At 59.8% G+C, this 57,671-nt stretch carries 50 protein-coding genes and 3 tRNA genes (2 of these 53 cut by a window edge); 14 read left to right on the forward strand and 39 right to left on the reverse strand.

The window, feature by feature from the left end; genetic code table 11:
• From topA to rpmG, 6 genes are all read left to right on the forward strand, one after another.
• Positions 1–1,466 carry the 3' portion of a type I DNA topoisomerase gene (gene topA / locus EV561_RS01190; protein WP_132518024.1) on the forward strand. 1,213 nt of this gene lie to the left of the window's left edge, so 1,466 of the gene's 2,679 nt are visible here — the last part of the coding sequence; the start codon falls outside the window, past its left edge; its stop codon occupies positions 1,464–1,466.
• Positions 1,463–3,838: a ribonuclease R gene (gene rnr / locus EV561_RS01195; protein ID WP_132516787.1), complete on the forward strand. Its 2,376-nt coding sequence runs from the start codon at positions 1,463–1,465 to the stop codon at positions 3,836–3,838. The genes topA and rnr overlap by 4 nt, the downstream gene beginning before the upstream one ends.
• 29 nt (positions 3,839–3,867) lie before the next feature.
• Complete coding sequence (locus EV561_RS01200; protein WP_132516789.1) at positions 3,868–4,323, forward strand: DUF983 domain-containing protein; 456 nt, start codon at positions 3,868–3,870, stop codon at positions 4,321–4,323.
• Entirely contained in the window at positions 4,320–5,006 is a 687-nt protein-coding gene (locus EV561_RS01205; protein WP_132516791.1) for an NUDIX hydrolase, read from the forward strand. The genes EV561_RS01200 and EV561_RS01205 overlap by 4 nt, the downstream gene beginning before the upstream one ends.
• Before the next feature lie 9 nt (positions 5,007–5,015).
• The gene (locus tag EV561_RS01210) at positions 5,016–6,200 is read left to right on the forward strand and encodes an MFS transporter (protein ID WP_132516793.1); all 1,185 of its coding nucleotides are present in this window, start codon (positions 5,016–5,018) and stop codon (positions 6,198–6,200) included.
• Positions 6,201–6,294: 94 nt separating this feature from the next.
• Positions 6,295–6,462, forward strand: a complete 168-nt coding sequence (gene rpmG / locus EV561_RS01215) for a 50S ribosomal protein L33 (protein ID WP_132516795.1) — start codon at positions 6,295–6,297, stop codon at positions 6,460–6,462.
• A gap of 109 nt (positions 6,463–6,571) precedes the next feature.
• Here rpmG and EV561_RS01220 read toward each other — a convergent pair whose 3' ends face one another.
• The 3 genes from EV561_RS01220 to EV561_RS01230 form a co-directional block, all read right to left on the reverse strand.
• Entirely contained in the window at positions 6,572–6,856 is a 285-nt protein-coding gene (locus tag EV561_RS01220) for a hypothetical protein (protein ID WP_132516797.1), read from the reverse strand.
• 428 nt (positions 6,857–7,284) lie between these two features.
• Positions 7,285–8,661: a PleD family two-component system response regulator gene (locus EV561_RS01225; protein ID WP_132516799.1), complete on the reverse strand. Its 1,377-nt coding sequence runs from the start codon at positions 8,659–8,661 to the stop codon at positions 7,285–7,287.
• Positions 8,662–8,678: 17 nt separating this feature from the next.
• A complete protein-coding gene (locus EV561_RS01230) occupies positions 8,679–9,050 on the reverse strand; it encodes a response regulator (RefSeq protein ID WP_028754034.1) in 372 nt (123 codons plus the stop codon).
• A gap of 132 nt (positions 9,051–9,182) precedes the next feature.
• On the opposite strand from EV561_RS01230, the gene EV561_RS01235 reads away from it, so the two are divergent.
• Together EV561_RS01235 and EV561_RS01240 are read left to right on the forward strand one after the other, a co-directional pair.
• A complete protein-coding gene (locus tag EV561_RS01235) occupies positions 9,183–9,491 on the forward strand; it encodes a DUF3572 domain-containing protein (RefSeq protein ID WP_132518026.1) in 309 nt (102 codons plus the stop codon).
• A gap of 2 nt (positions 9,492–9,493) precedes the next feature.
• Positions 9,494–10,141: a hypothetical protein gene (locus EV561_RS01240; protein ID WP_132516801.1), complete on the forward strand. Its 648-nt coding sequence runs from the start codon at positions 9,494–9,496 to the stop codon at positions 10,139–10,141.
• Between the two features lie 8 nt (positions 10,142–10,149).
• Here the strand turns inward: EV561_RS01240 and EV561_RS01245 are convergent, their stop codons facing one another.
• Positions 10,150–10,731 (reverse strand): GNAT family N-acetyltransferase, encoded by a 582-nt coding sequence (locus EV561_RS01245; RefSeq protein ID WP_132516803.1) that lies wholly within the window; start codon positions 10,729–10,731, stop codon positions 10,150–10,152.
• A gap of 81 nt (positions 10,732–10,812) precedes the next feature.
• Here EV561_RS01245 and EV561_RS01250 point away from each other — a divergent pair, with 81 nt between their 5' ends.
• The gene (locus tag EV561_RS01250; RefSeq protein ID WP_132516805.1) at positions 10,813–12,105 is read left to right on the forward strand and encodes a DNA polymerase IV; all 1,293 of its coding nucleotides are present in this window, start codon (positions 10,813–10,815) and stop codon (positions 12,103–12,105) included.
• 4 nt (positions 12,106–12,109) lie between these two features.
• Here EV561_RS01250 and EV561_RS01255 read toward each other — a convergent pair whose 3' ends face one another.
• Positions 12,110–13,849 carry a GNAT family N-acetyltransferase gene (locus EV561_RS01255; protein ID WP_132516807.1) on the reverse strand — a complete coding sequence of 580 codons (1,740 nt, stop codon included), beginning with the start codon at positions 13,847–13,849 and terminating at the stop codon, positions 12,110–12,112.
• Positions 13,850–14,047: 198 nt separating this feature from the next.
• Here EV561_RS01255 and EV561_RS01260 point away from each other — a divergent pair, with 198 nt between their 5' ends.
• Positions 14,048–15,316: a L,D-transpeptidase family protein gene (locus EV561_RS01260; protein WP_132516809.1), complete on the forward strand. Its 1,269-nt coding sequence runs from the start codon at positions 14,048–14,050 to the stop codon at positions 15,314–15,316.
• 13 nt (positions 15,317–15,329) lie between these two features.
• Here EV561_RS01260 and dnaE read toward each other — a convergent pair whose 3' ends face one another.
• Positions 15,330–18,830, reverse strand: coding sequence for a DNA polymerase III subunit alpha (gene dnaE / locus EV561_RS01265; RefSeq protein ID WP_132516811.1), 3,501 nt, complete (start codon positions 18,828–18,830; stop codon positions 15,330–15,332).
• A gap of 356 nt (positions 18,831–19,186) precedes the next feature.
• On the opposite strand from dnaE, the gene EV561_RS01270 reads away from it, so the two are divergent.
• Entirely contained in the window at positions 19,187–19,774 is a 588-nt protein-coding gene (locus EV561_RS01270) for a hypothetical protein (RefSeq protein WP_132516813.1), read from the forward strand.
• Positions 19,775–19,799: 25 nt separating this feature from the next.
• Here the strand turns inward: EV561_RS01270 and EV561_RS01275 are convergent, their stop codons facing one another.
• The 25 genes from EV561_RS01275 to EV561_RS01395 all read right to left on the reverse strand — a co-directional run bounded on the left by EV561_RS01275 (position 19,800) and on the right by EV561_RS01395 (position 43,807).
• Positions 19,800–20,483, reverse strand: a complete 684-nt coding sequence (locus tag EV561_RS01275; RefSeq protein WP_132516815.1) for an ABC transporter ATP-binding protein — start codon at positions 20,481–20,483, stop codon at positions 19,800–19,802.
• Positions 20,484–20,498: 15 nt separating this feature from the next.
• On the reverse strand, positions 20,499–21,812 hold the full coding sequence (locus EV561_RS01280; RefSeq protein ID WP_132516817.1) for a lipoprotein-releasing ABC transporter permease subunit: 1,314 nt from the start codon (positions 21,810–21,812) through the stop codon (positions 20,499–20,501).
• An 18-nt stretch (positions 21,813–21,830) separates the two neighbouring features.
• Complete coding sequence (gene proS / locus EV561_RS01285; RefSeq protein WP_132516819.1) at positions 21,831–23,153, reverse strand: proline--tRNA ligase; 1,323 nt, start codon at positions 23,151–23,153, stop codon at positions 21,831–21,833.
• A 591-nt stretch (positions 23,154–23,744) separates the two neighbouring features.
• Positions 23,745–24,023, reverse strand: coding sequence for a DUF1467 family protein (locus tag EV561_RS01290; protein WP_132516821.1), 279 nt, complete (start codon positions 24,021–24,023; stop codon positions 23,745–23,747).
• A gap of 137 nt (positions 24,024–24,160) precedes the next feature.
• A complete protein-coding gene (mce, locus tag EV561_RS01295) occupies positions 24,161–24,565 on the reverse strand; it encodes a methylmalonyl-CoA epimerase (RefSeq protein ID WP_132516823.1) in 405 nt (134 codons plus the stop codon).
• Between the two features lie 47 nt (positions 24,566–24,612).
• Positions 24,613–26,280 (reverse strand): ribonuclease J, encoded by a 1,668-nt coding sequence (locus tag EV561_RS01300; RefSeq protein ID WP_132516825.1) that lies wholly within the window; start codon positions 26,278–26,280, stop codon positions 24,613–24,615.
• A gap of 16 nt (positions 26,281–26,296) precedes the next feature.
• Positions 26,297–27,061 carry a biotin--[acetyl-CoA-carboxylase] ligase gene (locus tag EV561_RS01305; RefSeq protein ID WP_132516827.1) on the reverse strand — a complete coding sequence of 255 codons (765 nt, stop codon included), beginning with the start codon at positions 27,059–27,061 and terminating at the stop codon, positions 26,297–26,299.
• The gene (gene nuoN, locus EV561_RS01310) at positions 27,061–28,506 is read right to left on the reverse strand and encodes an NADH-quinone oxidoreductase subunit NuoN (protein WP_132516829.1); all 1,446 of its coding nucleotides are present in this window, start codon (positions 28,504–28,506) and stop codon (positions 27,061–27,063) included. The genes EV561_RS01305 and nuoN overlap by 1 nt, the downstream gene beginning before the upstream one ends.
• A gap of 18 nt (positions 28,507–28,524) precedes the next feature.
• Positions 28,525–30,036, reverse strand: a complete 1,512-nt coding sequence (locus EV561_RS01315) for an NADH-quinone oxidoreductase subunit M (protein ID WP_132516831.1) — start codon at positions 30,034–30,036, stop codon at positions 28,525–28,527.
• Entirely contained in the window at positions 30,036–32,033 is a 1,998-nt protein-coding gene (gene nuoL, locus EV561_RS01320) for an NADH-quinone oxidoreductase subunit L (RefSeq protein ID WP_132516833.1), read from the reverse strand. The genes EV561_RS01315 and nuoL overlap by 1 nt, the downstream gene beginning before the upstream one ends.
• 7 nt (positions 32,034–32,040) lie before the next feature.
• The gene (gene nuoK, locus EV561_RS01325) at positions 32,041–32,349 is read right to left on the reverse strand and encodes an NADH-quinone oxidoreductase subunit NuoK (RefSeq protein WP_132516835.1); all 309 of its coding nucleotides are present in this window, start codon (positions 32,347–32,349) and stop codon (positions 32,041–32,043) included.
• Between the two features lie 29 nt (positions 32,350–32,378).
• Positions 32,379–32,996 carry an NADH-quinone oxidoreductase subunit J gene (locus EV561_RS01330; RefSeq protein ID WP_132516837.1) on the reverse strand — a complete coding sequence of 206 codons (618 nt, stop codon included), beginning with the start codon at positions 32,994–32,996 and terminating at the stop codon, positions 32,379–32,381.
• Positions 32,997–33,145: 149 nt separating this feature from the next.
• The gene (nuoI, locus tag EV561_RS01335) at positions 33,146–33,637 is read right to left on the reverse strand and encodes an NADH-quinone oxidoreductase subunit NuoI (protein WP_132516839.1); all 492 of its coding nucleotides are present in this window, start codon (positions 33,635–33,637) and stop codon (positions 33,146–33,148) included.
• 39 nt (positions 33,638–33,676) lie between these two features.
• Positions 33,677–34,720, reverse strand: coding sequence for an NADH-quinone oxidoreductase subunit NuoH (gene nuoH, locus EV561_RS01340; protein ID WP_132516841.1), 1,044 nt, complete (start codon positions 34,718–34,720; stop codon positions 33,677–33,679).
• A gap of 12 nt (positions 34,721–34,732) precedes the next feature.
• Complete coding sequence (gene nuoG / locus EV561_RS01345; RefSeq protein ID WP_132516843.1) at positions 34,733–36,814, reverse strand: NADH-quinone oxidoreductase subunit NuoG; 2,082 nt, start codon at positions 36,812–36,814, stop codon at positions 34,733–34,735.
• A 234-nt stretch (positions 36,815–37,048) separates the two neighbouring features.
• On the reverse strand, positions 37,049–37,729 hold the full coding sequence (locus EV561_RS01350) for a helix-hairpin-helix domain-containing protein (RefSeq protein WP_348633719.1): 681 nt from the start codon (positions 37,727–37,729) through the stop codon (positions 37,049–37,051).
• A gap of 8 nt (positions 37,730–37,737) precedes the next feature.
• Positions 37,738–39,042: an NADH-quinone oxidoreductase subunit NuoF gene (gene nuoF / locus EV561_RS01355; protein WP_132516847.1), complete on the reverse strand. Its 1,305-nt coding sequence runs from the start codon at positions 39,040–39,042 to the stop codon at positions 37,738–37,740.
• A gap of 10 nt (positions 39,043–39,052) precedes the next feature.
• A complete protein-coding gene (locus EV561_RS01360; RefSeq protein ID WP_132516849.1) occupies positions 39,053–40,162 on the reverse strand; it encodes an NADH-quinone oxidoreductase subunit E in 1,110 nt (369 codons plus the stop codon).
• Positions 40,163–40,178: 16 nt separating this feature from the next.
• A complete protein-coding gene (locus EV561_RS01365) occupies positions 40,179–40,490 on the reverse strand; it encodes a hypothetical protein (RefSeq protein WP_132516851.1) in 312 nt (103 codons plus the stop codon).
• On the reverse strand, positions 40,490–41,680 hold the full coding sequence (locus EV561_RS01370) for an NADH-quinone oxidoreductase subunit D (protein WP_132516853.1): 1,191 nt from the start codon (positions 41,678–41,680) through the stop codon (positions 40,490–40,492). The genes EV561_RS01365 and EV561_RS01370 overlap by 1 nt, the downstream gene beginning before the upstream one ends.
• 79 nt (positions 41,681–41,759) lie before the next feature.
• Positions 41,760–42,362: an NADH-quinone oxidoreductase subunit C gene (locus EV561_RS01375; protein WP_132516855.1), complete on the reverse strand. Its 603-nt coding sequence runs from the start codon at positions 42,360–42,362 to the stop codon at positions 41,760–41,762.
• An 18-nt stretch (positions 42,363–42,380) separates the two neighbouring features.
• Positions 42,381–42,968, reverse strand: coding sequence for an NADH-quinone oxidoreductase subunit B (locus EV561_RS01380; RefSeq protein WP_132516857.1), 588 nt, complete (start codon positions 42,966–42,968; stop codon positions 42,381–42,383).
• The gene (locus tag EV561_RS01385; protein ID WP_132516859.1) at positions 42,959–43,324 is read right to left on the reverse strand and encodes an NADH-quinone oxidoreductase subunit A; all 366 of its coding nucleotides are present in this window, start codon (positions 43,322–43,324) and stop codon (positions 42,959–42,961) included. The genes EV561_RS01380 and EV561_RS01385 overlap by 10 nt, the downstream gene beginning before the upstream one ends.
• A 257-nt stretch (positions 43,325–43,581) precedes the next feature.
• Positions 43,582–43,658 (reverse strand) — tRNA-Asp (locus EV561_RS01390).
• 72 nt (positions 43,659–43,730) lie between these two features.
• Positions 43,731–43,807 (reverse strand) — tRNA-Asp (locus EV561_RS01395).
• Positions 43,808–44,209: 402 nt separating this feature from the next.
• Here EV561_RS01395 and EV561_RS01400 point away from each other — a divergent pair.
• Complete coding sequence (locus tag EV561_RS01400; RefSeq protein WP_132516861.1) at positions 44,210–44,413, forward strand: hypothetical protein; 204 nt, start codon at positions 44,210–44,212, stop codon at positions 44,411–44,413.
• Positions 44,414–44,585: 172 nt separating this feature from the next.
• Here the strand turns inward: EV561_RS01400 and EV561_RS01405 are convergent.
• The 4 genes from EV561_RS01405 to EV561_RS01420 form a co-directional block, all read right to left on the reverse strand.
• Positions 44,586–44,659, reverse strand: a tRNA-Gln gene (locus EV561_RS01405).
• A gap of 165 nt (positions 44,660–44,824) precedes the next feature.
• A complete protein-coding gene (locus EV561_RS01410) occupies positions 44,825–45,223 on the reverse strand; it encodes a cupin domain-containing protein (RefSeq protein WP_132516863.1) in 399 nt (132 codons plus the stop codon).
• A gap of 176 nt (positions 45,224–45,399) precedes the next feature.
• The gene (locus tag EV561_RS01415) at positions 45,400–48,846 is read right to left on the reverse strand and encodes a YhaN family protein (RefSeq protein ID WP_132516865.1); all 3,447 of its coding nucleotides are present in this window, start codon (positions 48,844–48,846) and stop codon (positions 45,400–45,402) included.
• Positions 48,847–48,849: 3 nt separating this feature from the next.
• Entirely contained in the window at positions 48,850–50,088 is a 1,239-nt protein-coding gene (locus tag EV561_RS01420) for a DNA repair exonuclease (RefSeq protein ID WP_132516867.1), read from the reverse strand.
• A 230-nt stretch (positions 50,089–50,318) separates the two neighbouring features.
• Between EV561_RS01420 and EV561_RS01425 the strand changes: the two genes are divergently transcribed.
• Complete coding sequence (locus EV561_RS01425; RefSeq protein WP_132516869.1) at positions 50,319–51,305, forward strand: aldo/keto reductase; 987 nt, start codon at positions 50,319–50,321, stop codon at positions 51,303–51,305.
• Between the two features lie 99 nt (positions 51,306–51,404).
• Here EV561_RS01425 and hupB read toward each other — a convergent pair whose 3' ends face one another.
• From hupB to clpP, 4 genes are all read right to left on the reverse strand, one after another.
• Positions 51,405–51,680: a DNA-binding protein HupB gene (gene hupB, locus EV561_RS01430; RefSeq protein WP_132516871.1), complete on the reverse strand. Its 276-nt coding sequence runs from the start codon at positions 51,678–51,680 to the stop codon at positions 51,405–51,407.
• Positions 51,681–51,882: 202 nt separating this feature from the next.
• Positions 51,883–54,303, reverse strand: a complete 2,421-nt coding sequence (gene lon, locus EV561_RS01435) for an endopeptidase La (protein WP_132516873.1) — start codon at positions 54,301–54,303, stop codon at positions 51,883–51,885.
• Positions 54,304–54,709: 406 nt separating this feature from the next.
• A complete protein-coding gene (gene clpX / locus EV561_RS01440; RefSeq protein ID WP_132516875.1) occupies positions 54,710–55,987 on the reverse strand; it encodes an ATP-dependent Clp protease ATP-binding subunit ClpX in 1,278 nt (425 codons plus the stop codon).
• A 307-nt stretch (positions 55,988–56,294) separates the two neighbouring features.
• The gene (gene clpP / locus EV561_RS01445) at positions 56,295–56,927 is read right to left on the reverse strand and encodes an ATP-dependent Clp endopeptidase proteolytic subunit ClpP (RefSeq protein ID WP_132516877.1); all 633 of its coding nucleotides are present in this window, start codon (positions 56,925–56,927) and stop codon (positions 56,295–56,297) included.
• A gap of 629 nt (positions 56,928–57,556) precedes the next feature.
• Between clpP and EV561_RS01450 the strand changes: the two genes are divergently transcribed.
• Positions 57,557–57,671: the start of an ATPase inhibitor subunit zeta gene (locus tag EV561_RS01450; RefSeq protein ID WP_281024706.1), read on the forward strand. The gene runs 233 nt beyond the window's last position; 115 of the gene's 348 nt are visible here — the first part of the coding sequence; the start codon lies at positions 57,557–57,559; its stop codon lies off the right edge, out of view.

The raw sequence follows: 57,671 nt of genomic DNA on the forward strand, positions 1-57,671 counted from the left end.
ACAAGGGCGAGAAGGCCGGCCTTCGTGCTGTCGGTTCGGTGATCCGGTTCGACGGCTTCATTGCCGCCTATACCGACCAGAAGGAAGATGGCGAGCAGAGCGACGACGGCGACGAGGATGGCCGGCTGCCGGAGATCAATGCGCGCGAGAACCTAGCCAAGCAGAAGATCAATTCGACCCAGCACTTCACCGAACCGCCGCCGCGCTATTCGGAAGCTTCGCTGATCAAGAAGATGGAAGAACTCGGCATCGGCCGCCCGTCGACCTATGCCGCGACGCTGGCGACGCTTCGGGATCGCGACTATGTGACGATCGACAAGCGCAAGCTCGTGCCGCAGGCCAAGGGCCGGCTCGTCACGGCGTTTCTGGAAAACTTCTTCAATAAATATGTCGAGTACGACTTCACGGCCGATCTCGAGGAGAAGCTTGACCGCATCTCCGCGGGCGAACTGAACTGGAAGGACGTGCTGCGCGATTTCTGGAAGGACTTCTTCGCACAGATCGAAGACACCAAGGAACTGCGCGTCACCAACGTGCTGGATGCGCTGAATGAGGCGCTGGCTCCGCTCGTCTTTCCGAAGCGCGAGGACGGCAGCGATCCGCGCATCTGCCAGGTCTGCGGTACCGGCAACCTGTCGCTGAAGCTCGGCAAATACGGCGCCTTCGTCGGCTGCTCGAACTATCCGGAATGCAACTATACCCGCCAGCTCTCATCGGAAGGTGGTGCGGAGGCGGAAGCTGCCGCGCTCAACGAGCCGAAGGCGCTCGGCACCGATCCTGTTACCGGGGAAGAACTGACGCTGCGGTCCGGCCGCTTTGGGCCTTACATCCAGCGCGGCGATGGCAAGGAAGCCAAGCGTTCGTCACTGCCGAAGGGCTGGAAGCCCGAGGACATCGATTACGAAAAGGCCATGGCCCTGATCTCGCTTCCGCGCGATATCGGCAAACATCCTGAATCGGGCAAGATGATCTCGTCCGGCATCGGCCGCTATGGACCGTTCCTGTTGCATGACGGCGCCTACGCCAATCTCGAGACTGTCGAGGACGTCTTTACCGTCGGCCTCAACCGCGCTGTTACCGTTCTCGCTGAAAAGCAGGCGAAGGGTCCCGGCGGTGGTGCACGTGGCGGGACGCCTGCAGCATTGAAGGATCTGGGCGACCATCCGGATGGCGGTGGCAAGATCACCGTGCGCGACGGGCGCTACGGCCCCTACGTCAACTGGGGCAAGGTGAATGCGACACTACCGAAGGGCAAGGATCCGCAGTCCGTTACCGTTGAGGAGGCCTTGGCCCTGATCGTCGAAAGAGCCGGCAAGTCCGGTGGCGCCAAGACGAAGGCGAAAGCGGCACCGAAGGCAAAGGCCGCCGCCGATGGCAAGACGACCAAGACGACGGCGAAGCCGAAGGCGAAAACGACCAAGGCTTCGGCACCGAAGAAAAGTACAGCGAAGAAGAGCGCAGAGTGAGCAGAGAACCGCGTGGCAGGGCTTCATCTCCGGACAGGCGCGCCGGCAAGCCCGCACGCATGGGCAAGGAGCCGACAGGCGTCGAGCCGCTGAACATCATCCACGGCATATTGCCGCCGCGCGAGGTCATTCTCCGCTTCATCGCCGACCACCCACAACAGGCATCGAAGCGGGAACTTGCGAAAGCCTTCGGCCTGAAGGGCGAGCAGCGCGTCGAGCTGAAAAGCCTGCTGCGCGAACTCGAAGAAGAGGGCTTGCTGCAGAAGAGCCGCAAGTCGCTCATTCGCCCCGGCGCGCTTCCTCCGGTTACCGTGCTTGACATCACCACCCGAGACAAGGATGGCGAGCTGATCGGCCGACCGGCCGAATGGCCCGAGGACCAGGGTGTCGCCCCTGCTGTCGCCATCCGCCAATCTTCTTCGCCGGCTGGCCGTAATGGCAAGGGCAAGGCGCCGGTTGCGGGCATGGGCGACCGTATCCTCGCAAAGATATTCCCGGCCACCGATCGCGGTGGTCCGGCCTATACCGCACGCATCATCAAGGTCATCGACAAGCGTCGCGGCGCAAGCCTTGGCGTATTCCGCGCCATGCCCGGCGGCGGCGCGCGGCTGATGCCGATCGAGCGACGCGGCGAAGAGATGGTGATCGATCCGGATTATACGGGCGACGCCAAGGACGGCGATCTCGTCGAGGTGGAAATCGCGCGGCTCGGACGCTTCGGCCTACAGCGGGCGAAGGTGCTTTCCATCGTCGGCTCCGTCGGATCCGAAAAGGCGATCTCGATGATTGCCATTCATGCCCATGGCATTCCGTATATCTTCCCGCCAGCGGTGATTGCGGAAGCCGAGGCGGCGAAACCCGCGACCATGTCGCATCGCGAAGACTGGCGTGACCTGCCGCTGATCACCATCGATCCTGCCGACGCCAAGGACCATGACGACGCGGTCTACGCCGAACTCGACCCGTCGCCCGACAATCCTGAAGGCGTCATCGTGACCGTTGCGATCGCCGATGTGTCCTATTACGTCCGGCCCAACTCGCCGCTCGATCGCGAAGCGCTGAAGCGCGGCAATTCCGTCTATTTCCCTGATCGCGTCGTGCCGATGCTGCCGGAACGGATTTCCAACGATCTCTGCTCGCTGAAGGAAGGCGTCGACCGCCCTGCCCTCGCCGTGCGCATGATCTTCTCACGGGAAGGCCGCAAGGCAGGCCATACCTTCCACCGCATCATGATGAAAAGTGCGGCCAAGCTTTCCTACCAACAGGCACAGGCGGCGATCGACGGCCAGCCCGACGACAAGACGGGCACGCTACTGGAGCCGATCCTGAAGCCGCTGTGGCATGCTTATGAAGTGATGAAGCGTGGACGTGACCGCCGTCAGCCGCTCGAACTCGACATGCCGGAGCGCAAGATTCTTCTGAAGCCTGATGGCACGGTCGACCGGGTCCATGTTCCGGCTCGCCTCGATGCGCACAAGCTCATCGAAGAAATGATGATCCAGGCCAATGTCTGCGCTGCAGAAACGCTGGAGAAGAAGCGGCAGCCGCTTATCTACCGCATCCATGACGGCCCGACGCTTGCCAAGCAGGAGATCCTGCGCGAATTCCTGGCAACGCTCGGCATCGCCCTTGCCAAGGGCGGCAATATGCGCGCCAACAGCTTCAACGGCATCCTTTCGAAGGCCGAGGACACGCCGCATCAGACCATGGTCAACGAGATGGTGCTGCGCTCGCAGAGCCAGGCGGTCTACAGCCCCGAGAATATCGGGCACTTCGGCCTCAACCTGATGAAATACGCGCATTTCACCTCGCCGATCCGCCGTTATGCCGACCTTATCGTCCACCGCGCGCTGGTCGGCTCCCTCGGCCTGGGCGAAGGCGGGATCACGCCGGACGAAGAAGCAGCGCTCGACGACATTGCCGCCGAAATCTCGACCTTCGAGCGCCGGGCCATGGCAGCCGAACGCGAGACGATCGATCGATTGATCGCCCATCATCTGGCCGGCCGCGTCGGCGAGGAATTCGATGCGCGCGTCGGCGGCGTGACCAAGGCAGGACTTTTTGTCACCCTGCCGGACTATGGCGCCGACGGCTTCGTCCCTATATCTACGCTCGGCACCGACTATTTCATCTATGACGAGGCGCACCAGGCCTTGACCGGAGAACGGACCGGCCTTGGTTACCGTCTCGGCGACAGCGTGAAGGTGCGGCTTGCGGAAGCGATACCGCTTGCCGGCGCATTGCGCTTCGAGATGTTGAGCGAAGGGCGCAACATGCCGACGGCCGTGCGCTCCTTCCACAAGTCGGGACGTCGCAATACAAGCCCGGTCCGCAAGAAGCCGGGCACAAGACCGCCGCGCGGACGCAAATAGCGCAACCGTTCGGAAGGAAGGAAGCAGCCATGACGAGCGGCCAGTCCGACCCTGTCATTCAATTCGGTAGGCCTGACGAGGCGGAGCGTCCGCTCGGGCGCTCAATCATGCGTGGCGCGCTCAACCAATGCCCGAACTGCGGTACGGGCAAACTCTTCCGGGCCTATCTGAAGCCAGTGGATCATTGCGCTGTCTGCGGCGAAGACCTGTCCCACCAGCGCTCCGACGACCTGCCTCCCTATCTCGTCATCCTCGTGCTCGGCCACATCATCATCGGCGGCTACATGATGACGGACATTCTCTTTCAATTGCCGATCTGGGCGCATCTCGCCATCTGGGCGCCGATTACCGTCATCGCGGCCCTGCTGATCATCCAGCCTATCAAGGGTGGCGTTATCGGCCTGCAATGGGCGCTCAGGATGCACGGCTTCGGCGGCCATGACGATTCGCCTGAGCCTTTCGATCAGGGAAGCGGTCCCGCGTGACCGGTTCGCAGAAGCAGCCATCAACCGCTTATGCCGGAAGTCCAAGAGATGCGGCGGCGCTGATCCTGATCGACAGGTCAGCGGACAAGAAACGCGTCTTGCTCGGTCGCCGCGCGTCGGGCCATGCGTTCATGCCCGATCTCTATGTCTTTCCCGGCGGCCGGCGCGATCCGCGCGACCATTCCCTTCCCTTTACCGGCGACCTTCATCCGCTGGTCACGGAGAAGTTGCTCGCAGCCCGTCGGCGGCCAATGACCGCAACAGGCGCCCGCGCTCTGGCACTGGCTGCCATTCGCGAACTACGCGAGGAAACGGGCCTGCGGATCAGATCCGGGTTACAGCATGCGGATGCGGCCGAGGCCGCCACAGATCTTTCAGCCCTGCGGTATGTCGCGCGCGCCATCACCCCGCCCGGGCATCCACGCCGTTACGATACGCGCTTCTTCCTAACGTTCACGGATGAGGCGGACATCAATCCATCGCATATTCGCGATTCACAGGAACTGCTTGATCTCCAATGGCTTGACATGAGCGACATTTCTTGTCTGAACATGCCGGACATTACGAGGATCATTCTGGGGGATGTGATTGATCTGATGAAAGCTGACCCGTCACCTGGATTTGGCAGTGCCGTGCCTTTCTATGTCTCGCGCCGCGGACGATTCGTCCGCCACATGCTTTAAGGATCAATCATGTCTGAACCGACGAACGGCAAGGCTGGCCATGTTGAAGAAATTCATTGGCCTTCGCTCGTTGCCGCCATCTCGTCGATCTCTTCCGTCGGCATTGCTATCGGTCTCGGCCTTCCTCTTCTCAGCATCATCCTGGAAAAGCGTGGCATCCCCTCGACACTGATCGGCCTGAACACGGCCATGGCCGGCGTTGCCGCAATGGCTGCTGCCCCGGTCACGACAAAGCTGGCGCACAAATACGGCGTCGCGCCGACCATGATGTGGGCCGTCGTGCTGTCTGCACTAAGCGCCGTCGGCTTCTACTACGCCCAAGCCTTCTGGATGTGGTTTCCGCTGCGTCTTGTCTTCCATGGCGCGACGACGACGCTGTTCATCCTCTCCGAATTCTGGATTAACGCGGCCTCGCCTCCCTCCAAACGCGGCTTCGTGCTGGGGATTTATGCGACGGTCCTGTCGCTCGGCTTTGCAGCGGGGCCGCTGCTCTTCTCCCTGCTCGGCAGCGAGGGCGTGCTGCCTTTCCTTGTGGGCGCCTGCGCGATTCTCATTGCGGCCGTCCCGATCTTTATCGCCCGGAACGAAAGTCCCGTGCTCGAGGAGAAACCGGAGCTGCATTTCATGCGCTACGTCTTTCTCGTACCAACGGCGACGGCGGCCGTCTTCGTCTTCGGTGCCGTCGAGGCCGGCGGCCTTTCGCTGTTTCCGATCTATGCGACCCGCTCCGGCTTCGGCGAATCGCAGGCTGCCTTGCTCCTGACGATGATGGGCGTCGGCAATGTGGTGTTCCAGATCCCGCTCGGCCTGCTGTCGGATCGTATCCCCGACAAGCGGCCATTGCTTTTCGTCATGGCCTGCATGGGCCTCGTCGGCTCATTGGCCCTGCCCTGGCTGGTGACGAACTGGATCGTGCTGGCAGCGCTGCTGCTTTTCTGGGGCGGCTGCGTCTCCGGCCTCTATACGGTCGGCCTCAGCCACCTGGGATCGCGCCTGCACGGCCCCGACCTCGCAGCAGCCAACGCAGCCTTCGTTTTCTGCTATGCCGTTGGGACGGTTGCCGGCCCGCAAACGATCGGAACGGCGATCGATCTCGCGGGCACCAACGGTTTTGCCTGGGCTATCGCCTGCTTCTTTGGGCTTTATGTGCTGCTTTCGGGGGTCAGATTGCTGTTCCTCGGGAACAGGGCTTGACTTTTGGGCGGCGATTTGTAATTTCGCGCCAGAATTTGCCGTGGACCCCAACCGGCCGTCCACGGCATCATTTTTTATAGAAGGCAGGACGACCATGGCCAAGGCTACCACAATCAAGATCAAGCTGCTGTCGACGGCCGACACCGGTTTCTTCTACGTCACGACAAAGAACAGCCGTACGATGACAGACAAGATGACCAAGACCAAGTATGACCCGATTACCAAGAAGCATGTCGAGTTCAAGGAAACCAAGATCAAGTAAGTTTCCAATACGTCTGGTTCTGAAAGGGCGCACTCGAAAGGGTCAGCGCCCTTTTTATTTGTCTTGCGAATTCAGCCGAGATCAGTAGCGGGAATTGCATTATGCAATTTTAGCGATAGCGGCGCGGGACGCCTTCAACGTTGAAGAAAAGAAAACGCCGCTCTTCCCTGGGGAAGGCGGCGTTTTGCAATTGGGGGTCGACCAGCATGCAATGCGGTACGAGGAACCGCTTTTGTTTTGCGTGCCAGTCGACCGACCCCACGACCCAGGAGATGCGGCGGACCTGAGCATCATGGGGTATCGCTGTCCTTTTGGACGTGTCCTTGTATGACCCTAAATTCGCGCGAAAACGGCAGAAAATCAACAAATTCTTAATGATAAAAAATACAGTCATGAATCTATGGTTAAAATCGAGCCTCCTCAGCCCTTCATGACGAGAGAAAGGAACAAGTCTAGGTCGAAAATGTCAAGGCCTTTCAAGAAATTTTTCAATATATATATTCTCACATATTCTAATGTGTACTTATATCTCCTGAATGACAGCGATAATCTATTTATAAATACATAGAATTCCACGTTTTTGAGCGAAATTCCTATGTTTTACTTTTTTGGACTATTGTAGTGAGCTTCGCGAGAAGCGACCTTCCGTTACGGAATGCGACATTCGCCGCAGTTTTTAAAACAAGATACTCGATTATTTTAATTGGCTAATGTTACGATGCTTGCGCGCAGCATAAAAAAATTAAAACTTTGTAATGTTTTTAGCAAACACGAAAATACCCCTAAAAATCTAGGGGTTTATGCGCCAAAATGGTTGTGCAATCAGGCCGCTGCGGAAGCGACAACGCGATTGCGACCGGTGTTCTTTGCTTCGTAGAGAGCCCGATCCGCCTGCTTGACGAGATGATCCGGGGTCTCGATGCCGTTGACGCGCGCTGAAATCCCGAAGGAAGCGGTAACATTTAGGGATAGCCCGCTGTTCTTCAGCATAAACGGTCTGCTTTCGATGGCGGCGCGAAGCCGCTCGGCAATCGTAGCGGCAACGTCCGCAGACGTATCCGGCATGACGACGACGAACTCCTCGCCTCCATAGCGGCAGGCGAGGTCGGCGCCGCGCACGGTGGCGCGGATGCGGGCGGCAAACTCCCTCAGCACCTCGTCGCCGGCGTCGTGTCCATAGACGTCGTTCACCTGCTTGAAGCGATCGATATCCGTGATCAACACAGAAAGCGGTCGGCCCCGCGCCATCGAGCGGTTGAAGATCATCTTCAGGCTATTGTCGAGATAGCGGCGATTGCTCAGTCCGGTCAGCGCATCCGTGACCGCAAGCTCGATCGTGTGCTGCACGCTGGCACGCAAACGATCATTGTAGCGCTTGCGGCGAATCTGCGTCAGGCTGCGGGCGACCAACTCATTCGGATCGACGGGTCGAACGATGTAATCGTTGACGCCGAGATCGAGCGCCCGGATGATCATGTCATCGGCCCCCTGCTCCGTGATCAGCAGCACAGGCAGGAAACGCGTGCGCTCCAGGGAGCGAAGCTGCGAGCAGAGCCGCAGCGGGTCGTAATCATCGAAATTCGAATTGACGATCACAAGGTCGAACGGATGCTCGGCCGCTTCGAACAGGGCAGCCTGCGGATCGGACAGCGCCGACACATCGGCGATCGGCTTCAGGGCGCGAACGATGCGCTCCTGCGAATTGCCGCGACCATCGACCAAGAGGACCTGCCCGCTTTCTTCCGTGCGCCCTTCCCCAAGCCGCTGCAGATCGTCGATCCCGAGCGTGCGCGCGGTTTCCGCGCGGGCGCGCAGTTCGTCGCTGAGCGTCTTCAAGCGAAGCAGGCTCTTCACACGGGAGATGAGCTGGAGATCGTTGACGGGCTTGGTCAGGAAGTCGTCGGCACCTGCCTTCAAGCCCCTGACGCGATCAGCGGGCTGGTCAAGAGCTGTCACCATGACAACCGGGATATGCGACGTGCGCGGATTGGCCTTCAATCGCTCGCAGACTTCGAAACCGTCCATGCCCGGCATCATGATGTCGAGAAGAATGAGGTCCACCTGCGTGCTGTCACTGATCGTAAGCGCCTGCTGCCCATTCTCGGCCGTCAATACGTCGAAATATTCGGCAACCAGCCGCGCTTCGAGCAACTTTACGTTCGCCGGAATATCGTCAACCACCAGAATTCGCGCGGTCATATAAGCTTTCCCGCCGCTCAGGCGTCGCCCAGATAGGTCTTGATCGTTTCTATGAATTTCGGAACCGAGATCGGCTTGGAGACGTAGGCCTCGCAACCGCCCTGCCGGATGCGTTCCTCATCGCCCTTCATCGCAAAGGCGGTGACGGCAATGACGGGAATGACATGCAGATCATCGTCTTCCTTCAGCCATTTCGTCACTTCGAGGCCCGATACTTCAGGCAGCTGAATGTCCATGAGAATGAGATCCGGCCGGTGCTTGCGCGCAAGATCAAGCGCTTCCATGCCGTTGCGGGTCTGGATCGTGGTGTACCCGGACGCCTCGATCAGATCGCGAAAGAGCTTCATGTTGAGCTCGTTGTCTTCTACAATCATCACCTGCTTGGGCATGACAAATTGTCCCTGCGACCGACGTTGAATACATCTACTGAAAATATAGGGTCGCGCCGTGGCTGATTCCATAAATTCCGAAGTTCGACGCTATAGGGATTTGGTTGAAAAATAGGTAACTTGTCAGACGAAATGCAAAGCAACTTCAAGAGTTCTAATAAATCGACCGTCGACCCGCAGGAAACTGCTATCGCAGTGCTTGGCTGGCTTGCGAACGAACCGGACCTGTTCGGGCGCTTTCTGGCGCTGACGGGCATCGAGCCCGGACAGGTCAGGGGCGCCATCAACGATCCGGGCTTTCTGTCCGGCATGCTGGATTTCCTCATGAACCACGAGCCGACCCTGATGGCCTTCTGCGCGGCATCAGGCACGGCGCCCGAAGCGGTCATAGCAGCCGCACACCATTTTTCGCCGCCCGGCCTGTCCTCAGGAGAATATTGAGCGTGATTGAGCCACTGGATATCTCGCATGTCCAACTTCGGGACAGGCCGCTGATCGTTTGCGATATCGATGAAGTCGTTCTTGAGTTCATCTCGCCTTTCACGGCATTCCTGCGTGCCAATAATCACGATCTCCTGCCCCGTTCCTTCCGCCTGCACGGCAATATTGTTTCGCTTCTTGATGGCTCCGAGCCGGGTGACGATGCGATTGCCGCCTTCCAGGAGAGTTTCTTCGGCTCGCAGGACCTGTGGCAAACGCCGGCCGAGCGCGCGCTCGAAACGCTGGAGGCCCTTTCCGAGGATGCAGACGTCGTCTTCCTGACGGCGATGCCGCCGCGTCACCAGACGGTTCGCCGCACCTTGCTGGACCGCCTCGGCTTTGCCTTTCCGATGATCGCAACCGAGGAACCCAAGGGGCCTGTGGTCGCTCAACTGCACGGAAACCGAACGCTTCCGGTCGTCTTTCTCGACGACATCCAGCGCAATCTGCTTTCCGTGCGCGAGCATGTTCCCGACTGTTTCCTCGTCACCATGATGGCCAATGCCGATTTCCGCGCTTTTGCGCCCCCCCCTGCCGAAGGGATCGTCAGCGCGAACGACTGGGACGATGCCGCAAGGCTTATCCGGAAGCACATCGGGCGCATGGCCTGAAGCGGAGTTCATAGAACCAGCCGCATCAGCGGTCTTCCGTCCTTTCTCTTTGCCACTTCTGCAAATCCCGCCGCCTCGAAGATGCGCTGCGAACCGACGTAGAGGCCGACTGATTTCGATTGCTTGGTCCTTTCGATCGGACAGCCCTCGACGACACGGGCGCCGGATGCCTTCGCAAAATTGACTGCATGCGAGAGCATACGATGGCTGTGCCCCTTGCCGCGGTCACGGGAGCCCATGAAGAAGCAGCTTACGGCCCACACCGTCGGATCCTCCGCATCGGCAGGATCGACGGGTCTCGACACGGTTTTCGGCGAATTCCATTGAGGGAGTTCTAAGCGCGGACTGACCTGGACCCAGGCGGTCGGACGATCACCGATATAGCCGAGAACGCCGGGAGGTGGCCCTGACATGACCCGATCTTTCATGAATTGCTTCTTGGCATCCGCATCCATGTTGTTCCGCTCAGAGGTCTCCACTCTGAAATGGGTGCACCAGCAGCCGTAACAGGCACCGCTCGGCCCGAAGAGCGTCTCGAAATCATCCCAGCGCTCGGGCGTCAGGGGATAAGCCTCCAAATCGTCAGACATCCGTCCGCTCCCGTCTTCCTTCTGTCTTGAGACTCGCGAGCTTAGAGGCTAATGTTCACTTGTTCAACTTTTGTTCTCACAATGACCGCCATGCCTGACAAGACTCCCGGCTTCTGTCGCGACTGCCTTGCCGAGCAGAAGGCGGAGGTGCGTCGTTGCCGCGCCTGCGGCAGCCCAAGGCTGGTCTATCACCGCGAACTCTACGACCTGACGCTGGCGCATATCGATTGCGATGCCTTCTATGCCTCGGTTGAGAAACGCGATAATCCCGAACTGGCCGACAAGCCGGTCATCATCGGCGGCGGCAAGCGCGGCGTCGTCTCCACCGCCTGCTACATTGCCCGCATTCACGGCGTTCGCTCAGCCATGCCGATGTTCAAGGCGCTGGAGGCCTGCCCGCAGGCGATCGTGATACCGCCCGACATGGAGAAATACAGCCGCGTCGGCCGCGAGGTGCGAGCCTTGATGCAGGAACTGACGCCGCTCGTGCAGCCGCTCTCGATCGACGAGGCCTTTCTTGAGCTTGCCGGCACCCAGCGCCTGCATCACGATCCGCCTGCCCGTATCCTGGCGAAATTTGCCAAGCGGGTGGAGACCGAGATCGGCATCACCGTTTCCGTCGGCCTTTCCTATTGCAAGTTCCTCGCCAAGGTGGCGTCGGATCTGCAGAAGCCGCGCGGGTTTTCCGTCATCGGACAACAGGAAGCCGTCGAATTTCTGGCCCCTCGCCCCGTCACGACCATCTGGGGCGTCGGCAAGGCCTTTGCGGCGACGCTGGAGAGCGACGGGATCAAAACCATAGGCCAGTTGCAGACGATGGAGGAAGGCGACCTGATGCGGCGCTACGGCGTCATCGGACAGCGTCTGTTTCGCCTGTCACGCGGCATCGACGACCGGGACGTCCATCCCAACGATGCAGCCAAGAGCGTATCTGCGGAAACCACCTTCTTCGACGACATCTCGCGCCATGAGGATCTGGTGCCGATCCTGCGCAGTCTCTCGGAAAAGGTCTCGCGGCGATTGAAGCGAAGCGGCATTGCCGGGCAGACCGTCGTGCTGAAGCTCAAGACGGCGGATTTCAAGAGCCGTACGCGCAATCGCCGGCTGGAGGATCCGACCCAGCTGGCCGATCGCATATTCCGAACAGGATTGAAGCTTCTGGAAAACGAGACGGATGGCACGAAATTCCGCCTTCTCGGCATTGGCGTCACTGATCTCGGCGATACCGCACGCGCTGATCCGCCCGATCTCATAGACGAGCATGCGACGCGGCGCGCAGCCGCTGAAGCGGCCATGGACAAGTTGCGGGAGAAGTTCGGAAACAAGACAGTCGAGACCGGATATACATTCGGCAGCGGCAAGCGAGGGAACTGATCTCTCACGCTGGTTCAGGGACCTCCTGATCCAACAGCTTCAAAAGCGCCTGCCGGTTATCGATTGCCTGCCTATAGGCCGGCTGGAGGGCAATGGCGCGTTCGTAGCTCCATAGCGCCTCCTCCGGACGGCCCAGCCGCCGCAGGACGTTGCCGCGATTGTTGAAGGCTATCGCATGCAGTGGTTCAAGCTCTATTGCGCGATCATAGCTGACCATCGCGCCATCGAAGTCGTTTGTGCCAGCCTGGAGATTGCCATAGTTGCAATGCGCTGACGCGGCCGTCGGACGGATTTCCAGCGCCCGCCTTATCTCGGCCTCTGCCGAACGCACCTCGCCCCGCTGCAAAAGCAGGATACCGAGCTGGTGTGCAGCGTCGAAATTCGACGGATCATCGGCAATCACCGCGCGGTAGAGCTTTTCGGCCTCGTCGAGATTGCCGGCACGATGGAAGGCGAAGGCCTCCTCCACGCTGGCGCTTTCCGGGAGCGCATCGCCTTCCGGAACCCAGAGCGAACCGATATCCCGATAGAGGGCCAACGCATCCTGATAGGACGGCTCAACGGCAAGGATTTGCCGGCAGGCGATCTGGGCGTTGACGGGATCACCGTCATCGCGAAGCCGTTTCGCCCGCGCAACGACGATCGGCAGGCTGCGAGGATCAAGTCTCTCGCCAAGGTTCCGCTTGCTGCGCGTGGTTATCCGCAGGCGCTCGATACGATGTACCTTGGAGCCAAACATATATTTGTAGGCATAATCGCCGGTCCCGAGATCGTAGCGCTCGAAACCATTCTCGATACCCCAGCGGATATTGGCGGCATGCAGCATCAACCCTGGAGACGGATTCTTGAACGCCAAGTCGCGGGCTCCGAGAAAGCAGACCATGGACCTGCGAGGACGATCCAGAAGGATGACGAATGCAGCAAGCGGCGTCTCGCCCCGCCAGAGGATAGACAAGAGAAGCGTGCCATCGTTGAAACATTCCGATAGCATTTGCTGCGAACTATCAAGGATATAGCGCGCGTATCGCGGATTGATCGCGCCCCATTGCGACTGCCAAAGGCTGTGGAAAGTTTCGAGGTCGCGCTCGATGCTGTCGGCATCCGCGTGAGTGACCCGAAACTCCTCGCCACCATCGAGCTTGCGCAGGCAGAGCCTGACATTGCGGCGCGTTTTCGCGCCCAGCCGCTCGTTCAGAAAGTGCTCGAAATCGTCGGCCAGCGGCACGTAGACATAGAGATCGTGGTCGATCCTGGCACCTGACGCAGTAATATGTGCGGGCCGCGAGACCTTGCTGCTAACGAAATCCGATTGCGGAAACCGATCGAGAAACGCGTCCAGCCTCTCGCTCGACATATAAATGTCGTCGAGGTGCAGGCTCGTCCAGTTGAACTCCCGGATGCGGTCCGCGAGCGCCGCGACCGCCAGATCCTCGTAAACCGGATCGCACAATATGCCGGTATAGACCGCGTAGTAGGAGCCGCCCATGACGATGGTGTTATAAAAGCCTCTGCCCTTGTCGAGACCGGTGCCGATTTGCACCGGAAAGAAAGCCACGTAGCCGTCATCCTCCGGCTCATCCTTGGCAGCAAGGACGAGCCAGGGCAAGGGGCGTGATTTGAGCCAAGTGGCGATCCATATCCACGATAGAAAATAATGAGCCTCGGGATCGGCAGCATAGAGACGATCCCAGTTGGGCCTAAGTGCCTCCAGCGCATCAAAATCTTCGATCACGTCAATATGCATGTACGACGCCGTGTTTAAGATTCTTGAAATTTAAGAATTACATGAAACACATTGCGCGGCAATCATGATGAAGGGGTAAGCATTCCGAGCGGTGCAAGAAAGCCAAGGATATGTTTCGCAACCGCGTCTGCTTCAAATCTTCCTTAAACTTCGAAGTCTACCGTGGCGGTACGAGTATTGCGTTTTGGTATTGCGTTCATGATGTCCCGTTTCTTCTTCGGACTTGGCCTTCTGTCGGCCACAGCCCTTGTACACCCTGCCTTTGCGAGCGATGCCCGCACGCTGCAGATCGTGGTTTCGACCGATCGGCAATCGCTTGCCGTCTATGACGGCTCGGAAGTCGTCGCGACCTCGAAGGTCTCGACCGGCAAGCAGGGGCATTCGACGCCGCTGGGTATCTTTTCCATTCTGGAGAAGCAGCGCTATCACGAATCCAACATCTATTCCGACTCACCGATGCCCTTCATGCAGCGGCTGACATGGTCGGGCATCGCGCTGCATGAGTCGGGCTACGTCCCCAACCATCCGGCCTCGCATGGCTGCGTGCGCATGCCCAAGGCCTTTGCGGAAATGTTGTTCAAGATGACGGATCGCGGCGTCCATGTCGTCATTTCCGATCGGCCGCTCGTCCCGCAGCCGGTCGAGAGCACTGCATTGTTCCAACCCCAGCCGGCGCCCACGACAGGTCCGCTCTTTGCCGGCCTGGAGCTGAGGCCGACGACATCCAGCTTCCTGCCGCAGCCGGAGCCGGTGCAGGTTGCAACCAATGATGCCGCCTCCCTGCCGATGCCGCCGGTCGCGCCGGAAATTGCGGCAGCGGACGAGGCCCCGCTTCGTATCCTCATTACCCGAAGGGAGCTCAGGGATAATGTCCGCGACCTGCAGGACATCCTGAACGGGCTGGGCTACGAGACCGGCACGCCGGACGGTCTGCTTGGACCGGCAACGGTTCAGGCTATCGACGACTTCAAGAAGGCGCATAATGTGGTCACGTCGGGCGGGCTCGTCAGCCCGGCGCTGATGAAGGCCGTCTATACCATTGCCGGGAAAGGTGAGCCGCCGAACGGCGAGGTCATGGTCCGCCAGGATTTCAAGCCGCTGTTCCAGGCGCCCGCCATCATCGCCGACCCGCAGGAGGCGTTGGGCACGCATTTCTTTACCGCCCACAATGTCGACAAGCTCAGCGGCAAGGCGGAGTGGTACGGGATCACGCTCGAGGATGATCTGTCGAAGGATGCGCGCAAGCGGCTCGGCATCACCAGCGAGGCACGGTCACAATCGCTGAGCGCGGCCGAAAGCGCGCTCGACCGGATCACCATTCCCGACGACGCGCGACGCCACATCGAAGACCTGCTGTCATCGGGATCGTCGCTCACCATCACCGATGCCGGAGTAAGCTCCGAGACCGGCAACGGCACCGATTTCATCACCATCACGAAGAGGGGCGGCCTCGGCGGAAAGGGCTAAATGCCGCCGGGCGTCACACCAGCTCGACGTCGATGATGCCGGGGGCGGATCTCAGGGCTGCGGCGATTTCCGGCGTGATGCGATATTTCTGCGGCAGTTCCACCTCGACTTCGCGCTTGCCGTCTTCCTTGATGACGATGAAGGAGACGAGGCCGTCGCCCTTGGCGTTCAGGTGTGCAGCGACAGCGCGCAGCGGGCCGGAATCGCGGACATAGACGCGCAGGGCCTTCTGCATCTGCAGGGATTTCTCCTCAAGGGACTGCGCGGTTGCGAGCCGCAGACTGATGCCTTCCGGCCGTTCATCGGCCTGCGCGGTGATGACGAAGGATTTTCCGACTTCGAGAACGTCGCGATACTGGTTCAGCGTCTCCGAGAAAAGCACCGCTTCGAACTGGCCCGACGAATCCGAGAAGACGAAGATGCCCATCTTGTTGCCGGTGCGCGTCTTGCGCTCCTGCTTGGAAATGACCGTACCGGCCAGGCGGCCGTTGCTTGCGCCCTGCTTCACCGCCGCCGAAAAATCGGCGAAGGTCTGCACGCGCATCTTGTCGAGCACCTTGTTGTAGCTGTCGAGCGGGTGGGCGGTCAGGTAGAAGCCGAGGACCTGGAATTCCTTCAGCAGGCGCTCCGAAGCGAGCCACGGCGTGAAATGCGGCAGCGAAATCTTCTCCGGGCCGGAAGAGCCGCCGCTGCCGAACATGTCGGACTGGCCGCTGGTCTTGTTCTCCTGGGCGCGCTGCGCATAGCCCATGATCCGGTCGAGGCCACCGATCAGCTCTGCGCGGTCAATCGAGAAACAATCGAAGGCGCCGGCTGAAATCAGGCTTTCCAGCACGCGACGATTGACCTGTCGCGGATCGATCCGGAGGCAGAAATCCTCAATGCTGGCAAAGGGCTTGTCGCCCCTCACCTCGACAATATGGTCGACCGCCGATTCGCCCACGCCCTTGATCGCGGCGAGCGCATAATAGATGCGGTTGTCGCCGGTCTGGAAATGGCGGAACGAGGTTTGTACCGACGGTGCGATGACTTCGATGCCAAGACGCTTGGCGTCCTGGCGGAAATCGTTGACCTTCTCGGTGTTCGACATGTCGAGCGTCATCGAGGCGGCGAGGAATTCGACCGGATAATGCGCCTTCATATAGGCGGTCTGGTAGGAGACGATCGCGTACGCGGCGGCATGCGACTTATTGAAGCCGTAGTTTGCGAACTTCGCCAGAAGCTCAAAAATGTTGTCGGCCTGCGCTTTCGACACACCGTTCTTGACGGCACCATCGACGAAGCGCTCGCGCTGCTGATCCATCTCCGCCTTGATCTTCTTACCCATGGCGCGGCGCAAGAGATCGGCCTCGCCGAGCGAATAGCCCGACAGGACCTGGGCGATCTGCATCACCTGTTCCTGATAGACGATAACGCCCTGCGTTTCCTTGAGCAGGTAATCGATCGTCGGATGGATCGACTCGAGTTCTTCCTCGCCGTGCTTGCGGGCGTTGTAGGTCGGGATATTCTCCATCGGGCCCGGGCGATAGAGCGCCACCAGCGCGATGATGTCCTCGATGCAGTCGGGGCGCATGCCGATCAGCGCCTTGCGCATGCCCGCACTTTCCACCTGGAACACGCCGACCGTCTCACCGCGCGAGAGCATGTCGTAAGTCGGCTTGTCATCCAGCGGGATCGACGCCAGATCGACCTTGATGCCGCGCTTGGCGACGAAATCGACAGCGACCTTGAGGACGGTCAGCGTCTTCAGGCCGAGGAAGTCGAACTTGACGAGGCCGGCCTGTTCCACCCACTTCATGTTGAACTGCGTGACCGGCATGTCGGAGCGCGGGTCGCGATACATCGGCACCAGCTTCGACAAAGGCCGGTCGCCGATGACGATGCCGGCGGCGTGGGTCGAGGCGTGGCGGTAGAGGCCCTCGATCTTCTGGGCGATATCGAGCAGGCGGGCGACGACCGGCTCCTTATCCGCCTCTTCCTGCAGCTTCGGCTCCTCCTCGATCGCCTTGGACAGCGGCGTTGGGTTGGCCGGATTGTTCGGCACCAGTTTGCAGATCTTGTCGACCTGGCCATAGGGCATTTCGAGCACGCGGCCGACGTCGCGAAGGGCGGCGCGCGCCTGCAGCGAACCGAAGGTGATGATCTGCGCCACCTGCTCGCGGCCGTATTTCTGCTGGACGTAGCGGATCACCTCTTCGCGGCGGTCCTGGCAGAAGTCGATATCGAAGTCCGGCATCGAAACGCGTTCCGGATTGAGGAAGCGTTCGAACAGCAGCGAGAAGCGCAGTGGATCGACGTCGGTGATCGTCAGCGCATAGGCAACCAGCGAGCCCGCACCCGATCCACGGCCGGGGCCGACGGGGATATCATGCTGCTTGGCCCATTTGATGAAGTCCGCAACGATCAGGAAGTAGCCGGGGAACTTCATGCGCTCGATGACGCTGAGCTCGAATTCCAGCCGTTCCCGGTAATCCTTCTCCTCATAACCCGCCGACATGCCGAGCGTTGCAAGCCGCATGTCTAGGCCCTCGACTGCCTGGCGGCGAAGCTCGCCCGACTCGGCACGTTCTGCCTCCTCCGGGTCGTCGGTCGCGCCGGTAAAGCGCGGCAGGATGGGCTTGCGGGTCTTCAGGACGAAGGAGCAACGCCGGGCGATTTCGACCGTGTTCTCCAGCGCTTCGGGCAGATCTGCAAAGAGCTTGGCCATGTCGGCGCGGCTCTTCAAATAATGATCCGGCGTCAGGCGAAAGCGGTTGTCATCCGAAACGATGGCGTTGTGCGCAACCGCCATCAGAGCATCATGGGCGTCGTAATCGTCGCGGGTCGGAAAGAAGGCTTCGTTGGTCGCGACCAGCGGCAGGTCATGCTCATAGGCAAGGCCGATCATGCGCTGCTCGTGGCGACGGTCGTAGGTGCCGTGCCGCTGCAATTCGACATACAGCCGGTCGCCGAACAGGCGCTTCAGCTGTAGCAGTCGCGCCACGGCCTGGGGTGCATGCCCCTCCTTCAGCGCCATATCGATCGGGCCGCCCAGCGACCCGGTCAAGGCGATCAAGCCGCCAGTCCCGATCTCCTCCAGCCAAGAGGCGCAGATGTGGACGGCCTGGGTACCCTCGCCGCCGAGATAGGCTCGGCTGACGAGATCCACGAGGCGCTCATAGCCCGCGTCCGTCGCAGCAAGAAGCACGATCGAGGGCAGCTTGGCGAGCGCCTGCTGGCCATTGCGCTTTTCGCCTTCGCCGACATCCTCCATATCGATCGACACCTGGCAACCGATGATCGGTTGCAAGCCGTCATCCATCGCCTTCTGGGAGAATTCCAGCGCGATGAAAAGATTGTTGGTGTCGGTAATGGCAATCGCCGGCTGGCTGTCGCTGGCGACCTTGGCAAGAATCTTCTTGAGCGGCAAAGCGCCCTCAAGAAGCGAATAGGCGGAATGGACGCGCAGATGCACAAACTCGGGAGCTTCTCCCAACGGCGCGCCCGGTGCGCTGCCCCCTGTCGTATCCGCCATGTTATGCCTTTCCAAATGCCCGAGTCTTTCGCGCATATTTTCGGCATAGCTGGCGGCAAAGTCCAGTCGCGCTTGCGTGGATCAGCCATGCATTACCGCTGGCTGACCCCAAGAATCACATCGCCATCATGATGAGGGAAAAACTGGCGACGAACATGACGATGGAGGTGAATGCTGCAATGTCTCGAATGATCTCGGTCATCTGTGCTCTCCTTACCCGTTATGTTTCTTTTTTGTTCTATTTATGTTCGAGAGTCAACGGCAGTTTCGACGAATTTGTCGCGATATCTTTTAAAGTCTTCGACTATGGTTAAAACGGCCGGACACCATCCTGATCCGGGGGAGCGCAAATCGAAATGAGAAATCTTATCCCGGCAATTCTTTTGTCCCTTCTGACGGGCGGCGTTGCCGCTGCCGAGGATATCGCGCCTGAGCGCATCATCGACGCCGCCACGGGCGACTGGGACAAGGACGGCAAGACCGACATGGCGATGCTCGTCGGCCCTAAGGAACAGGGCGACGATATCGCGATCTATATCTACCTGCGCGACAAGGATCACGACCTGCTGAAACTGGTCACGACGGCGCCGGCAAAAGTCTGGGGCAATGCCAGCCTCGACGGCATGTTCGGCCAGGACCCTTCGATCAAAGGCATGCCGAATGGCTCGATCGCCGTTCATTCGGAAAATAGCGGCGTCGGTCGCGACCGCTGGGACCAGACATTGACGCTCGCTTATCGCAACGGCGCCTTCATCGTCGCCGGCTACACCTATAACTACTACGACACACTGGACCCTGATCACAACGGCTCGTGCGACTACAACGTCCTGACAGGCAAGGTGACGAAGGACGGCAAGGACACCAAGGCCGAGCCGAAAACGATCAAGATCGAGGACTGGGACGATCAGGTCGGGCAAACGGGCTGCGGCATCAAGCAGGACTGACGCATCACACCCGGCAATCCGATCCTCACATTTCCACGACCTTCCCGTCGCTCAGCGTCACGCGGCGGTCCATTCGGGCCGCGAGTTCGTGATTGTGTGTCGCGATCATGGCAGCCAGACCGGACTGGCGAACCAGTGCTTCCAGCGCGTCGAAAACGTAATGGGCCGTTGCCGGGTCGAGATTGCCCGTCGGCTCATCCGCCAGCAGCACAAGCGGCGCATTGGCAACGGCGCGGGCGATCGCTACGCGCTGCTGCTCACCGCCGGACAGTTCGGCCGGCCGGTGATCGCCGCGATGACCGATGCGCATATAGTCCAGCAAAGCACTGGCGCGCTCGCGGGCTTCCTTGCGGGAGAGTCCGGCGATCATCTGCGGCATCATGATGTTCTCGGCTGCCGAAAATTCCGGCAGGAGATGATGGAACTGGTAGACGAAACCGATGTCGCTGCGGCGCATCGCGGTGCGGCGATCGTCGGACAGCCCGTTGCAGGCATTGCCGTTCAGGACGACGTCGCCGCCATCGGGATGCTCAAGCAAGCCGGCGACATGCAGAAGCGTCGATTTGCCTGTGCCTGACGGGGCAACGAGCGCGACGATCTCGCCCCTATGCAACGAGAAATTCGCGCCCTTCAGGATGGAAAGCCTTGTTTCGCCTTGCCCGTAGTGACGCTCGATGCCCGATAGTTCGAGAACGACATGTCGTTTCATGGAATGAAGCAACCCTTATTCGTAGCGGAGAGCCTGCACAGGATCGAGCCGTGAGGCACGCCAGGCCGGAAAGATGGTGGCGAGGAAGGACAATGTCAGCGCCATGACGACCACGGTGATCGTCTCGCTCAGGTCCATTTCCGCCGGCAGCGTGCTGAGGAAATAGAGCTGCGGATCAAACAGGACAGTGCCTGAGATCCAGGAGAAGAACTGGCGGATCGATTCGATATTGACGCAGACGAGAACGCCGAGCAGCACGCCCGCCAAGGTGCCGACTATGCCGATCGCAGCCCCCGTCATGAAGAAGATGCGCATAATCGAACCCGAGGTCGCGCCCATGGTGCGCAAAATGGCGATGTCGCTGCCCTTATCCTTTACGAGCATGATCAGGCCGGAAATGATGTTCAGCGCCGCGACGAGAACGATCAGCGTCAGGATCATGAACATCACGTTGCGCTCGACCTGAAGGGCGGAGAAAAAGGTCTCGTTGCGCTGGCGCCAGTCGGTCAGGTTCACCGGGCGTCCGGCCGCCGCCTCGATCTTCGGCCGCAGCGCGTCGACATCATCGGGATTGGTGACGAAAAGCTCGATCGACTGAACGACGCCTTCCGAATTGAAATAAAGCTGGGCCTCTTCCAGCGGCATGAAGATGATCGAGGCATCATATTCCGACATGCCGATCTCGAAAATGCCCGAGACAGTGTAGGACTTCACCCGCGGATTGACGCCGAAGGGCGTGATGTCGCCATCCGGCGCGATCAGCGTAATCTGGTCGCCGACCGTAATGCCGAGCTGCTGGGCCATGCGCGAGCCGATCAGCACGCCCTGCCCGGCGGCAAAGCCGGTCAGATCACCGGCCTTGATGTTGCCGGCCACGGTCTTCAGCTTTTCCAGATCCTCGGCGCGGATGCCGCGCACCAGCGCGCCGGTACCGGAGCCGGAGCCGCCGGAAGCCAGCGTCTCGCCCTCAACCAGTGGCAGCGCCATGGTCACACTAGGCAAGGTCGAGAATTTCTTGGCGAGTTCATCGTAATTGTTCATCGGCGCGTCCGACGTCTGGACGATGACGTGGCCGTTGAGCCCGAGAATACGGGTGATGAGTTCGGTTCGGAAGCCGTTCATGACGGCCATGACGATGATCAGCGTGGCGACGCCCAGCATGATGCCGATGAAGGAGAAGCCCGCAATGACGGAAATGAAGGCTTCCTTGCGCCGGGCGCGCAGATAGCGCCAGGCGACCACTCTTTCAAAGGCGGAGAATGGCCGGGACGCCGGAGCTTTGGCGGATGTCTTTTCCTGCTGGTCTACTGCCGCGCTGCTCACTGCCATTCCGTTTCCTGTTCCAAATCAGCCCGCGAGCTGGTTGATTGCCGCATCGACCGTGATCGTCTGGCGCTCGCCCGTCTTGCGGTCCTTCACTTCCACTTCGCCGTTCGCGATGGAGCGCGGGCCGACGATGATCTGCTTCGGCACGCCGATCAGGTCGGCGGTCGCAAACTTCGTTCCAGCGCGCTCGTCGCGATCGTCGTAAAGCACGTCCTTACCGGCCTTCGTCAGAGCGGCATATAGGGTTTCGCAAGCGGAATCGCAGGCTTCGTCGCCAGCTTTCATGTTGATTATGATCGCATCGAACGGCGCCACGGATTCCGGCCAGATGATTCCGTTCTCGTCATGCGAGGCTTCGATGATGGCGGGAACAAGGCGCGTCGGCCCGATTCCGTAAGATCCCATGTGGACAGCGTGTTCCTTGCCGTCAGGACCCTGCACCTTGGCGCCCATCGGCTCGGAATATTTCGTGCCGAAATAGAAGATGTGGCCGACCTCGATGCCGCGTGCCGAAAGGCGCTCGCCTTCCGGAATGGCGTTGAAGGCCGCTTCGTCGTGCATTTCCGATGTCGCCGCATAGACGGAGGTCCACTTGTCGAAGATCGCTTGCAGGCCGGCGACATCATCGAAATCGGTGTCGGCCGAGGGGATGTCGAAATTGACGAAATCCTTGTGGCTGAAAACTTCCGATTCGCCGGTGTCGGCGAGAATGATGAATTCGTGGCTGTGATTGCCGCCGATCGGGCCGGTGTCGGCGCGCATCGGAATGGCGCGCAGGCCGAGCCTGTCGAAGGTGCGCAGGTAGGCGACGAACATCTTATTGTAAGAGTTGATCGCGTCTTCCTTGGTCAGATCGAAGGAATAGGCATCCTTCATCAGGAATTCGCGCGAACGCATGGTGCCGAAGCGCGGGCGGATCTCGTCGCGGAACTTCAGCTGGATATGATAGAGGTTGAGCGGCAGGTCCTTGTAGGACTTGACATAGGTGCGGAAAATATCCGTCACCATTTCCTCGTTCGTGGGGCCATAGAGCATCGGACGATCCTGCCGGTCCTTGATGCGCAGCATTTCCTTGCCATAGGCCTCGTAGCGGCCGCTTTCCTGCCAGAGCTCGGCGGACTGCAGCGTCGGCATCAAGAGCTCGATGGCGCCGGAGCGATTCTGCTCTTCGCGAACGATATTGTTGACCTTGTCCAGGACGCGCTTGCCAAGCGGCAGCCACGAATAAATGCCCTGGCTCTGCTGGCGGATCATGCCCGACCGCAGCATCAGCCGGTGCGACACGATTTCCGCCTCCTTGGGATTTTCCTTCAGGATGGGCATGAAGTAACGGGATAGGCGCATAGCGGATTCCAGAGATGTTGCCGATTCCGCAGTCAAGAACGGAATCGCCATAAAGCGTTAACACTGCTGGCGTTCATAGCCGCTTCGCGGCCGGAAAGAAACCCGCCTTGCAGGCGAACGAACGCATCAGCCTGACGTTAAAGCAGGGGATTACGGCTTTTCTATACAAATTCGAAAAAGCACATATTTCTAAGGACTTGGGCCGAAATTTTGTCAACAGAAAAATTTTGTACAAGTGTAGCAAAAATGCAAAAAAACAGATGACAAAGCTCATTCTTTGAGCTAGTTTTAGCTCACAAAAGAGGCAGGAAGGTTAAATTCTTGTCGTTCTCGCGGTCAAGTCTTGGGAGGATCAGATCTTAGGCGCGCTTGCTCGCAGCCCCGGCAACGGATAAGGATCACGCGATACTTAAAACAAGGCTTATAGCCTTGTTTTTTTTTGGCTTTATGACTTCCCCATCTCGCTCTTCACAGCCTGTTCCGAACCTTCGGAAGAAGCGCCCGCCGGCCTGCATCGATAGATGATTGGTCAGCCGACAGGCATGCTCTTTGCACTGGCGAGGTAACAATCGTATGACAGATTGCGGGCTATCAACCCCCGTAGCGCGGAACGATCTGCGGCAGGGCGTCGAAACTGAATCCGAAGTAATCCGTTAGGATGAACCAGCCGCCGTAGATGATAGCCGAAACGAGCGTCGTCATCAGAACGACTCGCCAGCCCCTGAATTTCGTCGGCGCGCTTGCGACAGTGCCCAGAACGACTTCGTTGTCTTCGGCCTGCGTACGATGGCCGAATGGCAGGACTGCGAAAAGCGTAATCCACCAGACAACGAAATAGACGGCAACTGTCGAAAAAATAGCCTGTGTCATGCATGCCTCCCTCGGCGGAGACGGAACCAGGCAGATCGGTCCAAGCCACCTGCCCCTTCCATCCGCAACGCCGCCTTCATGACATTCTTATAGATGCAAAGCGGTTCTCACTCAAAGCACCGTTAAGTGCCCTAATGTCACAGCTGCTCAAGCTCGATGAGGGTTCCGAAGAAATCCTTGGGATGCAGGAAGAGAACCGGCTTGCCATGGGCGCCGATCCTGGGTTCGCCACTGCCGAGAACCCGGGCGCCGGCCGAAAGCAGCCGGTCGCGGGCATTCAGGATATCCGCCACCTCGTAACAAATATGATGCATGCCGCCCGACGGGTTCTTTTCGAGAAAGGCGGCAATGGGAGAATCCGATCCGAGAGGCTCCAGAAGCTCGACCTTCGAGTTGGGCAGTTCCACAAAGACGACAGTCACGCCATGCTCCGGCAGGGCCTGAGGCTGCGACACCGCCGCGCCGAGAATATCGCGATAGCTCTCGGTAGCAGCCGCCAGATCCGGGACCGCAATTGCGATATGATTGATACGTCCCAGCATGCTGGCCTCCTCCCTGGCCATGCGCCCCGCCTCCCCGAGCGCAGCCTTCAAACCTTCGTCAGAAACACCGTGACCACGGGCTTCTTGCCCCAGATCTGATTTGCCGTCGAGCGTACGGCACGGCGCACCGCCTCCTGCAGCATGGCGAGATCCTTGCGGCGAGCGCGCGGGACACTCTCGACAGCGCTGACAATAGCGTCGAAGAGCGTGTCTTCCATATCCTCGCCCTCATCGTCATAGACCGGCAGGCCGATCGGCACGAGATCGGGGTCGCCAACGATATCGTAGCGGCTATCCAGCACGACGTTGACGGCGACATGGCCGACAAAGGACAATTTCTTCCGTTCGCCGATACCCATTTCGTCGAAATCGCCGATCAGCGTTCCGTCCTTGTAGATACGTCCATGTGGCGCCTCGTCCACGACCTGTACCGGGCCGGGCGCCAATCGCAGCACGTCGCCATTGCGTACGCGCGGCACGGTCGCGATACCGGATTGCTCGGCCAGTTCCTTGTGCGCAGTCAGGTGTGCAGCTTCGCCATGGACCGGCACGACGACCTTCGGCCGGGTCCATTGATACATCTTCTGCAACTCGTTGCGACGCGGATGGCCGGATACGTGAACCAGCGCCTCACTGTCGGTAATGATGTGAACGCCTTGTTCCACCAATCCGTTCTTGATGTCCTGGATCGCCTTCTCGTTGCCGGGAATGGCGCGGGAGGAAAAGACGACGATGTCGCCGGCCGAGAGGGCCACATTGCGCATCTCGTCGCGCGACAGCTTGGCAAGCGCTGCTCTCGGCTCACCCTGGCTGCCGGTCAGGATCACGACGACCTTGTCGCGCGGAATATAGCCGTATTCGTCCTCGGCGATGAACGGCTTGACGCCCTCCATCAGACCGACATCGCGCGCAACATCGACGACGCGCTTCAGCGAGCTGCCGAGCAGCAGCACTTCGCGGCCCGCGGCTTCAGCCGCCTCCGCGACCGTGCGGATACGGCCGACATTGGAGGAGAAGGTGGTGATCGCCACACGGCCCTCGGCCGCCTCGATGATCTTGCGCAGGCTCTCCGAGACATCCTTCTCTGAAGGTGAAACGCCATCGCGCAGCGCGTTGGTGGAATCGCACATCAGCGCCAGCACGCCCTCATCGCCGAGCTGCTTGAAACGCGTCTCGTCCGTCAGGGGACCCAGCGACGGCTCGTGGTCGATCTTCCAGTCGCCGGTGTGGATCACGTTGCCGAGCGGCGTGCGGATCATCAGCGACATCGGCTCGGGAATGGAGTGGTTGACCGCGACGCCCTCAACGCTGAACGGGCCGACATTGATGCGGTCGCCAGCCCTAAAGATCGTCACGGGAATTTCACCCATCGTTTTCTCGTAGTCGCGCTTGGCTTCCAGCAACCCGGCGGTGAACGGAGAGGCATAGATCGGAACGTTCAGCCCCGGCCACAGGTCGCTCAGCGCTCCGTAGTGATCCTCATGCGCATGCGTGATGATGATCGCCTTGAGGTTCTTGCGCTCCTTTGCGAGGAAGCGGATATCGGGCAGAACGAGATCGACGCCCGGCAGATCCGGACCCGGGAAGGTCACGCCGCAATCGACCATGATCCACTGGCGATGCTCTGGCGCCCCATAGCCGTAGAGCGCGAGATTCATGCCGATCTCGCCCACTCCGCCGAGCGGCAGAAACACCAGTTCGTCTTGGTTCGCCATATTATTTTCTAATCCATTATCCGAAAAAAACATCACCGGCAGCAATCGGCATCATCCTGCCCCCGCCAGTGTCGAGCATCAACAGGCCATTATCATCTATTCCGGCGAATTGGCCGGAAATCGAGCGATCGGGCAGATTGACGGTTATCTTTTCGCCGACGCCGCAGGCCACCTGTCGCCAGCGCGCGGTGATATCGCGGATTCCCCTGCCGCCATCCCATTCGTCGAGGGCCTCGACCATGGAGGCAAACAGGCGGGCGAAGAGTTCTTCCGGCGATGCGGATGTGCCCTGCTCGCGCAAGCATGTAACCGGATAGATGGCGTTGTCAGGCTTCGTGGCGATATTGACGCCGATCCCGATCACAAGAGCGTATCGGCCATCGACCAGCTTTTCGCCTTCGATCAGGATGCCGCAAGTCTTCTTTCGGCCGATCAGTATGTCGTTCGGCCACTTGACCTCCACCGGTTCCGAAGACGGCGGCAGAACGGAACGTACAGCCTGATGCACGGCGACCGCGACAGCCAGTGGCAAGGAACCGAGCTGCTCCATCGGAGCGGGGTCAATCAAAAGAAGGGATGCATAGAGATTGCCGGGTTCGGAGACCCAGGGCCGTCCGCGTCGTCCGCGACCGCCGGTCTGACGGGCGGCGGTGACCCAGAGATCGCCGGCGTCTCCGGCGCGAGCCCGCACAAGACATTCCGTATTGGTGGACGATGTCTCTAGGAGGGCATCATGCCGGAAGTCGGCGACCGACTTCCGGCGTTTCATATCAGAAGCCATCAAAACAGCGTCGCGGCAGCCAGTTCAGCAGCACCACCGATAGAGGAGCCGATAAAGACATAGCCGAGCACGAAGAGGCCGGAGAGACCGAAGACCAGACGCAGCGAGCCGGACGTGCGGGCGAACTGGCCGGTTGCTTCGTCGAACCACATCACCTTGATGACGCGCAGGTAGTAGTAGCAGCCCACGACCGACGCCAGAACACCGATGATCGCAAGACCATAGAGATGCGCCTGGATGGCCGCGACGAAGACGAAGTACTTCGCAAAGAAGCCGGCGAGCGGCGGAATGCCGGCAAGCGAGAACATCAGTGCGGTCTGGACAACAGCCATGAAGGGATTGGTCGTCGACAGGCCGGCGAGATCATCGATGTTCTCGACCTGCGTCCCGTCTGCGCGGCGCATCGACATGATGATCGCAAAGCTGCCGAGCGTCATGGCCATGTAGATGAGCATGTAGAGCATGACACCCGACACGCCCGTCTGTGTGCCGGCGGCAAGGCCGACCAGCGCATAGCCCATGTGACCGATCGAGGAATAGGCCATCAGTCGCTTGATGTTCTTCTGGCCGATTGCCGCGAAGGAGCCGAGCAGCATCGAGGCAATCGAGATGAAGGTGATGACCTGCTGCCAGTCCGCAAGGATCGGCTGGAAGGCGGTAATGACGATGCGGGTCATCATCGCCATGGCGGCAACCTTGGGGGCGCCAGCCAGGAAGGCGGTAACCGGGGTCGGCGCGCCTTCATACACGTCCGGCGTCCACATGTGGAACGGAACGGCCGAGATCTTGAAGGCGATGCCAGCAAGGATGAAGACCAGGCCGAAGATGAGGCCGAGCGAGCGAGCGCCATCCGCCGTCAGCGCATGGGCGACGTCGACGAAATGCGTGTGGCCGGTGAAGCCGTAGACCAGCGACATGCCGTAGAGCAGCATCCCCGAAGACAGGGCTCCAAGGACGAAGTACTTGAGGCCGGCTTCCGTCGATTTCAGGCTGTCGCGGTTGATCGCAGCGATGACGTAGATCGCGAGCGACTGCAGCTCAAGGCCGAGATAGAGCGAGATCAGGTCGTTTGCCGAAATCATCAGCAGGATGCCGAGGGTGCTCAACACCAGAAGAACGGGGAACTCGAACTTGTCGAGCTGGTTCTCTGAAGCATGGTTCAGCGACATGAACAGCGCCACAAAGGAACCGATCAGCGCGGTAACCTTCATGAAGCGGGAGAAGCCATCCGCGAGATAGACGCCGCCATAGGCGAGGCCTTCGCTGGGCACGAAGACCAGCCAGAGAGCAGCAATGGCAAAGACAATGAGCGCGAGCACGCTCACCATCCGCCCCGAACGTTCGCCTGCAAAGACGCCGATCATGAGCAGAACAAGTGCGCCGACCGCGAGGATGAGTTCCGGGACGGAAAGATGCAGGCTTGCGAGAATTGTGTCAGCGGTCATGTCGAAAAAGTCCTGTCATCATTTCATCGACAGCGCAACATTCTGCGCGGCGTGCAGGGCTGCGGTGTAGTTGTTCACGAGATGGTCAACCGAAGCAGCCGTCGCGTCGAAGATCGGGGCCGGGTAGACGCCGAAGAAGATCGTCAGCACGATCAGCGGATAAAGGATCAGCTGTTCACGCGGCGACAGATCGAGCAGCGCCTTCAGCTTTTCCTTCTCCAGCGCACCGAAGATCACGCGGCGGTAAAGCCAGAGCGCATAGGCAGCCGAGAGGATGACGCCGGTGGCGGCAAAGAGAGCAACCCAGGTATTAGTGCGGTAGGCGCCGATCAGCGTTAGGAACTCGCCGATGAAGCCCGACGTGCCCGGGAGACCGACGTTTGCCATGGTGAAAACCATCATCGCAACGGCGTATTTCGGCATGTTGTTGACCAGGCCGCCGTAAGCGGAGATCTCGCGGGTATGCGTCCGGTCATAGATCACGCCGACGCACAGGAAGAGCGCGCCGGACACGATACCGTGTGAGAGCATCTGGAAGATCGCGCCCTGAACACCCTGCTGGTTGGCGGCGAAAATGCCCATGGTGACATAGCCCATGTGCGCAACCGAGGAATAGGCGATCAGTTTCTTGATATCTTCCTGCATCAACGCCACCAGCGAGGTGTAGATGATGGCGATGACCGACAGCGAGAAGACGAAGGGTGCGAAATAGTGAGACGCATCCGGGAACATGGCCAGCGAGAAGCGGATGAGGCCATAGCCGCCAAGCTTCAGCATGATACCAGCCAGGATGACGGAGCCTGCCGTCGGCGCCTGAACGTGCGCGTCCGGTAGCCAGGTATGGACCGGCCACATCGGCATCTTGACCGCGAAGGAGGCAAAGAATGCCAGCCATAACCACGTCTGCAGCGAAGGCGGGAACTTGAAAGCCAGCAACGTCGGAATATCGGTCGTGCCAGCCTGCCAGTACATCGCCATGATAGCAAGGAGCATGAGCACGGAGCCAAGCAGCGTGTAGAGGAAGAACTTGTAGCTGGCGTAGACGCGATCCTTGCCGCCCCAGACACCGATGATGAGGAACATCGGAATAAGGCCGGCCTCGAAGAAGACGTAGAACAGGACGATGTCGAGGGACACGAAAACGCCCGTCATCATCGTCTCTAGGACGAGGAAGGCGATCATGTAGTCCTTGATGCGCTTCTCGACCGACAGCCAGCTTGCCAGGACGCAGAAAGGCATCAGGAAGGCGGTCAGGACGACGAAGAGCATCGAAATGCCGTCGACACCGACATGATAGGAGATGCCCGTGCCGAGCCAGCTGTGGCTTTCCACCATCTGGAAGCCGGGATTGGCGTTGTCGAAGCCGATCCAGACGAACAGGGAGACGATAAAGGTGAAGACGGTCGTCGCCAGCGAGATGTTCAGGACATTGCGGCGGCCGTTCGGTCCGTCATCCCGCATGAAAAGCAGGAGCAGGACGCCGACCAGCGGCAGGAACGTGACCGTTGTAAGAATGGGCCAATCGGTCATCAGAAGGAACTCCCGAGCATCATCCAGGTAACGAGGGCCGCGACACCGAGCAGCATCGCGAAGGCATAGTGGTAGAGGTAGCCCGTCTGCAGACGGACAACGCGGTTGGTAACGTCGACGACGCGGGCAGCCACACCGTTCGGGCCGTAGCCGTCGATGACGGTGCCGTCACCCTGCTTCCAGAGGAAGCGGCCGAGGGCCTTGGCTGTGCGGACGAAAAGGAAGTCGTAGAGCTCGTCGAAGTACCACTTGTTGAGCAGGAATTCGTAGAGCACGCGGTGTTGGCGAGCCAGAACCTTCGGGGTTTCCGGCGACTTGATGTACATGTACCAGGCGATCACGAAGCCGAACACCATCGCAATGAAGGGGCTAAGCTCGACCCAGGCCGGGTTATGCTCCATCTCTTCCAGGATCTTGTTGTCCGGCAAGGTGAACAGCGCATTCTTCCAGAACTCGCTGTAGGCCTCGCCGACGAAAGCGCCGTGGAATACGAAGCCGGCAAAGACGGCGCCGATCGCCAGCAGGTAGAGCGGGATCAGCATGACATTCGGCGATTCATGCACATGGTGCATCACTTCATGCGAAGCGCGCGGAGCGCCATAGAAAGTCATGAAGATCAGGCGCCAGGAGTAGAAGCTGGTGAACAGCGCGGCGATGACAAGCAGCGTGAAAGCGAAGCCGGATGCCGGGCTATGCGACGCGTAGGACGCCGCAATGATCGCATCCTTCGAGAAGAAGCCTGCGAAGCCGATCGGCGTGAAGGGGATGCCAACGCCGGTGATCGCGAGCGTGCCGATGATCATCATCAGGAAGGTCTTCGGGATATGCGTGCGAAGGCCGCCCATGTGGCGCATGTCCTGCTCGCCGTCGACGGCGTGGATGACCGAGCCGGCGCAAAGGAAGAGCAGCGCCTTGAAGAAGGCGTGTGTGAAGAGATGGAAGATCGCAGCGCCATAAGCGCCGACACCGAGCGACACGAACATGTAGCCAAGCTGCGAACAGGTCGAATAGGCGATGACGCGCTTGATGTCGTTCTGCACGAGGCCGACGGTTGCCGCAAAGAAGGCGGTGATCGCGCCGATGATGGTCACGAAGATCAGCGCATCATGCGACAGTTCGAAGATCGGCGACATGCGGGCGACGAGGAACACACCGGCGGTGACCATGGTTGCTGCGTGGATGAGCGCCGAGACCGGGGTCGGGCCTTCCATGGCATCCGGTAGCCAGGTGTGCAGCAGGAACTGTGCCGACTTACCCATCGCGCCCATGAAGAGCAACAGGCAGACGCCGGTCAGCGCATGAGCGCGATCGAGCTGCATGCCGAAGAGGTTCAGCACGATATCGCCGGGCTGTCCGCCCTGCCCTGCAGCGAAGCTCTGGGCGTTTCCGAAGATCACGTCGAAGTTGATCGAGCCGAAGAGCACGAAGACGCCGGCAATGCCGAGAACGAAGCCGAAGTCGCCGACGCGGTTGACGATGAAGGCCTTCATTGCAGCTGCGTTTGCGGACGGCTTCTTGAACCAGAAACCGATGAGCAGGTAGGAAGCGAGACCAACGCCTTCCCAGCCGAAGAACATCTGGGCAAGGTTGTCCGACGTTACCAGCATCAGCATGGCGAAGGTGAAGAGCGACAGATAGGCAAAGAAGCGCGGACGATGCGGATCGTGATGCATGTATCCGATCGAATAGACGTGTACCAGCGTCGAAACCGAGTTCACGACGATCAGCATAACCGAGGTCAGCGTATCGATGCGCAGCGCCCAGGAGACGTCTATGCCGCCGGACTGGATCCAGCGCAGAACCTCAACCTTGATCGGCAGGTCATGCGGTTCGCCGAGCGCGACGGTGAAGAAAACGATCCACGACAGGATGGCCGCGATGATCATCAGGCCGGTGGTAATATATTCCGAAGCCTTCGAGCCGATCTGATTGCCGAGAAGGCCGACGATCAAGGCGCCGATAAGAGGAAGAAAGACGATAGCCTTATAGAGAAACATAGCTGTATCAGCCCTTCATCATATTGACGTCTTCCACGGCGATGGAGCCGCGGTTGCGGTAGAAGACGACCAGAATTGCAAGACCGATGGCCGCTTCCGCAGCTGCGACGGTCAGAATGAACAGAGCGAAGACCTGGCCGACGATATCGTTCAGGAAGGACGAGAAGGCGACCATGTTGATGTTGACCGCGAGCAGAATGAGCTCGATCGACATCAGGATGACGATGACGTTCTTGCGGTTCAGGAAGATGCCGAAGACGCCGAGCACGAAGAGGATGGCGCTGACCGTCAGGTAGTGGGAAAGTCCGATGACCATGTGTTTGTTCCTTGACCTTGCGTCTCGCCTTACATCACGCCTTCGCCCGGCTTCACCTTGACCACCTCGATGGCGGTGGCGGGTGTGCGGGCAACCTGCCTTGAAATATTCTGGCGCTTGATATGCTGGCGATGCTTGAGCGTCAGCACGATCGCGCCGATCATCGCGACCAGCAGCACGAGGCCGGAAATCTCGAAGAAATAGACGTAGTTGGTATAGAGCACGTCGCCGAGCGCAGCGGTGTTCGTCCGCTCCGTCAGCGCCGGGATGGGCATGGCAACCGACTTCGCAACCTGGGGCGAGATCACGCTGCCGCCGACCACGACGATCAGCTCGGCGGCAAGAATGAGCCCGATCACCGCGCCGATCGGCGCATAGTTCAGGATGCCGGAGCGCAGCTCGGAGAAGTCGATGTCGAGCATCATCACGACGAAGAGGAAGAGAACCGCGACGGCGCCGACATAGACGACCAGCAGGATCATCGCCAGGAACTCTGCTCCCAGGAGAAGGAACAAGCCCGCCGCGTTGAAGAAGGTAAGAATGAGGAACAGGACCGAATGGACCGGGTTCCGCGCGGAGATAACCATGAACGCCGACGCCACCGCGATAAAGGCGAACAGATAGAAGAATAGAGCCTGCAGACCCATGTTGGTGCCTTTTTCATCTTCCCCCGGGCAGCCGGGAGTGTCCCTGCCCGATGGAGCTTCGCAGACGATTGCCCGGCAAAGCTCCGGTCTCAATTGCACCGTGACGATATCAGCAATCGCCGCCCGTCACGGCATATTCAAATTCTGGCTCAGCGGTAAGGCGCATCCAGCGCAATATTGCGCGCGATTTCGCGTTCCCAACGGTCGCCATTTTCCAGAAGACGCGCCTTGTCGAAGTAAAGCTCTTCGCGCGTTTCCGTAGCAAATTCGAAATTCGGCCCTTCGACGATCGCGTCGACCGGGCAGGCTTCCTGGCAGAAGCCGCAATAAATGCACTTCACCATGTCGATATCGTAACGCACCGTGCGGCGAGTGCCGTCGTTGCGGCGCGGGCCGGCTTCGATGGTGATTGCCTGTGCAGGACAGATCGCCTCGCACAGCTTGCACGCAATGCAGCGCTCCTCACCATTCGGATAACGGCGCAGAGCATGTTCTCCGCGGAAGCGCGGGCTGACCGGTCCCTTTTCGAAGGGATAGTTGATCGTTGCCTTCTGCTTGAAAATATAACGAAAGGTCAGCCAGAAAGCGCCGACGAATTCCTTAAGAAACAGCGAGCTGACGGCGTTGGACAATCCTGCCATCTTAACCTCCAAATAGACCGAAACCACGGACGGACATGATCACGCCCATCCCGTCAGTTTCAGCACGAATGCAACGATGACGACCATGGCGAGCGACAGCGGCAGGAAGACCTTCCAGCCAAGGCGCATCAGTTGGTCATAGCGGTAGCGCGGTACGAATGCCTTGACCATCGCGATCATGAAGAACACGAGGCAGGACTTCAAAAGGAACCAGATGACACCCGGGACCCAGTTGAGGATCCAGATATCGACCGGCGGCAGCCAGCCCCCGAGGAACAGGATCGTCGTCAGCGAGCACATCAGCACGATGGCGGCATATTCGCCGAGCATGAACATCATGTAGAGCGACGAGCCGTACTCGACCATGAAGCCGGCAACCAGTTCCGATTCCGCTTCCGGAAGGTCGAAGGGCGGACGGTTGGTTTCAGCCAGCGCCGAGATGAAGAAGACGATGAACATCGGGAAGAGCGACAGCCAATGCCAGTCGAGGAAGGACGCCGGCAGACCGAGCTTGGTGCCGAGGCCGACCTGCTGCGACATGACGATGTCAGTCAAGTTCAGCGAACCGACCGTCAGAAGCACCGTGACGATGACGAGACCGATCGAAACTTCGTAGGAGACCATCTGCGCGGCGGAGCGCAGCGCACCAAGGAACGGGTACTTCGAGTTCGAAGCCCAGCCGCCCATGATGATGCCGTAGACTTCAAGCGACGAGATCGCCAGGATGTAGAGGATACCGACATTGATGTTGGCAATCACCCAACCGTGGGCGACCGGAACGACCGCCCAGGTGGAGAGCGCAAGTAGCACTGTCACGAGCGGCGCCAGCAGGAAGACGCCCTTGTTGGCGCCAGCCGGAATGACCGGCTCCTTCAGCATGAACTTCAAGAGGTCGGCGAAGGACTGGAACAGACCGAAAGGACCGACGACGTTCGGACCGCGACGCAGCTGCACCGCCGCCCAGATCTTGCGGTCGGCAAGAAGGATGTAGGCGATGAAGATCAGCAGGCAGACCAGGAGGAGAAGAGACTGACCGATCATGATGATCAACGGCCAGAGATAGGTCGAAAAGAATGAGTCCATTGTCCCCTGCCCTTACTCTGCCGCAACTTTGAAATTGTTGCGGGCCAATGCGGAGCACTCAGCCATGACAGCCGAAGCGCGCGCTATCGGGTTCGTCAAATAGAAGTCTTTCACCGGCGACGCAAACCCAGATTTACCCATCTTGCCGGCTTTTTTCGCAAGTGCGGCAATTTTGGCGCTGTCGCCCTCCGCGACCTCGTCAAGCTTGGCGAAATGCGGGAAAGCAGCGAACAGTTTCGCGCGCAATTGGCTCAGCGAATCAAAGGGAAGCTTCTTGCCGAGCACATCGGAAAGGGCGCGGATGACCGCCCAATCCTCGCGGGCGTCGCCCGGTGCAAAACCGGCACGGTTGCCCATCTGAACGCGACCTTCGGTGTTGACCCAGATGCCCGACTTTTCGGTGTAGGTCGCAGCCGGAAGGATGACGTCGGCATTGTGTGCGCCGTTGTCGCCGTGCGAGCCGATGTAGACGGTGAACTTCGCAGTCTTCTTGGTGAAATCCAGTTCGTCAGCACCCAGCAGGAAGAGGACGTCCATCGCGCCCAGCATCTGGGCGGCGTTGACGCCCTTCGCACCCGGCACGAAGCCGAGGTCGAGGCCACCGACGCGGGAGGCCACCGTGTGCAGCATCGCAAAGCCGTTCCAGCCTTCCGTGATCGCGCCAACGTCTGCCGCGAGCTTGGCGACGCTTGCCAGCACGGCTGCCGCGTCCTCGCGGATCAGAGCACCCTGGCCGACGATGATCATCGGCTTCTGAGCGTTCTTCAGGACATCAGCGAAAGCATGAGTGCCCGAGACGACGTCGCTCAGCGTATCCGGACCGGCGCCAAGGTAATCATAAGAGTAGCGCATTTCGCCGCCCTCACCGATCACGCCGATCGGGAACTTGCCGCGACGCCAGCGCTTGCGGATGCGGGCGTTGAGCACGGCTGCCTCGAAGCGCGGATTGGCGCCAACGATCAGCAGCGCATCAGCCTGCTCGATGCCCTCGATGGTCGGGTTGAAGAGGTAAGTCTCGCGGCCGAGCGACGGATCGATTGCCGTCCCATCCTGGCGACAGTCGAGGTTCTCGGAACCCAGCGACTTTACCAGCTCGGAGAGCGCGTACATTTCTTCGACGGAAGCAAGATCGCCGGCGATCGCGCCGATCTTGTCGCCCGAAGTGGCCGATACGGCAGACTTGATCGCGGCGAATGCTTCGGCCCAGGTCGCTACCTGCAGACGGCCGTCGCGGCGGACGTAGGGCTTGTCGAGACGCTGCGTCTTCAGGCCGTCCCAAACGTGGCGGGTCTTGTCGGAGATCCACTCTTCGTTGATCTGGTCGTTGACGCGCGGCAGGATGCGCATGACTTCGCGACCGCGGGTATCGACGCGGATCGCGGAACCGACGGCGTCCATGACGTCGATCGATTCGGTCTTGTTCAATTCCCAAGGACGCGCCGTGAAGGCGAAGGGCTTGGAGGTCAAGGCGCCAACCGGGCAGAGGTCAACAACGTTGCCCTGCAGCTCCGAGGTCATGGCCTGCTCGAGATAGGTGGTGATTTCTGCGTCTTCGCCGCGGCCAATGAGGCCGAGTTCAGAGATGCCGCCGACCTCGGTCGTGAAGCGAACGCAGCGCGTGCAGTGGATGCAGCGGTTCATGACCGTCTTGACGAGCGGTCCGATGTACTTGTCCTCGACGGCGCGCTTGTCTTCCTGATAGCGCGAACTGTCGATGCCGAAGGCCATGGCCTGGTCCTGCAGGTCGCATTCGCCGCCCTGGTCGCAGATTGGGCAATCCAGCGGATGGTTGATGAGCAGGAATTCCATCACGCCTTCGCGGGCCTTCTTGACCATCGGCGTGTTGGTGAAGACTTCCGGAAGCTCGCCGTTCGGGCCGCCGCGGATGTCGCGCACGCCCATGGCGCAGGAAGCCTGCGGCTTCGGCGGGCCGCCCTTCACCTCGACAAGGCACATGCGGCAGTTACCTGCCACCGACAAACGTTCATGGAAGCAGAAGCGCGGGACTTCGGCGCCGGCTTCCTCGCACGCCTGGATAAGCGTGTAGTGATCCGGGACTTCGATCTCTTTGCCGTCAATCTTCAGTTTTGCCATCGTCCACTCAGTCCTGTTTCACATTTGCAGCCGAATGCGGCCGCAAACAATTTCATGATCGCAACCCCACTCGCCCCTGACGGCCTTCAACCGCATGGCGTGGCAATTGCTCACAATCACCTTTGCCGAACCTTACCCCCTGGGGTTCGGCGACCCGGCTCCGCAGATTTGCCGCGATGCCCTCTTGCCTTGTCTCTGCTTTTCCCGGCCGCTTGGGTTCGCCCGGAAAAAGAATTACTTGCCGCCCGCAGCCTTCGGCGCGAGCAACGCCTTTGCCTGGCCTACCCAGTCATCGCGAGCAATGCGCCCCTCGAAACCGAGATCAGCATCAATGTGCGCAACGTCCGCGTCAGACCAGGAGGCGATGTCTGCGAAAGTGCCGATACCGCGTTCCCTCAAAACCATCTCCAGCTTCGGGCCGACGCCGGAAATCAGTTTCAGATCGTCCGCCTTTGCAGTCGTTTTCCTTCCGCGGGCCGGCGCCTTCACCACCTTTGGAGCGGCGGCTTCGACCGTCGCATCGGCCTTCGCTTTGACGGGCGCCGGCTTGTCGACTGCCGGCTTTGCCTTTGCCCTGACCTTCACGACCGGAGCTGCCTTCGCAGCCGGAGCGGCATTCACGGCAACATTCGACTCAGTCTGTCGTTGCACCGGCGATGCGCTCTTCTGCTCTTCCAGGGCAGCCGCGAACTTGTTCGTTGCCTCGACCGCTCCCTGAACCGCGCCCCAGAAAGCGCCGGCCATCTGTGTGGAAAAGCCGAAACCGATTGCAGTCACCGCAGCCATAGCCGCGGCGGGATTGGTCATCAGTGGATGCAAGTGCGAATTCTGCAGCATTTCGGCAGCAAGACGACCGAACTCAGCCGATGCATCGGCTGCGTCCCTTCCCTCACCCGCGTCTGCAGACTTCGTCATCATATCCCTTACTCGGCTGCTTCCAGAACGGCGCCGTGATCCATCACGTTGGCGGTATACTGATCGATACGCTTTTCGATTTCCGGGCGGAAGTTACGGATCAAGCCCTGCACCGGCCATGCGGCGGCATCGCCGAGCGCGCAGATAGTATGCCCTTCGATCTGCTTCGTCACCTGGAACAGCATGTCGATTTCGCGCTTCTGGGCGTTGCCCTTGGCCATGCGCTCCATGACACGCCACATCCAGCCCGTGCCTTCGCGGCACGGCGTGCACTGACCGCAGCTCTCGTGCTTGAAGAAGGCGGAGATGCGGGCAATCGCCTTGATGACGTCGGTGGACTTGTCCATGACGATCGCAGCTGCCGTACCGAAGGACGAGCCGACTGCGCGCAGGCCGTCGAAGTCCATCGGGCAGTCCATGATGTCCTTGGCCGGCACGATCGGGCACGATGCACCGCCGGGAATGACAGCGAGCAGGTTATCCCAGCCGCCGCGGATGCCGCCGGCATGCTTGTCGACCAGTTCGCGGAAAGTGATGCCCATGACTTCTTCGACGGTGCACGGCTTGTTGACGTGGCCCGACAGCATGAACAGCTTAGTGCCCACGTTGTTCGGACGACCGAAGGAGGAGAACCAGCCGGCGCCGCGGCGCAGGATGGTCGGGGCAACGGCGATCGATTCGACGTTGTTGACCGTGGTCGGGCAGCCGTAGAGACCCATGTTTGCCGGAAACGGCGGCTTCAGGCGCGGCTGGCCCTTCTTGCCTTCCAGGCTTTCGAGCAGAGCGGTTTCTTCGCCACAGATATAGGCGCCGGCACCGTGATGAACGAAAATCTCCATATCCCAGCCGAGCTTGTTGTTTTTACCCAACAAACCGGCATCGTAGCATTCGTCGATCGCTGCCTGCAGCGCCTCGCGTTCGCGGATATATTCACCGCGAACATAGATGTAAGCGGCATTGGCGCCCATGGCGAAGCTTGCGACCACGCAGCCTTCGATCAGCGTATGCGGATCGTGGCGCATGATGTCGCGGTCCTTGCAGGTGCCAGGCTCCGATTCGTCGGCATTGACGACGAGATAGTGCGGACGACCGTCCGATTCCTTCGGCATGAAGGACCACTTCAGGCCCGTCGGGAAGCCGGCGCCGCCACGGCCGCGCAAACCGGACGCCTTCATCTCGTTGATGATCCAGTCACGGCCCTTTTCGAGAATCTGCTTGGTGCCGTCCCAATGGCCGCGGCTCATCGCGCCCTTCAGGGACTTGTCCTTGAGGCCGTAGATATTGGTAAAGATGCGATCCTGATCCTGTAACATGCTTCACCTCTTACCGCGGCTTCTTGCCGAAGACTTTTATGTATTCCGCTTCGCCACCTCTGGCGAGAGCGTCTGCCTGCTTGACCCAATCGTCGCGTTCGATGCGGCCGTGGAAGCTCAGATAACCGTCAACCCACTCGCGCTCGTGCTGCTTCCAGCTGGCGATCTGGGCGAAGGTGAAGATGCCGATCTCATGGAGAGTGGCTTCAATCTTCGGGCCGACGCCCGAGATCATCTTGAGGTCGTCGGGCGTTCCGGGCTTTTCCACCGCAGCCGGGCGGCTGGCATCGTCCAGCGAAGGCTTGGCCTGGCCTGCAGCCGTATTTTCGGCCTTTGCCGGAGTTGCCTGCGGATGGTCGGCCGGAAGCGCCGTCTTGCCATCGGCGGGGCTCTTCAGCGCAGCATTCGTCTCGGCGTCAGTGCTCTTCGGCCGAGCGGCTTCCGACGGGGGGACGGCGACAGTCTCGACCTCCACTGTCTTGGCAGCCTTCGCCTTGGGCGCCTTGGCGGGCGCGTCGAGCAATGACGTCAGGCCGCCCTCGGGGGCCGAATAGATACGGTCAATCTGCGGACCGGGCTTGATTTCGCTGCCCTTGCCTGCCTGGAACGTGTCGATGATCTCTTCAAGGCGCTCCGGCGTCAGGTCCTCGTAGGTGTCCTTGCCGATCATGACCATCGGCGCGTTGACGCAGGCGCCGAGACATTCGACCTCTTCCCAGGAAAGGGTTCCCTCGGCGTTGCGCTCGAACGGATGGGCGTGGATCTTGCTCTTGCAGATGCTCATCAGCTTTTCCGAGCCGCGCAGCATGCAGGGCGTGGTGCCGCAGACCTGTACGTGGGCCCGAGTGCCGACCGGATGAAGCTGAAACTGCGTGTAGAAGGTCGCGACCTCAAGGACACGGATATAGGCCATCTCAAGCATGTCGGCGACCTTTTCGATCGCTGCCTTCGTGACCCAGCCGTCCTGCTCCTGCGCGCGCATCAGGAGCGGGATAACCGCCGATTGCTGGCGGCCTTCCGGATATTTCTTGATGGTCTTTTCCACCCAGGCCGTGTTCTCGTCGCTGAAGGCGAAAGCGGCAGGCTGGAATTGATCTTCGGCTAATCGACGAACGGACATTCTTTCACGCCTTATCTCAGTTTATGGATCCACACCGCGTGCCCGTCAGGGACGAGAATTCGCAGGCGTAGGCCGACTGGTCCTTTTGCATAAACACAATAAACTTACCGCCGTTTGGCACAGCGGCCTTGATTTCATAACCGCGCGACACGAGGTCGCCCATCGATGCTTCCGCCGCCGGCGCCGATCCCGAACTCAGGCCCTTGGGAACAAGCTTTCCCTTGTCCTGACCGAGGGTCGGCAGCCCCGTGCCCTTCTGCGCCGCCTGCTGAGCGAAAGCTCCGGAAGCGACAAGAAAAGCAGCAATGGCAACCGGCAGGATGCGCATCAGCGATCGACCTCGCCGAAGACGATATCGAGCGAACCCAGCACCGCCGTCACGTCAGCGAGCTGATGACCGCGGCAGAGGAAATCCATGGCCTGCAGGTGCGCAAAGCCCGGAGCACGCAGCTTGCAGCGGTAAGGCTTGTTCGAGCCATCGGAAACGAGGAAGACGCCGAACTCGCCCTTCGGCGCTTCGACGGCCGCATACACCTCGCCAGCCGGCACGTGATAGCCTTCGGTATAGAGCTTGAAGTGGTGGATCAGCGCTTCCATCGAACGCTTCATCTCACCGCGCTTCGGCGGAACGACCTTGCCGTCGACGGACGAAACCGGACCGGTGGAGGCATCGCCGAGCAGGCGATTGACGCACTGCTTCATGATGCGGACCGATTGGCGCATTTCGAACATACGGATCAGGTAGCGATCGAAACAGTCGCCGTTCTTGCCGACGGCAATGTCGAATTCCATATCGGAATAGCATTCATAGGGCTGCGAGCGACGCAGGTCCCAGGCGGCGCCGGAGCCGCGGACCATGACGCCCGAGAAGCCCCAGGACCAGGCATCGGCGAGCGAAACCACGCCGATGTCGACGTTACGCTGCTTGAAGATGCGGTTGTCGGTCAAAAGGCCTTCGATATCGTCGAGGATCTTCAGGAACGGGTCGCACCACTTGCCGATGTCCTCGACCAGTTCCTGCGGAATGTCCTGATGGACACCGCCCGGACGGAAATAGGCGGCGTGCATGCGCGCACCGCAGGCGCGCTCGTAGAAGATCATGAGCTTTTCACGCTCTTCGAAGCCCCAGACCGGCGGCGTCATCGCACCGACGTCCATGGCCTGGGTCGTCACGTTCATGATGTGCGACAGGATGCGGCCGATCTCGGAATAGAGAACGCGAATCAGCTGGCCGCGAATCGGGATCTCAAGACCGAGCAGACGCTCAACGGCGAGCGCGTAAGCATGTTCCTGGTTCATCGGCGCCACGTAGTCGAGGCGATCGAGATATGGAACGGCCTGCAGGTAGGTCTTCGTTTCGATCAGCTTCTCGGTGCCGCGATGCAGCAGGCCGATATGCGGATCGACGCGTTCGACGATTTCACCGTCCAGTTCCAGAACCAGACGCAGCACGCCGTGCGCGGAAGGATGTTCCGGTCCAAAATTTATGGTGAAATTACGGACGTTATGTTCAGTCATGGCGACGCGCTCCGCGCTGGCAATCATTGATGGGCAAGGTATGCAAAGAGGCTTTCAACATCGTGACAGCCCCCGTTTTTTACTTTGCCGCCTTCTCATCTCCCGGCAGCACGTAGTCCGTGCCTTCCCAGGGGCTGAGGAAATCGAAATTACGAAATTCCTGCTTCAGTTCGACGGGCTCGTAAACCACGCGCTTGGCAAGGTCGTCGTAGCGCAGCTCGACGAAACCGGTCGTCGGGAAATCCTTGCGAAGAGGATGGCCCTCGAAACCATAGTCCGTCAGCAGGCGGCGCAAGTCGGCATGGCCCGAGAACGGAATGCCATACATGTCCCAGGTCTCGCGCTCGAACCAGTCGGCACCCTGATAGACGGCGCAGGCGGACGGAACGGCCTCATCTTCCCCTGCCTGCAGCTTGACGCGGATGCGCAGGTTCTTCTTCGGCGACAGCAGGTGGTAGACGACGTCGAAACGCTCGGCGCGCTGCGGCCAGTCGACGCCGCTGATGTCGATCATGCTGACGAATCCGCACTTGGCGTCATCACGCAGGAAGGTCAGCAGCGCGATGATATTTTCACGGCTGGTTCCGATCGTCAGCTCGCCATAGGCGATTTCGCTGGACGAAATCACATCGGCACGCACCTCGCCGAGATAGGACGCAAGCTCGTTCAGGGCTTCACTCATAATGCCTCGTCCCTTGCCTTACCGTTCAATCGTGCCGGTGCGGCGAATCTTCTTCTGCAGCAGGAGCACGCCGTAAAGCAGCGCTTCTGCCGTGGGAGGACAGCCCGGCACATAGATGTCGATCGGCACGATGCGGTCACAACCGCGAACAACCGAATAGGAATAGTGATAGTAGCCGCCGCCATTGGCGCAGGATCCCATCGAGATCACGTAACGCGGCTCCGGCATCTGGTCGTAGACCTTGCGGAGCGCAGGCGCCATCTTGTTGGTCAGCGTGCCGGCAACGATCATGACGTCCGACTGGCGCGGCGAAGCGCGCGGGGCAACGCCGAAGCGCTCCATGTCGTACCGCGGACCGGAAACCTGCATCAGGCCTTCGACGGCGCAGCAGGCGAGACCGAACTGCATCCACATCAGCGAGCCGGTACGGGCCCAGGTGATCAGCGCGTCGGCGGTCGTCAGGATGAAACCCTTGTCGGCCAGCTCATTGTTGACTTCGCCGAAGAAAGGATCGTTGGCGCCGACCGGCTTGCCGGTCGAGGGATCAATGATCCCCTTCGGCTGCTGCGAGACGAGCGTCGTGTTGCTCTGCGGGGCTACTCCCATTCCAGGGCTCCCTTCTTCCATTCATAGATAAAGCCGATGGTCAAAACAGCGAGGAAGACCATCATGGACCAGAAGCCGAACCAGCCGATGGCGCCGAAGGAAACGGCCCACGGGAAGAGGAAGGCGACCTCGAGGTCGAAGATGATGAAGAGAATCGACACAAGGTAGAATCGGATGTCGAACTTCATGCGAGCGTCATCGAATGCGTTGAAGCCGCATTCGAAAGCCGACAGCTTTTCAGGATCAGGCGCCTTGAAGGCGACGGCAAACGGCGTGATCAACAGCGCCAGGCCAATGACCAGGGCGATACCAATGAAAATCGCTATCGGAAGATAGGAACTGAGCAGTTCAGTCATTATGTCCATCCCTGCCTGCCGAGAAGCGCCGGGCGGCGCTTTGAGCATTTGCTCAGCAAGCGAAAGAGCGTTGCAACAAGCCGTGGTTAGCGCAGGCGGAGCGTCGGCGCAAGACTTTTGAGCGCGTCATTTTGAGACCCGATCAAACGATTTTACCAAGGCGATGCAAGGATGTCGCGGCAAAACACAAACGAAGCCCCAAGGGGATTTCGCAAGTGCAGCAAATTCACCATGGATTGTAAGGACTTGTGCGAAAATGGCGCGAGTGACGGGGCTCGAACCCGCGACCTCCGGCGTGACAGGCCGGCACTCTAACCGACTGAGCTACACCCGCGCATATCGTGACCCAAAGGGTCGAGCACACTATCCGGAAGAAAAGGTCTAGGACCTGTTTCAGGCTTGGAGATGGCGCGAGTGACGGGGCTCGAACCCGCGACCTCCGGCGTGACAGGCCGGCACTCTAACCGACTGAGCTACACCCGCATTCATATCCAAGTATTCCAGATGCTTTTGCACCCATCAAAGCGGCCTCGGCCGTTCGATGAGCGGCTAACTAAGGGGTTCGCGTTGGGGTGTCAAGCGCGTTTGAATACAAATCCATGACAGATCGTGAATTGTTTGGGGAACAGCTCCCTGCCCTCTCCGATGCGGATGATTCGGGCCTGTGTCTCCGACGGCCGGCAACGGGGCTCTTTCGGGAATTTGGGCGTGGCTTCCTGCCCTGCATCCGCTCCATGCACACGGCAAATCCATCCGTCGGATTGTGAAACGTGAGATGAAGCTCACATTAACGCGGCAGTCATCACGTGTTCAGTTCCCCGGCGTTAGCTTTGAACCAACGTCATCAAGCGACGTTGTTGAAAGCCAGCTAACCGGAGAAATACAGTGAACAAGTTTTTTATCGCTTCTGCACTCGCCCTTGCTTCGCTTGCAGCGACAGCCATTCCGTCCAACGCCGCTTCGGTGGTGGTCAAGACCGACCACGGACACTATGACCATCACCATCATGATCGCCATTGCTTCAACAAGAAGGTGACGAGCTGGCACCATGGCCATAAGGTCGTCCATGAGGAGCGCGTCTGCCGATAACAGAATTGCTCAGGCCCGGTCGAAAGCCGGGCCTTGAGCCGAATTCTCACGTTAGTCGATTCTCTACTCGGAAGACCTACCGAACCAGTGATCCGCATGGATCATCCGTAAACGCGCAATACCTGTCGTTTTCTAATGAATTCTAAGTGTCTGGATTTGTTGGAAAAGAAATTGGCTGGGGAACCTGGACTCGAACCAAGATTAACGGAGTCAGAGTCCGTCGTTCTACCATTGAACTATTCCCCACCGTCCGCCGCAGAGCTTGGCGGGCCGTGTTGGAAGGTCATATAAATGATTCATCCGGGGATGCAAGCCCCATATTGATGTCTCGTCGGATTGTCTGTGACTAAAGAGTGCCGACGACGATCAAGATGCGGAAACGTAGCGGGAAGACGAAAGTGCGGCCCTCCGTCACGACCCGCGATATTGTTCTTCCGTCACATATTCCATCCAGTCGGCCGCCTTGCCGTCTCGCATCTCCTGGATGGCGATGTGGGTGAGCGCGGTTTCCGGGCCTGCGCCGTGCCAGTGCTTTTCGCCGGGGGCGAACCAGAGGACGTCGCCGGCGCCGATCTCGAAAATCTCTCCGCCCCATGACTGGGCGAGCCCCTTGCCTGAGGTCACGACAAGCGTCTGGCCAAGCGGGTGGGTATGCCATGCCGTGCGACCGCCCGGCTCGAAGGTGACGCTGACGACCTGCACGCTGGCGGGATCCGGCGCCTGCATCAGCGGCTCCTGGCGCACGTCACCGGTAAAATATTCAGCAGGCGCCTTTACCGATGGCCGTGATCCGTTGCGCTTGATTTCCATCCGGTGTCTCCTCTGTCCTGTTCGCTCTCTCGGAGAATCTATGTCATCGCCTCATGCCATCCAAGCGACATAGTCGTGATGTCGATTGGAGTATCTGGCGACATCGGCAACGAACTCGGTCTCACCACGAATCCGATCAGCGGAGAGGCGCCGGAATTTTCACCCGGTGGCAATCGTCAAAGCTGGATGAGGTCCAGATCCTTGCCGATTTCGCGCCGGGCGATGTCGACGACGCTCATTTCGTGGGTGAAGAGGATCGTTTGGAAGCGGCCGACGGTGCCGGCGAGCGCGTTCAGGCCCGCGGCGGTGCGATCGTCGTCGAAAGTCTGGAAGATGTCGTCGACGATGAGTGGAGCCGGTTCGTTGCGCGCCGAGTAGTCTTCGAGGAAAGCCAGACGCAGGGCGAGGTAGAGCTGGTCGCCCGTTCCCTCGCTGAGGCCGGAAAGCGGCACGCGCTCGCCGGTGACGCGTTCAGCCAGAAGCTGGAGTTCGTCGTCGCTGCCATAGTCCTGGACGAGACGCGAGAAACGGCTGCCGGTCAGGACAGAGAAGATATCTCCTGCCCGCTTCATGACGGGATCCGCCTGCCGCTCCCGATAGGCCTCCATCGACGTACCGAGCATATGGGCGGCGAGCTTGAGGACGACCCATTGCCGAGCGAGATCCCTGGCCTCCTCCTCGGCCGCATGCTTTTCGAACACGGCATATTCGGCGCTGGCGCCCGTCTCCAGCGCGCTGCGCTGACGCTGATTCTCGTTGAGCTGGGCCGTCAGCGCGCCGAAGCGCTGCAGCTGGTCGCTGTCCAGCGCCTCCAGCCGCTCGATCTCGAGATTGGCTTCGATCCGGTCGAAGTCGGACAGAGCAACACGGATATGGGCTTCATCCTGCCCATCGGCCTGCTCCTGGAAACGGCGCCGGCAGACTGAGACGCTTTCCTCCAGCCTGCTTCTCTCGCGAAGCTGCGAAAGGAGTTGCTGCAGATCATCGATCGAGACGGAAGCCTCGTTCGCAAGAGCGGCAAGATTGGTCTGCAGCGCATCGAGATTCGATTGGCAGCGAGCGAGCCGGGCCTCCGCCTGCTCCAGTGACAGATGCAGGCTCTTTCGTCGCTGCTGATCGGAGTTTGCAGCGATTGCCCTGTCATGCAGGACATCGGCGGCGGCGTCGGCGGAGAAGGATGCGAGATCCGGCGCCAGGTCGCTTGCCAGCGCCCGCAGGCCGTCTTCGAAGACGGCAATGTCGCGCTGCATGCCGCGCACCCGCCTGCGGCGATTCTCGCGCTCAGTCAGTATCTGCGGCAGGTCCTTCCAGACGTCGACCGTCGCCTCGACCATCTCGACGGTCGCACCTATGGGCAAGCCAACTGCGTCGGCCGCGTCGGCCAGGGTCGCTTCCCAGCGCTCCGCATCCTTGCGGATGACGGTTTCACGTTCCTCGAGCCTTTCAATGACGTCGGCAACGGATTGACGCTCGCCTTCGGCGGAGCGGCTGTCGGCCCAACGCTGGGCGATGTCGGCGATATGTCGGGAGAGCCCCCTTGCAAGGGCCGCCACCGGCAGGGAACCCGCGCCTGACAGACCCGTCGCATGGGCAAGGTCCACGAGCGCAGGCACCAGCCGGTCCTCGCTCGCGCGCAATATCGCCACTTCGTCGGCAAGGACGTTCACCGCGTTGCGTTGAGCGGCAAGCGTCTCGACCGCACGCCGCCATTCAACCATCTGATCCGGTTCAAGCGGCACTATTCCCCTGGTGGCAAAGAGCGAGCTGAATTCGCTCTTGGCATCAGCGATGGATTGCTCGCTTTCGGTCTGTCGGGTTCTGGCCTGCTGGAGCGCCGGCTCCAGTTCGCCACGCCTCAGCATGAGCCTCGCGTGTGTCGATACGCGTTCGGCATCGGTCAGTGCTTCGTCGGCCAGGCGATCAGCCTCGCGGATTGCCGCCTCGAGCGCCTTCGATCCGCCTGACGGCGAGGCTTCGAAAGCCCGCAGCTGCTCATCCCTGAGGAGACGGGCCGTCTCGATTTCCTGGCGGGTGACAAGGCTGCCGCCTTGCTCCAGCGACGCAATATCCTTGGTGAGAGCCCCCTGCTCGGTCTCCAGTAGAGCAAGCGCAGCGGTAGCCTCGCGGGCAGCCGTTTGCAGCTCGCCGAATTTGCGCCGATGTTCGGTGAGGGTCGCGATATCGGGCAGAGGCACGCCAAAGAGCTGATCAAGATCGGCAACGGCGGGCGACAGGCGCCCGGTAGCCTCTGCAAGTTCGGACTGCGCACGCGAGAGCTTTACCTGCAGGCTGTCCAATCGGGAAAGCTCGGCGATATCGGGCTGCAAGGCCGCAAGTTGCTGCGCATAGGACTTCGGGTCGATCAGCCGCCCCGATATCTCGACCGCCTCCAGCCGCCGAAAGTGCTCGCGCTCCTCTTCGAGGCGGCGGCGATTTTCAGCGTGGGCGCGCTTCAGGTCCCGGCCTTCGACGGCAAGCGTGCGCAGGCGCGCAAGATCGGCCTCGGTCGGCTGATTGCGCTCCATCGCCCCGGCATCGGGCATTCCAAGCTTGCGGGCAATCTGGACAAGCCGCAGATCGAAATCCTCGACCTCGCCACGGACCCGAGACATATCGTCCTTAGCCTTGAGATAGGCTCCCTTCTGCGCATATCGCTCCATGATCGCGCCGGCGGCATCCAGGGTGGCTGTATCCACCCTCACTGCCTGAATTTCCTCCTGAAGTCGCAGGACATCCTGCCGGGCGGTTCGCAACGCGGCCTCGCCTTCCTTCCTGAAATCCAGCGCTTCGGCCAGCCGTTCTCCAAATCCTTTATGGATTGCTTGCAGGTCGGAGAAGCCGCGTAAGAGCTCCTCCTCCAAGTCGATCTCCCGCAAGACCGGCTCAAGCTTCTTCAGCATGTTCAGGCGGTCGAGCGCCGCCTTGGTCTCCTGCCGTTCGCGGTGCAGTGCCTCAAGCCGAGCCTCAGTCTCGGCCGCATCGGCGACGAGCTTTTTCCAGTCGCCGGATCTCAATTCGTTGTCGCGCTCAAGCTTTCGTGCATCTTCGTAGCGGTCGTATGCTTGATAGAAAGCCCGGTCCTTCGAGCGCCGCTGGGCATAGATGCCGTCCGCTTCGGTCTCCAACGATTGCCTGAGGCGCGACAGGCCCGTGAGACCCGAAGCGGCTGAGAAGAGCAGGCTGCCGATCTCGCCGCCGCTCTGCAGCATGGCGGCCGCACCCTGCCTCAGTCGGGCTGAGTCGAGGCCGAAAGCGCGCTCGAAGACATCACGGCTCAGATTGCCGAGATAGGGCGAAAGCGCATCCTCGGGGAGCGCCGTTTCCTTCTCGTCGGTAGCGAGCAGCGTGTTTTTCGTGCCGCGGCGACGGCGGAATTTGAGGCTGGTCCCGTCGCGTAGCGAAATTTCGGCACCGATGCGCAAGGTCGTGGCATCGTGCAGGAAACTGAAATGCGATGTCGTGCGGGGGAAACCGAACAGGAGATCCGAAATGGCGCTGAGGGCGGACGACTTGCCCGCCTCGTTCGGCCCGTAGATGACATGCAGCTTCGCATCAGGGCGAAAATCGAGACCGCAATCGGTAAGCGCGCCGTAACGGATAATGTCGAGCCGGTTGAAGCGCATGGATCAGGCCGCCCCTCGCCCGCGCGCCAGCAGCAATTGCCGAGCTTCCTCGATCAAGGTTTCGGCCGCATCTCCGAGTGGTGACGCGGCGGTCGCAAATCCGCCCGGCAGCCTCGCCGCGATCTCCGCTATGAGCCTGTCGGCTTCGGCCTTTGCATCCTCCTCACCACCGTCACTGCCGAGAAGCTGCGGGAGATCGAGCGATGTGCCTGTCGCTGCGATCCCGACCGTGGGTGGCGGTTCTATGCGAAGTTCCAGTTTTTCCAGCCAGATGTCCTGGTGAATGCGGTGGCAGGCAGCTTCCACCTCGTCGCGCCATTGCTGGCGGTTGGCAGCCATGTCGCCGAACAGTGACGTGCTGCCCGTCAGGCGGATGCGGAGGGCCGTCATGCGACCCTCCATATCGTCGACCAGCGGCTGGATCGCGTGCTCCACGCGTCGAAGGACGGCAGCCTGGTCGTCGTCGGGTTCGACGCCCACCTGGATCTGCGCAAAGCGCGCCTCGTCGACGATCAGGCGTTCATGGCTTACCTGGCCGTCATCCACGCTAACGAGAATCGCACCTCTGGGGCCACGCTCGCGAATGCTGCGGCCTTGCAGGTTGCCGGGAAAGATCACCAGCGGATCGGTCGCCACTTGCTCGTATTCGTGCACATGGCCAAGCGCCCAGTAGTCATAGCCGCGCGAGCGCAGGTCTTCGACGGAACATGGGGCATAGGGCTCGTGCGGCTCGCGTCCGGTCAGCGACGTATGCAGCACGCCGATATTGAACCAGCCGCGCTCCGGCGGCGGATAGCCGAGAGCCAGATTGTCTGTCGTCGAGCGTTCCGCAAAGCCACGGCCATGCAGCGCCACCTTGATCGCCTCCAGCCTGAAGGAGCCCGCCCTGGCTGTCGGAAACTCGCTGACATTGCGGGGCAGCGTGATCGTCTTGGTGATGACGCTGACGGCGTCGTGATTGCCGCGCAAAAGGAAGACCGGAATGCCGGCACGCTCCAGCCTTGCCATTTCGCGATTGAAGAACAGACCGATCTTGTTGTCCTTCCAATCGCCGTCATAGACATCGCCGGCAATGATGAAAAAGTCGACTTTGCGATCGATCGCCTGACCGACCAACACCGAGAAAGCCTTGCGACTCGCCTCGACGAAGATCGCGGCCACATCGGCATCCTTCAGCGCCAGCCCCTGGAAGGGACTGCCGAGATGAAGATCGGCGGCGTGGATGAAGCTGAAGGAGGACATGCGTTCCGATATTCAAGCGGTTCAAGCATACCGTTCTAGGGAAATATGCGCGCGATGAACACCGCTCCCACAGCTTGCCCGAGGGTTTGTCCAAGGGTTTCCCACATTGCCGCCCTCCGTCACAATCCTATGTTACGGAATTGCGATGATGGCCGCTGACTTGCCCGTCAGTTCGATGTATGCGCGGTTGTTGCTTACATATGCCTTTCATTACATCAGGAGGAAATTTCTTGAAACATCATGCTTTTGGCCGCACCCCTTTCACGGTCACGAATGTCGGCTTCGGCGCCTGGCAAATCGGCGGCGCATGGGGCGATGTCAGTGAGGCGGATGGCCGGGCCGCGCTCAACGCAGCACTCGATGCCGGCATGACCTTCATCGACACGGCCGATGTCTACGGCGATGGCCGCTCGGAAAAGATCATCGCCGACGTGCTGAAGGCGCGTGGCGGCGAGCGCCCGATGGTCGCCACCAAGGCCGGCCGCCGCCTGAACCCGCACGTCGCCGAAGGCTACAACAAGGCCAATCTCGAAGCCTTCATCGACCGCAGCCTGACGAACCTCGGCGTCGATAGTCTCGACCTCGTGCAGCTGCACTGCCCTCCCCGCGAGGTGCTCTATCAGCCGGAAGTGTTTGCGGCTCTCGGCGAGTTGCAGAAGGCCGGCAAGATCAAGGGCTACGGCGTCAGCGTCGAAAAGGTCGAGGATGGGCTGAAGGCGATCGAATATCCGGGCGTTCTCAGCATCCAGATCATCTACAACATTTTCCGCCAGCGTCCGGACCACCTGTTCTTCGCCGAAGCGCTCCGCAAGAAGGTCGCGATCATCGCCCGCGTGCCGCTGGCAAGCGGCCTGCTGTCAGGCAAGATTACCAGTGCCACGACATTTGCCAGCGACGATCATCGCAACTTCAACCGACATGGGGAAGCCTTCGATGTCGGCGAGACCTTCGCCGGCGTTCCCTTCGAGGTCGGCCTTGAGGCGGTCGAGGAAGTGCGGAAACTCGTGCCGGCCGGCGCCAGCATGGCGGCCTTTGCGTTGCGCTGGATCCTCATGAGCGATGCCGTCACGGTCGTCATTCCCGGCGCACGCAACGCCGAGCAGGCAAAGGCCAATGCCGCGGCTGCCGATCTGGCGCCGCTGTCTGCCGACGTCATGACGGCGACCCGAGACATTTACGATCGGCTGATCGCGCCGCACGTTCACCAGCGCTGGTAAAAACGAAAAGGGTCCGGCGATAAACCGGACCCTTCAATCCTCTCCCGCTCCGGGCTGGCGTCAACGCCGTGCCGCAGAAAGGGTGGATGAAAAACGAGATCAGCCGTTAACGGCGTCCTTCAGGCCTTTGCCGGGCGTGAACTTCGGCACTTTGCGAGCCGGGATATCGACTTCAGCGCCGGTGGACGGATTGCGGCCCTTGGTGGCTGCACGGTGAGAAACGGTGAAGCTGCCGAAACCAGCGAGGCGAATATCGCCGCCGTTCTTCAGTTCGCCCTGGACAGCGTCGAAAACTGCATCAACAGCGGAAGCCGCGTCAGCCTTGGTGATGCCCGCCTTCTCTGCCACTGCGGACACGAGTTCATTCTTGTTCATGTTTTCACCCCTTTCGATGGTATGAAACGTCTCGTTTGTAAGTCGAGCAAAGCATACGAATGCTCAGGCCCGCCGCAACTCAAAAACCCTGCAAATCAAGGAAAAGCAAGCACAAACAGGCGGTTTTCACAAAAAAGGCCGGCATTTCTGCCGGCCTTCGTCAGATTTTCGTCAATTAGGCATAAGTGTGGCGGAAAGCGACTCAGTGGGCGATTGCCGAACCTGCGTCGTCCACGCCTTCCACAGTTGCGATAACCGGCGTCTCGATGGAGCCGTCCCACTCGATCGGCTCGGGCCGACGAACGAGAGCATGCTTGATCACCTCGCCCATGCGGGATACCGGGATGATCTCCATGTTGTTCTTCACGTTGTCCGGAATCTCCGCCAGATCCTTGGCGTTTTCTTCCGGGATCAGCACCTTCTTGATGCCGCCGCGAAGCGCTGCAAGCAGCTTTTCCTTGAGACCACCGATCGGCAGGACGCGGCCGCGCAGGGTGATTTCACCCGTCATGGCGACGTTCTTGTTGACCGGGATACCGGTCATGATCGAGACGATCGCGGTTGCCATGGCAACACCGGCAGACGGACCATCCTTCGGCGTCGCACCTTCCGGAACGTGCACGTGGATGTCGCTCTTGTCGAAGCGCGGAGGCTCGATGCCGAAGTCGACAGCGCGCGAACGGACATAAGAGGCCGCTGCGGAGATCGACTCCTTCATGACTTCCTTCAAGTTACCAGTCACGGTCATCCGACCCTTGCCCGGCATCATAACGCCTTCGATCGTCAGCAGCTCGCCGCCGACTTCCGTCCATGCGAGACCGGTAACAACGCCGACCTGATCCTCGCGCTCTGCTTCGCCGTGGCGGAAGCGCGGAACGCCCAAATAGTCGTCGATGTTTTCAGCCGTGACGTGAACGGACTTCGTCTTGCCCTTGATGATCTCGGTGACCGCCTTGCGGGCGAGCTTCATCAATTCGCGTTCGAAGTTACGGACACCAGCTTCGCGGGTGTACTGCTGGCTGATCGCCATCAGGGCATCGTCGCTGACCGAGAATTCATTCGGCTGCAATGCATGTTCCTTGATGGCCTTCGGCAGCAGGTGCCGCTTGGCGATCTCGCGCTTTTCATCCTCAGTGTAGCCGGCGATACGGATGACTTCCATGCGGTCCATCAAAGGAGCAGGAATATTCAGCGTATTCGCCGTCGTGATGAACATGACATCAGACAGGTCGTATTCGACTTCCAGGTAGTGATCCATGAAGGTCGAGTTCTGAGCCGGATCCAGCACTTCGAGCAGGGCCGAAGACGGATCGCCGCGGAAATCCTGACCCATCTTGTCGATTTCATCGAGCAGGAAGAGCGGGTTGGACTTCTTCGCCTTCTTCATCGACTGGATGACCTTGCCGGGCATCGAGCCGATATAGGTGCGGCGGTGACCACGGATTTCGGCTTCGTCACGAACGCCGCCAAGCGCCATGCGAACATACTCACGGCCGGTCGCCTTGGCGATCGACTGAGCGAGCGAGGTCTTGCCGACGCCCGGAGGGCCGACGAGGCACAGGATCGGACCCTTGATCTTGGTCGCGCGAGCCTGGACAGCCAGATACTCGACAATGCGCTCCTTGACCTTGTCGAGGCCGAAGTGATCAGCTTCGAGGATCTTCTCGGCATTGTTGAGATCCGTCTTGATCTTCGACTTCTTGCTCCACGGAATGCCGAGCAGCCAGTCCAGATAGTTGCGCACGACTGTCGCTTCAGCCGACATCGGGCTCATCTGGCGCAGCTTCTTGAGTTCGGCATCAGCCTTTTCGCGCGCTTCCTTGGACAGCTTGGTCTTGGAGATGCGCTCTTCCAGTTCAGCCATCTCGTCGCGGCCTTCCTCGCCGTCGCCGAGCTCCTTCTGGATCGCCTTCATCTGCTCATTCAGGTAGTATTCGCGCTGGGTCTTCTCCATCTGGCGCTTGACGCGCGAGCGGATACGCTTCTCGACCTGCAGAACCGAAATCTCGCCTTCCATGAAGCCGAGCGCCTTTTCCAGGCGAGCCTTGACGCTGGTGGTTTCCAGCATCTCCTGCTTCTCGGTTATCTTGATCGACAGGTGTGAAGCAACCGTATCGGCAAGCTTGGAATAGTCGTCGATCTGGCTTGCAGCGCCAACGACTTCCGGCGAAATCTTCTTGTTGAGCTTTACGTAGCTTTCGAATTCCGAAACGACGGAACGGCTCAGCGCTTCCAGCTCGACCTGATCCTCTTGCGGCTCTTCGAGAACGTGGCCGGAAGCCTCGTAGAAATCCTCGCGACCCGTATAGGAATCGATCTGTGCGCGGGCACGGCCCTCGACCAGAACCTTCACCGTGCCATCAGGCAGCTTCAGGAGCTGCAGCACGTTGGCGACAGTTCCGACCTTGTGGATGGCATCGGGCGCAGGATCGTCGTCGCTGGCGTTGACCTGGGTGACCAGCATAATCTGCTTGTCGGAACCCATGACCTCTTCCAGAGCTCGGATCGACTTTTCCCGTCCGACGAATAGTGGCACGATCATATGTGGGAAGACCACGATGTCGCGCAACGGCAATACCGGGTAGGCAGCGCTCTCGTTTGCCGCAGACGTTTTCTTCGTCATATCATTTCCTTTCCGTCCCGTTTCCGGGCTCTTGGCCGGCCCCTTGGGATCGACCGGCGCTCTCACTTGGCTAACAAGTGGAGCTTCACTTTATTCATTTCAAGCCGTGCGGCGGCACACCGCACAAGAGTGTGTCAGACTTATTACAGGGAGGAACGCAAAACGAAAACCGGAACATTCGGCGTTACCCAAATATTGCCGACGACTGGAATCTAAGAAGCAAAGCCTGTTTCAGTCAAAGCTCACAGAATCATTCCATCATTGCCCTTGGCGACATTCTTCGCAACGGGCCGAAGCATAGTTCCAATCACCTTGTTTGGAACTTAACAGGAAACAACACGACTTTTCAAATAGAAAGGGGCCCGTACATGACGAGCCCCTGATAAGTTCACCGTCTATCCACCGGTCAAGCCGAGGCGTTGGCCTTTTCTTCTTGACGATCGGCGTAAATGTAGAGCGGACGTGCAGAGCCGCGGACCACTTCCTCGGAAATGACCACTTCGCGAACGCCTTCCAGCGCCGGCAGATCGAACATGGTGTCGAGGAGGATCTTCTCCATGATGGAACGCAGGCCGCGAGCACCAGTCTTACGGATGATCGCCCGCTTGGCGATTTCGCGCAGGGCATCCTCGTGGAAGGTGAGTTCCACGTCTTCCATCTCGAACAGGCGCTGGTACTGCTTCACCAGCGCGTTCTTCGGCTCGGACAGGATCTGGATCAGCGCATCTTCATCGAGGTCTTCCAGGGTCGCCAGAACCGGCAGACGGCCGATGAATTCCGGGATGAGACCGAACTTGACGAGATCTTCCGGCTCCAGCTCGCGCAGCACTTCGCCGACGCGACGGTCGTCCGGAGCCTTGACGGTTGCGCCAAAGCCGATCGAGGTCTTCTCGCCGCGGGCAGAGATGATCTTGTCGAGACCGGCAAAAGCGCCGCCGCAGATGAACAGGATGTTCGTCGTATCGACCTGCAGGAATTCCTGCTGCGGATGCTTGCGGCCGCCCTGGGGCGGAACGGAGGCAACCGTGCCTTCCATGATCTTCAGAAGCGCTTGCTGAACGCCCTCGCCCGACACGTCGCGAGTAATCGACGGGTTGTCGGACTTGCGGGAAATCTTGTCGACTTCGTCGATGTAGACGATGCCGCGCTGAGCGCGCTCGACATTGTAGTCGGCAGCCTGCAGCAGCTTCAGGATGATGTTTTCAACGTCTTCACCGACGTAACCGGCTTCGGTCAACGTCGTTGCGTCAGCCATGGTGAAGGGGACGTCGATGATGCGGGCGAGCGTCTGGGCGAGATAGGTCTTGCCGCAACCGGTCGGGCCGACGAGCATGATGTTGGACTTCGCCAACTCGACTTCGCCGTTCTTGGAGGCATGCGCCAGGCGCTTGTAATGGTTGTGGACCGCAACGGACAGAATCTTCTTCGCCTGCCGCTGGCCGATGACATATTCGTCGAGAACCTTGATGATGTCCTGGGGCGTGGGAACGCCGTCACGGGACTTGACCATCGAGGACTTGTTTTCCTCACGGATGATGTCCATGCACAATTCGACGCATTCATCGCAGATGAATACCGTCGGCCCGGCAATCAGCTTCCGGACTTCGTGCTGGCTCTTGCCGCAGAATGAACAATACAGGGTGTTCTTGGAGTCACCGCCGTTGCTGCCGCTGACTTTGCTCATATCACTTTCCTTCCAGCACGCCGTATTTCCAGATTGAAATAGCGGTCCACTCACTGCGCCGCCGCACTTTGCTCCAGACATTGGAGCTATAGCCGGTCGCGGCGCTCCTCAGGGTACTGAACGAAGCCCAAACAAGCATGTTCAGGCTCCGGTGGCAACGAATTACCCTTCGAATGCCGAACGCTATGTCATAAAAACTCAACATAGCATTAATACTTACTATTAGCCTGTTCCGCACCACTTTAAACCCCTCTTCGATCACAAATGGGATAGAACTGTGGCGCGGAAGACACCGTCCGTGGATAAGTTAGGACGCAGATTCGCCTTCCATCTCGGCGCGAGACGTCAGGACCTTGTCGATGACACCCCAGTTCTGGGCTTCATCGGCGTCCATGAAGTGGTCACGATCGAGCGTCTTTTCAACTTCCTCATACGTACGGCCGGTGTGCTTCACATAGACCTCGTTCAGGCGACGCTTCATCTTCAGGATGTCGCGGGCGTGACGTTCGATATCCGAAGCCTGACCCTGGAAACCGCCGGAGGGCTGGTGAACCATGATGCGGGAATTCGGGGTCGCAAAGCGCATGTCCTTGTGGCCGGCAGCCAGAAGCAGCGAGCCCATGGACGCAGCCTGGCCGATGCAAAGCGTCGACACGGCGGGCTTAATGAATTGCATTGTATCGTAAATCGCCATGCCGGCCGTAACCACGCCGCCGGGCGAATTGATGTAAAGCGCGATTTCTTTCTTGGGATTTTCGGCTTCGAGGAAGAGAAGCTGGGCGCAGACCAGCGTCGCCATATGATCCTCGACCGGTCCCGTCAGGAAGATGATCCGCTCCTTCAGCAGGCGCGAATAGATGTCGTAGGACCGTTCACCGCGATTGGTCTGCTCCACAACCATCGGCACCAGTGCCATAGCGGTATCGACTGGATTTCTCATGTGCGTCCTTTGTCAAACGTGCACCCGACGCCGAAGCGACGGGAATCGAATAAAATGCCTCACCCCTACATAGAGTGTCCCTGCCCTGCACTTCAAGACACGCAAAAGGATAACGTCAAGAACCATAGCGAGGAGTGTAAGTTCGGAAGGAATTTCTACTGCTTTTCTTCCAGATGCCTATTAATGCGGCGTTACGCCGAAAGCGGCCCACAACTTTTCCAAACGTCAAGGTGAAGGAAGGGTGAATGCCGCCCTCGAATTTGCTTCGGTCTTATCCGGCTATGGAAATACAGCCTCATGCATCGGACGTTATGATGGCAGCTTTTGGCCCTTGGGCACTCGTCGTTTCAGATGGAAGATAACAGCAACGCACTGCACGTGGTCCAGAGGGAAACGTCCTTGAGCTTGAGCGGACCTGAAACCATCCTTGATGTCGCGCGCAATGAGGATTGGAAGGAAACGAACCAACTGAAGGCATGGTGTCAAAGTTGCGATTTGTACCGACACACTACGGCCTGTACAATGTCGTCGACGAGATGACCGGGGCAGTCCGTCGAAGTGGAGGCGATGGCTCGAACGCCACGAGGCGATGCAACGAATCCCCTGCCTGGTTAAACGCGCTCATTCTTATGGCGAGGAGAGAAGGGAGATTTTCGATGGCCGGCGCTCAGACAGATTTCATGAGAATGGTACGCCGAAACAAGCTGGTTGGCATGTGGGCGGCGGAAAAGCTCTCGCTTCCTA

This window comes from Rhizobium sp. BK376 (assembly GCF_004341625.1).
Lineage (GTDB): Bacteria > Pseudomonadota > Alphaproteobacteria > Rhizobiales > Rhizobiaceae > Rhizobium.

What these genes read in the sequence shown, in the direction of transcription:
- EV561_RS01200 (WP_132516789.1), top strand. Translation starts at nt 3,868, where the DNA reads ATGACGAGCGGCCAGTCCGACCCTGTCATTCAATTCGGTAGGCCTGAC.
- EV561_RS01210 (WP_132516793.1), top strand. Translation starts at nt 5,016, where the DNA reads ATGTCTGAACCGACGAACGGCAAGGCTGGCCATGTTGAAGAAATTCAT.
- rpmG (WP_132516795.1), top strand. Translation starts at nt 6,295, where the DNA reads ATGGCCAAGGCTACCACAATCAAGATCAAGCTGCTGTCGACGGCCGAC.
- EV561_RS01220 (WP_132516797.1), bottom strand. Translation starts at nt 6,856, where the DNA reads ATGACTGTATTTTTTATCATTAAGAATTTGTTGATTTTCTGCCGTTTT.
- EV561_RS01225 (WP_132516799.1), bottom strand. Translation starts at nt 8,661, where the DNA reads ATGACCGCGCGAATTCTGGTGGTTGACGATATTCCGGCGAACGTAAAG.
- EV561_RS01230 (WP_028754034.1), bottom strand. Translation starts at nt 9,050, where the DNA reads ATGCCCAAGCAGGTGATGATTGTAGAAGACAACGAGCTCAACATGAAG.
- EV561_RS01235 (WP_132518026.1), top strand. Translation starts at nt 9,183, where the DNA reads ATGCAAAGCAACTTCAAGAGTTCTAATAAATCGACCGTCGACCCGCAG.
- EV561_RS01245 (WP_132516803.1), bottom strand. Translation starts at nt 10,731, where the DNA reads ATGTCTGACGATTTGGAGGCTTATCCCCTGACGCCCGAGCGCTGGGAT.
- EV561_RS01250 (WP_132516805.1), top strand. Translation starts at nt 10,813, where the DNA reads ATGACCGCCATGCCTGACAAGACTCCCGGCTTCTGTCGCGACTGCCTT.
- EV561_RS01255 (WP_132516807.1), bottom strand. Translation starts at nt 13,849, where the DNA reads ATGCATATTGACGTGATCGAAGATTTTGATGCGCTGGAGGCACTTAGG.
- EV561_RS01260 (WP_132516809.1), top strand. Translation starts at nt 14,048, where the DNA reads ATGATGTCCCGTTTCTTCTTCGGACTTGGCCTTCTGTCGGCCACAGCC.
- dnaE (WP_132516811.1), bottom strand. Translation starts at nt 18,830, where the DNA reads ATGGCGGATACGACAGGGGGCAGCGCACCGGGCGCGCCGTTGGGAGAA.
- EV561_RS01270 (WP_132516813.1), top strand. Translation starts at nt 19,187, where the DNA reads ATGAGAAATCTTATCCCGGCAATTCTTTTGTCCCTTCTGACGGGCGGC.
- EV561_RS01275 (WP_132516815.1), bottom strand. Translation starts at nt 20,483, where the DNA reads ATGAAACGACATGTCGTTCTCGAACTATCGGGCATCGAGCGTCACTAC.
- EV561_RS01280 (WP_132516817.1), bottom strand. Translation starts at nt 21,812, where the DNA reads ATGGCAGTGAGCAGCGCGGCAGTAGACCAGCAGGAAAAGACATCCGCC.
- proS (WP_132516819.1), bottom strand. Translation starts at nt 23,153, where the DNA reads ATGCGCCTATCCCGTTACTTCATGCCCATCCTGAAGGAAAATCCCAAG.
- EV561_RS01290 (WP_132516821.1), bottom strand. Translation starts at nt 24,023, where the DNA reads ATGACACAGGCTATTTTTTCGACAGTTGCCGTCTATTTCGTTGTCTGG.
- mce (WP_132516823.1), bottom strand. Translation starts at nt 24,565, where the DNA reads ATGCTGGGACGTATCAATCATATCGCAATTGCGGTCCCGGATCTGGCG.
- EV561_RS01300 (WP_132516825.1), bottom strand. Translation starts at nt 26,280, where the DNA reads ATGGCGAACCAAGACGAACTGGTGTTTCTGCCGCTCGGCGGAGTGGGC.
- EV561_RS01305 (WP_132516827.1), bottom strand. Translation starts at nt 27,061, where the DNA reads ATGGCTTCTGATATGAAACGCCGGAAGTCGGTCGCCGACTTCCGGCAT.
- nuoN (WP_132516829.1), bottom strand. Translation starts at nt 28,506, where the DNA reads ATGACCGCTGACACAATTCTCGCAAGCCTGCATCTTTCCGTCCCGGAA.
- EV561_RS01315 (WP_132516831.1), bottom strand. Translation starts at nt 30,036, where the DNA reads ATGACCGATTGGCCCATTCTTACAACGGTCACGTTCCTGCCGCTGGTC.
- nuoL (WP_132516833.1), bottom strand. Translation starts at nt 32,033, where the DNA reads ATGTTTCTCTATAAGGCTATCGTCTTTCTTCCTCTTATCGGCGCCTTG.
- nuoK (WP_132516835.1), bottom strand. Translation starts at nt 32,349, where the DNA reads ATGGTCATCGGACTTTCCCACTACCTGACGGTCAGCGCCATCCTCTTC.
- EV561_RS01330 (WP_132516837.1), bottom strand. Translation starts at nt 32,996, where the DNA reads ATGGGTCTGCAGGCTCTATTCTTCTATCTGTTCGCCTTTATCGCGGTG.
- nuoI (WP_132516839.1), bottom strand. Translation starts at nt 33,637, where the DNA reads ATGGCAGGATTGTCCAACGCCGTCAGCTCGCTGTTTCTTAAGGAATTC.
- nuoH (WP_132516841.1), bottom strand. Translation starts at nt 34,720, where the DNA reads ATGGACTCATTCTTTTCGACCTATCTCTGGCCGTTGATCATCATGATC.
- nuoG (WP_132516843.1), bottom strand. Translation starts at nt 36,814, where the DNA reads ATGGCAAAACTGAAGATTGACGGCAAAGAGATCGAAGTCCCGGATCAC.
- EV561_RS01350 (WP_348633719.1), bottom strand. Translation starts at nt 37,729, where the DNA reads ATGACGAAGTCTGCAGACGCGGGTGAGGGAAGGGACGCAGCCGATGCA.
- nuoF (WP_132516847.1), bottom strand. Translation starts at nt 39,042, where the DNA reads ATGTTACAGGATCAGGATCGCATCTTTACCAATATCTACGGCCTCAAG.
- EV561_RS01360 (WP_132516849.1), bottom strand. Translation starts at nt 40,162, where the DNA reads ATGTCCGTTCGTCGATTAGCCGAAGATCAATTCCAGCCTGCCGCTTTC.
- EV561_RS01365 (WP_132516851.1), bottom strand. Translation starts at nt 40,490, where the DNA reads ATGCGCATCCTGCCGGTTGCCATTGCTGCTTTTCTTGTCGCTTCCGGA.
- EV561_RS01370 (WP_132516853.1), bottom strand. Translation starts at nt 41,680, where the DNA reads ATGACTGAACATAACGTCCGTAATTTCACCATAAATTTTGGACCGGAA.
- EV561_RS01375 (WP_132516855.1), bottom strand. Translation starts at nt 42,362, where the DNA reads ATGAGTGAAGCCCTGAACGAGCTTGCGTCCTATCTCGGCGAGGTGCGT.
- EV561_RS01380 (WP_132516857.1), bottom strand. Translation starts at nt 42,968, where the DNA reads ATGGGAGTAGCCCCGCAGAGCAACACGACGCTCGTCTCGCAGCAGCCG.
- EV561_RS01385 (WP_132516859.1), bottom strand. Translation starts at nt 43,324, where the DNA reads ATGACTGAACTGCTCAGTTCCTATCTTCCGATAGCGATTTTCATTGGT.
- EV561_RS01410 (WP_132516863.1), bottom strand. Translation starts at nt 45,223, where the DNA reads ATGGAAATCAAGCGCAACGGATCACGGCCATCGGTAAAGGCGCCTGCT.
- EV561_RS01415 (WP_132516865.1), bottom strand. Translation starts at nt 48,846, where the DNA reads ATGCGCTTCAACCGGCTCGACATTATCCGTTACGGCGCGCTTACCGAT.
- EV561_RS01420 (WP_132516867.1), bottom strand. Translation starts at nt 50,088, where the DNA reads ATGTCCTCCTTCAGCTTCATCCACGCCGCCGATCTTCATCTCGGCAGT.
- hupB (WP_132516871.1), bottom strand. Translation starts at nt 51,680, where the DNA reads ATGAACAAGAATGAACTCGTGTCCGCAGTGGCAGAGAAGGCGGGCATC.
- lon (WP_132516873.1), bottom strand. Translation starts at nt 54,303, where the DNA reads ATGACGAAGAAAACGTCTGCGGCAAACGAGAGCGCTGCCTACCCGGTA.
- clpX (WP_132516875.1), bottom strand. Translation starts at nt 55,987, where the DNA reads ATGAGCAAAGTCAGCGGCAGCAACGGCGGTGACTCCAAGAACACCCTG.
- clpP (WP_132516877.1), bottom strand. Translation starts at nt 56,927, where the DNA reads ATGAGAAATCCAGTCGATACCGCTATGGCACTGGTGCCGATGGTTGTG.